Here is a 51984-nt window from a genome sequence, read left to right on the forward strand (position 1 = left end):
CGCTGCAGGCCCGAAGCGTCGAAGGGGTTGAGCATGCCGACCACGGTCGCGCCCGACTTCATCTGCGCGAGCTCGCTGTCGCTGGGCGTGCGCACCTTGAGCACCAGGTCGCAGCCGAGCGCGCCGGCGGCGTCGGTGATCTCTGCACCGACGGCCGTGTAGGCCGCGTCGGTCGCGCTGGCGGCCACGCCGGCGCCCGACTGCACGCGCACGGTGTGGCCTTGCGCCACGTATTTCTTCGCCGTCTCCGGGGTCACGGCCACACGGGTTTCGCCAGCTGTGGTTTCGGCGGGTACGCCTATCTGCATGAAGGTCTCCTCACTCGATTTCAAAAAGCAAATCGGGGCGAGCTTAACTGAAAGCCAAAGGCTGAAAGCCATTTGTCAGCTTTTGCGGAACTCATAATGCCCGCCATGGAACCCCGATGGAAACCCAACGTCACCGTCGCCGCGGTGATCGAGCGCGATGGACGTTTTTTGCTGGTGGAAGAACACACGGCCGAGGGTTTGCGCCTGAACAACCCCGCCGGCCATCTGGATCCCGGCGAGAGCCTGCTCGACGGCGTGGTGCGAGAAACGCTGGAAGAGACCACGCACCGCTTCACGCCCACGGCGTTGCTGGGCGTTTACCTCTCGCGCGTCCAGCGCAAAGGCAACGGCGCTCGGCCAGACGAAGACATCACCTATCTGCGTTTTGCCTACAGCGGCGAACTGGGTGAGGTGGTGGCGGGCCGCACGCTGGACGTTGGCATCGTGCGCACGCTCTGGATGACGCCGGACGACATCCGCGCCAGCGCGCAGCGCCACCGCAGCCCGCTGGTGTTGCGTTGCATGGAAGACCATCTGGCCGGCCAGCGACACCCACTGTCGACCGTGTTTGTCGACCCCTCGGTCACGGCCCTACCCGACCGGTGACAACACCGCGGCTGCCAGGCTGCGGCGGACCACGGCGTCCCGCACCATCGGCACACGCATTGAAAAGCACGAGCCACGACCGGGGACGGAACGCAGGGAGACGTCGATGCCCAGGACCCGCGCTCCGCTCTGCACGATCGGCAGCCCCAGGCCCGCACCGCGGTCGCCATCGGGCGCATCGCGAAAGAACGCCTCAAAGATGCGCCCGTGATACAGGGGATCGATGCCCAGTCCCGTGTCCCAGACCTGCAGCAACAGAAACGAACCGCTGAGTCGGCTGGACACCACGACCCCGCCGGTGGTGGTGAAGCGGATAGCGTTGTCCACCAGATTGGCCAGCATGCGTTCCAGCAGCACCGGGTTGCTGCGCACCCTCGCGAGCGAAGGCGTCACGTCCCAACGCAGACCCTTGCCGATCGCCACATGGCCGAACGCGACATCCAGGCGGTCCAGCAAGGGCTGCACGGAGAAATCGACCCTCTCGGGATGGAGCGAGCCCGAGTCCAGGCTGGCGATGAGCCCCAGCGCGTCGATCCGATCATCCAGAGAGCTCAATGACGCCCGCATCTGGGGCAAGGCCGCCGACCCCGGCGCTTGTTCGAGGTTGCGCAGCACGCCTTCACTGGCCAGGCTCAAGGCATAAAAGGGCTGGCGCAGGTACTCGCTGACGGCCAGCAACAAACGTGCGCGTTCGGGCGCGAGATGGCGGGTTTCTGCCGACGGCCATTGGGGTGGCCCACTCAAGGTCACGGCCGTTGCGCCACGCCCTGAACGGGCACCGCGGCGCAGCCTCGCCATGAGCGCTGCCAGCCAATTCGATGACACCTGTCTGCGCATGAGCATGGCACTCCCCTCCGGATTGCGACAGCAAATCCCGGTGACCGCACGCCGGTCAACCGAAGCCAACCCTGGTTAGGGCTGACCGCCGCGAAATCGCCATTGTTCAAAGCACACCATCACACAGCCATACCACCGGCGCAGTATTTTCCGAACCTCAACGCCGGTCGATACCCCCGACCGCATCGCGATGGCATATCCGCCGTGAAACCTCGCCTATCGCGCAGCTTTTGGCCGCCAATGCCCCAAAAAATAGTACTTACGAGGTATGTTTTATCGCATTCCTCAAACCTACTATCGGCCGTTGAGCCAGGGATATACCGGGTCGAAAAGTCCTTTTGCGAATTCAATTTACAGGATTCCGTTCCCATATTCATCCCGCAATGGATTTCATGAAACCGAAGGATTTGCGGTGCTATCTCGATTCAAATTGACGGAACATTTCTCCATTGGCAGCTTCGCCATCATGGGTGTTATTGCCGTCACCCTGATTTATTTCCATTCGCGTCAATCGAATTTTTTTGAATCGGCACAAACCGAGGAAATTCGACTGACCCGGGAAACACAGATTCAGGCGATTTCACGCGTGGAAGAAGTGGCGCGCCGAAACCTGTTGAACAGCCAGGAGAGCGCCCATGTCAACCTGATGCGCCTGCTCGTCCATGCGCTGTGGACAAGCCACTTCGAGCCCTTCCTGGCACAGGCCCAAGGTATTGACATCGACCGGTGCCGCGCACTGAGCGTCGACGCCCAACCAGCCTGTCTTGCAATGCAGGGGAACGCGATCCGCGCCCTGCCGTCACTGGTGGCGCTCGACACCGAGGTGCGCGCGGCCATGCGAGGCAGCTCGGTCTTCAGGGTCAAGGTGCACGACCTGCGCGGCATCACCATCTACTCGACCGAGCTTGCGCAGATCGGGAGCGACACATCGACCAGTGCCGGCTGGATTGGCGCTGCGCGCCATGGCAAGGCCGTCAGCGAGTTGCCTGTGCGCGACGCGTTGCGCATCTCGTCCGTTGCGGAGGACACCCGAGAGTTCATCATCAGCCATCTGCCGATGGCGAAGCCCGGAACCGACCGCGTCGTGGGCGTGTTCGAGGTGCACGCCGATGCCACGGTGTTGATGCGGCAGATCCGGGCGGCGTCCCAGGTGTTCCAGAACGCCACCGACGACAACCTGCAGCGCGCCACGCGACAGGCGCACGACGCCCAGGAACAGGTCGAACGCAGCGGGCGCATTCAGTTCGTGGTCGTCGCGTCGCTGCTGGCCATGCTGTATGTGCTGCTGCTCGCGATCGTTCGACGTTCTCAGGACGTGATCCACCAGCAGGCACGCGAGAGCCAGGCCCACCAGCAACGCCTGGTCCAGACCGAGAAGCTGGCCACGTTGGGTCAAATGGTTGTCAGCGTGGCCCACCAGCTCAAAACGCCTCTGGCTTTCTCCAAAAGCAATGTGTTCACGGCCATTCGGTCGCTCGACAACATGGCGGACCCGATCGAACGCAGCGCATACAGGTTCAAAAGAGAAGTCGCTGGCGATCAGGATGCAACGGTACCGCACGACCTCCATGACCTGCAGCTCATCTCGGCCATCGACAAGATTCCCGACGAGCTGCAAACGGCCAGGGAGATGCTGGGCGATGTGCTCATCGGCATGGACCAGATGAGCGAGCTGGTCAACCACCTGCACAGCTTCACCCGGCTGGACAAGGCCAAAACCGCCTCGGTCCATCTCAACCACACGCTCGCCACCGCGATGTACATCGCGAAGTCGGTGATCCCCGGCAAGGTCCGGCTGGTCGAGGCATTTGAAGACCTGCCCGCGCTGGAGTGCAATGGCTCCCAGCTCAACCAGGCCTTCCTGAACCTGATCGTCAATGCCGCACAGGCCATCCGGGGTTCGGGAACGGTCACCGTGTCCACCCGTTGCGACCGCGAACACATCGTTGTGTGCGTCGTGGACACCGGTAGCGGCATCCCCAACCACACCCTGCCTCACATTTTCGACCCCTACTTCACCACCCAACCGCCGGGCGAAGGGGCAGGACTGGGTCTGACGATTGCCAAGAGCATCGTGGCCGACCATGGCGGCCAGATCGTGGTGGACACCGTGGTGGGCGTGGGCTCCCGGTTCAAGGTGTATCTCCCACTTCGGGCGGCCAACAAATGAAGACGAACAGCACTAGAAAGCCACGCGTGCTGTGCGTGGACGACGAGCCCGTTGTGCTTCGCATGCTCCAGTGGCTGCTGGAAGGCCAGTTCGACGTCTCTTGCACCACCGATGCACGCGAAGGGCGCGTGCGCTTGCGCAGCGATGACTTCGAGGTCGTCATCAGCGATCAACGCATGCCGGGGATGCTGGGCACCGAGTTCCTGCAGTGGGCCCGCATCGAATCGCCCAACACCATGCGCCTGATGCTCTGCGGCCCGCCAGATTTCCAGGCGGTCCTGGACGCGGTCAATGCCAGCGAGGTCTTCCGCTTCATGTCCAAGCCGTGGGACGACCAGCCGTTGCTGCACACGGTCGAATACGCCGCCGCGGTGGCGCGCAGTGTGCCGCTGCGGGGAGCGGAACCCTCTGTCGAACAAGACGATGACAGCCCGTTTCAGCAGCGCCGTGACGAGGTTGTGCTGTTGCTGGATCCGGACCCGGCCATCGAGCAGCAGATTCGGGAAAGCCTGGGCACTCAAGCGCCCATGCACTGGGCACGAAACATCGACGAGGCCAACGCCTTGATCGCGCGCCACGCCGTGACCGTGCTGCTGGTCGAGACGCAGGTCGGCGAGATCTCCACGCTCGACCTGATCCGCAGAGCCAAGCGCAGCCAGCCCCACGCGGTGTCGATCGCCATGAGCGCCGAGCGCGACTGCGCGACCGTCATCCGCCTGATCAACGAGGCTCAGATATTCCGTTTCCTGAGCAAGCCGCTGGTCCACGACCAGGCACACCGGATGATCCAGGCCGCGTTGGCCAGGCACCGCGAACTGCTGGCCCATCCCCTGCGCACCGCCCGCCACGCGGTGCAGCGCTCAGCGGACGGCGATCTGGAGTTCGTCTAGGGCCTGTTCACACGGTGGCAGCGTCGGTGGTGATCACGCCACCGCCCAGGCACACCTCGCCGTCGTACAGCACCGCGCTCTGCCCGGGCGTCACAGCCCACTGCGGTTCGATGAAATCGAGCGCAAAACCCGCATCGCCGTTGGCCTGCACATGGCAGCGCGCATCGGCCTGACGGTAACGCGTCTTGGCCGCGATGTCACCGGGCGCGGGCGCGTGGCCCGACACCCAGCTCGCGTCCTGCGCGCGCAGCTTCGGCGTGAGCAGCCACGGGTGGTCGTGGCCCTGCACCACCCACAGCGTGTTCTTCTCGATGTCCTTGCGCGCGACGAACCAGGGTGCGTGGTCGTTGCCGCCTTTTTGTGCACCTTTCTCGCGCACGCCGCCAATGCCCAGGCCCTGGCGTTGCCCCAGCGTGTAGAAGCTCAGGCCCACGTGCTGGCCCAGCACACGGCCCTTGGCGTCCTTGATCGGACCCGGTTCTTTGGCGATGTAGCGGTTGAGGAAATCGCGGAACGGCCGTTCGCCGATGAAGCAGATGCCGGTGCTGTCCTTCTTCTTCGCATTCGGCAAGCCGATCTCGGCGGCGATGCGGCGCACCTCGGTCTTGGGCAGCTCGCCCACCGGGAACAAGGTCTTGCTCAGTTGCGCCTGGTTGAGCCGGTGCAGGAAGTAGCTCTGGTCTTTCAGCGGATCCTTGCCCTTGAGCAACTCGAACGCACCCTGGCGCTCGCGCACGCGGGCGTAGTGGCCCGTGGCGATCTTCTCGGCGCCCAGGCGCATGGCGTGGTCGAGGAAGGCCTTGAACTTGATCTCGGCGTTGCAGAGGATGTCGGGGTTGGGCGTGCGCCCGGCCTGGTACTCGCGCAGGAACTCGGCGAACACGCGGTCCTTGTATTCGGCGGCAAAGTTGACGTGTTCGATGTCGATGCCCAGCACGTCGGCCACGCTGGCGGCGTCCAGGAAGTCCTGGCGCGTCGAGCAGTATTCGCTGTCGTCGTCGTCTTCCCAGTTCTTCATGAAAATGCCGATGACCTCGTGCCCCTGCTGTCTGAGCAGGTGCGCACTCACCGCGGAGTCCACGCCCCCGCTCAACCCCACCACCACGCGCTGTTTGCTTGCCATCGGGCGATTATCCCAGCGGGGCCATCCACCCGTGGGGCATGGGGTGACTGCGCGCACGCTTGGCCGTACAGTGCACGGCATGGGCTTCCAGCACAGTGTCGGCGCACAGACCTACCGGTTCGACGACCTGCGCACGCTGATGGCGCGCGCCACGCCGCTGCGCTCGGGCGATCAACTCGCCGGTGTGGCGGCGGCCAGCAGCCGGGAACGCGTGGCCGCGCAGATGGCGCTGGCCGACCTGCCGCTGTCGCACTTCCTGCACGAGGCGGTGGTGCCCTACGAAAACGACGAGGTCACACGCCTGATCGTGGACACGCACGAGGCGTCCGCCTTTGCGCCGGTGGCGCACCTCACCGTGGGCGATTTCCGCAACTGGCTGCTCGGCGACGACGCCGACACCGCCGCGCTCACCGCGCTCGCGCCCGGTCTCACGCCCGAGATGGTCGCGGCGGTGAGCAAGCTCTGCCGTGTGCAAGACCTCGCCCTGATCGCGCGCAAGTGCCAGGTGGTCACGCGCTTTCGCGGCACGCTAGGCCTGTCCGGGCGGCTCGCCACGCGGTTGCAACCCAACCACCCCACCGACGACCTCGCCGGCATCGCGGCCAGCCTGCTCGATGGTCTGCTGCACGGCAGTGGTGATGCGGTGATCGGCATCAACCCCGCCACCGACAACGTGCCGCAAGTGGTGCGCCTGCTGACCATGCTGGACGAACTCATCACGCGGTATGACATGCCCACGCAAAGCTGCGTGCTCACGCATATAACGAACACGCTGAAGGCAATCGGGCGAGGCGCGCCGGTGGACCTGGTGTTCCAGTCCATCGCCGGCACCGAAGCCGCCAACCGCAGCTTCGGCATTCATCTCGCGCTGCTGGCCGAGGCGCGCGCGGCGGCGCTGTCGCTGCAGCGCGGTGCGCTGTTCGATGACGACGGTCAGCGCGGCCAGCACGTGATGTATTTCGAGACCGGCCAGGGCAGCGCGCTCTCGGCCGGTGCGCACCACGGTTGCGATCAACAGACCCTGGAGGCACGCGCCTACGCCGTGGCGCGGCATTTCCAGCCGCTGCTGGTCAACAGCGTGGTGGGCTTCATCGGACCCGAATACCTCTACAACGGCAAGCAGATCCTGCGCGCCGGCCTGGAAGACCACTTCTGCGGCAAGCTGCTGGGCCTGCCCATGGGCTGCGATGTGTGCTTCACCAACCACGCCGAGGCCGATGTCGACGACATGGACGCGCTGCTCACGCTGCTCTGCGCGGCGGGCGTCAACTTCATCATGGGCGTGCCGGGCGCGGACGACATCATGCTCAACTACCAGAGCACCTCGTTCCACGACGCGCTGGCCATGCGGCAACTGCTCGGCCTGCAACCCGCCCCCGAGTTCGCGGCCTGGCTGCAGCGCATGGGCGTGACCGGGCCCGGCGAGACGCTTCGCCTGGAAAATGCCCTGCCCGCCGCGTTCGCGCCCGCCATCGCACGGCTCACCGCGCCATGAACCCGACCGTGATTCCCGCCGCGTGGGATGGCCTCAAACGCTTCACCGAAGCGCGCATTGCGCTGGGCCGCGCAGGCCACAGCCAGCCCACCGCCGTGCACCTGGCCTTTCAGCTCGCCCACGCGCAGGCGCGCGATGCCGTGCACCTCGCCTTCGACCCGACCGACCTGAGCAAGGCACTGCAAGCGCTGGACCTGCGGCCCCTGCACCTGCACAGCGCCGCACCGGACCGCGCGGCCTATCTGCAGCGCCCCGACCTCGGCCGCCAGCTGGACGCCACCTCGCGCGACGTGCTTGCACGCTGGCGCGCCGAACACGCCGACACCTTCGATCTCGCCTTTGTGATCGCCGACGGCCTCTCCTCACTCGCGGTGATGCGCCATGCCGCGCCGCTGATGGCCGAGCTGATCCAGCGCCTGCGGAGCGATCCAACGCAGCGCTGGACCACCGCGCCGGTGGCGCTGATCGAGCAAGGCCGTGTGGCCATCGGCGACGAAGTGGGCGAGCTGTTGCGGGCGCGCACCGTCGTCGTGCTGATCGGTGAGCGCCCCGGCCTCAGTTCGCCCGACAGCCTGGGCATCTACTTCACCTGGGCGCCCCGCGTGGGCTGCAGCGATGCCCAGCGCAACTGCATCTCCAACGTGCGCGACACCGGCCTGCCACCCGCGCGCGCCGCCGCGCGGCTGCACGCGCTGCTCACCCAAGCGCGGCAACACCAGCTCAGCGGCGTGGGGCTCAAGGACGAAACCGACGACGGACACGCCATCTTGCCTTCGGGCTGAAGGCGGGCGCAGACCGCGTGGCACACTGCGCCGATGCCGATCACCATCGATCCCGCCGAGGTGGAATTCACCGCCATCCGCGCCCAGGGCGCGGGCGGGCAAAACGTCAACAAGGTCTCCAACGCGGTGCACCTGCGCTTCGCCGTGCACGCGTCTTCGCTGCCCGACGCCGTGAAGGAACGCCTGCTCGCGCTGAGCGACCAGCGCATCACCACCGAAGGCGTGGTGGTGATCAAGGCGCAGACCAGCCGCAGCCTGGAGCAGAACAAGGCCGAGGCGATCGAGCGGCTGCAGGCCCTGGTCGACAGCGTGGCCACCGTGCCCAAGGCGCGCAAGGCGACCAAGCCCACCTACGGCTCGAAACAACGCCGGCTCGAAGGCAAGGCCACGCGCTCCACCGTCAAACAATTGCGCGGTCGCGTGCGCGGCACCGATTGAACGCACCGGTTTTCTTTCGCTTAAGGTTTTTTTAGGGTTCCTTTAAGCGCTATTTAGCGGCGCGCGGCGGCGGGCATTCCTAGACTGCCTTCCATGATTCGTGGCGCATGGGGCGACACGGTCACACCCCGAACAGCGGGCCTGACCCGCACAAGGAACCCACATGCAATCCCCGCTTCTCGAGATGGCCCAGGTGGTCGCCACCGCCCGCACCGGCCAAGACCGCTTCAACCTGTACGCCGGCATCCACAAGGCCTTGCGCGCCTTCATGGTCGATACCCTGACGCTGGTCGGGCGCACCGACCCGGCGAATCCGCAGCAGGTCGCGGCCACCGCTGCGCAGACGCTGGCGTTGCTGGACTTCTGCGCCGGCCACATCGAACACGAAAACGGTTTTGTGCACCCCGCGCTGGACGCGCGCTGCCCCGGCGTGGCGGACCGCATCGCGAGCGAACACGTGGACCACGAACACCACATCGCCCACTTGCGCAGCGTGGCGCAAGCGCTGACGCACGGCGATGCGAGCGACACCGAGGCGACGCTCTACGCGCTGTACCTGGGCCTGGGTCTGTTCGTGGCCGACAACTTTCAGCACATGCATGTCGAAGAGACGGTGCACAACCCCGCCCTCTGGGCCACCCACAGCGACGCCGAACTGCTCGCCCTTCACGACGCCCTGGTGGCCTCGGTGCCGCCGGCGGAGATGGTGCTGGTGATGCGCTGGATGCTGCCGAACCTCAATGCCCCCGAGCGCCTGGGCGTGTTTCTGGGCATGCGCGCCAGCGCACCGGCACCGGTGTTCGAAGGCACGCTGGACGCCGCGCGCGGGCTGCTGCCGCAAAGCGACTGGGCACAACTGGCGCGTGGTCTGGCGCTGCCGGCCGTGCCAGCGTTGATGGCCGCTTAAGCGGCCACTTCTTCGAGCTGCACCGCGCCCAGTGCTTCGAAGCGGAAGCAACCACGGCCGGTTTTCTGGATGCGCAACTGCGGGCACTGCTCGGCCAGGCGCCGGTGCAGCAGCCACAGGCGCGCCTCCAGGTTGTCGGCCACGTCGGGCAGGCGCAAGGATGCGTCCAGGCGCAGTTCGCGGTTGGTGAACTCGTGACGACCATTGCGCTCCCGGTCCTGCAGCAGCTTCCACAGAATCGCGCCGGCCACGCCCTTGATCAGGTAGGTGTGGTTGACGAAGACGCTGTGGTTGCTGCGGTAGTGGCGCACGTGCAGCGGTGGTCCGCCCGACGTCGCGGGCGCGGCGTTGGTGCTCGCCGGCACGGGAACTTCATCGCAGGCACCTTCGGCTTCCTGCATCAGGTCGATCGCCGCGCCGAGTTGCCCGCCGAGCGCCACCAGCATGTCCTCGTCCTCATAGCCGAACTGCAGGTCCTGGCTGCCTTCGACGAAGAGCACACCGATGACGCGGTCCGCCGACAGCAGCGGCACGGCCATCTGGCTGCGCGGCTCGGGCAAGCCGGGGTAGGGAATGTCCGTGCCGGCCGGCCCGCTGCCTGCGCTCACCAGGCTGTCGCGCATGGCGCGGCTGTACAGGTAGGCGCTGGCCATGTGCACGATGCGCACCGGGGTGCGCTCGCGCGCGGCCACGCCGATCACGCCATCGCCCAGGGCGATCTCGGAACCCACGCCAGAGGTGGCGTAGCCGCGGCTGGCCACGGTGTAGAGGCGCTGCGTGGTGGGGTCGAGGATCAACACCATCGCGTGGCGCATCGCGAGTTCCTGCTCCAGGGTGTCCAGCGTGGCGTCGAGCAAGGCACCCAGGCTGCACGCCGCCGACAGCCGCACGCTGGCGCGGCGCAACACGGCCAGCGGATGGGGCCGCGGCGGGGGCGTGGGCAAGGGCTCGCTCAACGGTGTCTGCGCCACGCGCTCGACCTCGATCACCTCGTGGATGTCGGAGCCCAGCAGGCGAAACACATCGGCCATGCCGGTGTGCGAGGCAATGCCGGCCAGCTGCGCCTTCATGCTCTCGAACACCGGGCCCTCGGTTTCGGTGCGCAGGTAACGCAGGTGCAGCCGGTAGAACACCGCGTTGACCGGGTTGAGCACCAGCAGCGTGGAGCGCGGGTTGGCCAGCAGGTTCTGGCGTGTCTTGTTGAAGAACTGGAACGACAGCGCCACGTGCTGCGTGTCCACGTAGTAAACCTGCGAGAGGTAGGCGACGTTGGGCGTGCCGTCGCTCGCGCAGGTGGCCATCATGGCGGGAATCACGCCCTCCAGGCAGGGCCGCACTTCGTCGAGCTGCGCGCCGGTCATGCGGACCCTTGGATAGGGCGGCCCGCCTTGGGACCCGGCGTCTGGTCGAAGGCCTGGTCGGGCTCGAACTCGATCGCCACCACGTCGTCCATGCGGTGGGCGAGCATGGCGCGCGCATACACCGGGCCGAAGCCGATCAGGGTCAGTTCGCGCTCCATGCCGAGCAGGTAGCGTTGCAGCACCGGCGCCTCGTCCTCGCGGGCCTCGCGCACGCGGGCGCGGCGGGTCTTGAGTTGCACCGTCTTGTGGCTGCTGGGCTGGCTGAACACGGCGGCCAGGCGCCCGCTGCGCGCCACATCGCGCAGCAATTGCGCCGACTGGCTGCGGCAGACATACACGGTGATGTGGTGGCCTTGCGCTTCGAGCCGGCAGCCGACCGCGCGCATGACGCTGGGCACAAGATCGGCATCGCAACTGCTGACGATGACCGACATGCCACTGCCCATCAAGGCCAGCAGTTCGGGCGACAGCAAGGGCGGCGCGGAGGTTTCCATGCGAGACACAACCTGTGGGAGTGCGGAACGCCGCGATGATAGCCAGCCCGACCGGTCACTTGCAATTTCGCACGATCGTGCCAAAATGCAGCCCATGGACGCCCGAACCCAGAAAAGTGAAATGACGCGCGCCGCCATCGTGGGCGCGGCGCTGGACCTGGCCGCGTCCGACGGGCTGGAGGCCATCACGCTGCAGGCGGTGGCCGACCGCATCGGTGTATCCAAGAGCGGGGTGTTCTCGCGCGTCGGCTCGCGCGAGGCCTTGCAGAAGGCGGTGATCGAGGAATTCGGCCGCCGTTTCCTGGCCGATGTGTTCGTGCCGGCCATGCAGGCGCCCAAGGGCCTGCCCCGGCTGAGCGAAATCGTGCGGCGCTGGCTCATCCGCCTGCGCGACGTGGAGGTGCATACCGGCTGCCTCTATACCTCGGGCGCGTTCGAGCTGGACGACCGCGAGGGCGAGCTGCGCGACCTGTTGCTGGGTGAAGTGACACGCTGGCGCGCGGCGCTACGGCGCACCGTGCAGCAGGCGATCGAGGCCGGCCACCTGCTGCCCGACACCGACCCCGAGCAACTGGTGGGCGAGATCTGCGGCCTGACGATCGGGCTGGTGCACGACGTGCGTTTCCTGCGCGACCCACGGGCGGCCGAACGCGCCCAGGCCACCTGGAACCGCCTGGTCAAGACCTACGAAAACACCAGTCCGTCCTGACATCTCTTTTTTTAGCCATATTTCGCACAATCGTGCGAATTCAGGAGAACCTCATGAGCACCACCCCCTTGCAGACCGCTTCCGCCTACTACCAATCCACCCCCGGCACCCGCTGGCTGCGCTGGGCGCTCGGCCTGTCCGAGCGCGTCTGGCCGGCGTTGGCCGTGCGCGGCGCACTGCGCCTCTTCGGCACACCGCTGCCGCCGAAGTGGCTGCACCGGCGCCAACCCGCGCTCGCCAGCTGGCAGGCCACGCCCTGGCCGTTCGAGCAGGCCAGCCTCACGCTCTACGAACCGCCGCCCGGCCCGCACGGCCCGGTGGTGCTCCTGTTGCACGGCTGGGGCGGTCATGCCGCGCAGATGCTGCCGCTGGCCCAAGCGCTGGTGCAACAGGGCCTGCGCCCGGTGCTGGTCGACTTGCCCGCGCACGGCCGCAGCCAGGGCAGCACCAGCAACCTGCCGCAGTTCGCGCGCGCCATCGAGTACCTCACGGCGCGTCTGCAACAACAGGGGCACGAGGTGCGTGGCGTGGTGGCGCACTCGCTGGCGGCCAATGCGCTGGCCTACGCCGCCGCGCGGGGATTGCAGGTGCCCCGGCTGGCCTTGCTCGCGCCGCCGGCCTCGCCGCATGCGTACACGCGGCTGTTCGCCATGGTGTTCGGCCTGCGCGAGGAAACGCGCGCCCGCCTGCAGCAGCGCGTGGAGGCGCGTGAAGGCATCCTGATGCGCCAGTTCGAGCCCGCGGCGGTGGGCCCGCGCGTGGCCGTGCCGACGCTGATCGTTCACGACCGCGAGGACCGCATCAACCGCTTCGCCGACGCGGAGGCCTACCGCGATGCGATCGCCGGCGCGCGGCTGGTGGAGACCAGCGGCCTGGGCCACACCCGGCTGCTGCGCGACGCGCAGGTGCTGGAAGCGGTGGTGGCGCACATGCAGGGCTGACGTCCTCCCCAAAACAATGGGTGCCCCTATCATCGGCATGCCCGGCCCCGCACCGACCCGATAGAGATGCCCATGAACGACCTCGGACGACTCGAAGACCTGCCCGTCGACTACGTGGCCGAGTTGCGCGCGCTCAACCTGGTGCCCCTGTGGCCCAGTTTGCGCGGTGTGTTGCCGCCGACGATGCCCGCGCGCCAGACGCAGGCCACGCACTGGGCTTACCAGGCCATCAAGCCGCTGCTGCTCAAGGCCGGTGAACTCACCCCGATCGAGAAAGCCGAGCGCCGTGTGCTGGTGCTGGCCAACCCGGGCCACACGCTGGAAAAGATGCAGGCGAGTGCCGCGATGTACCTGGGCATGCAGTTGCTGATGCCGGGCGAGTGGGCGCCCAGCCACCGCCACACGCCCAATGCGGTGCGCATGGTGGTGGAAGGCGAGGGCGCATGGACCACCGTGGACGGGGAGAAGTGCCCGATGTCGCGCGGCGACCTGATCCTCACGCCCACCGGCCTGTGGCACGAGCACGGCCACGACGGCACCGAGCCGGTGATCTGGCTCGACGTGCTGGACCTGCCGCTGGCCTACTACCTCGAGGTGAGCTACCACCTCAACGGCGCGCGGCAGGCCGTGAACCCCGGCCATGGCGATCGCGCCTACGCGCGCGGCGGCCTGGCGCCCACGCCGGTGTTCGGCCGCAGCGGCCGGCGCTACCCGATGCTGCGCTACCCCTGGGTCGATGCGAAAGCCGCGCTGGAGGCGATGGCCCATGACCGGCCCGACCTCGACGCCGTGCAAGTGACCTACGTGAACCCCGAGACCGGCGACGACGTGGAGAACGTGCTGGGCTTTCACGCGCTGATGCTGCGCCCCGGGCAAACCTTGGCCCTGCCGGCGCGCTCGCCGGCCGTCGTGTACCACGTGATCGAAGGCGCGGCGCACGTGGCGACCGAGGCGCAGGGTTTCGATCTGGTGGCGGCCGACACCTGCTGCATCCCCGGCTACACCGCCACCACGCTCACCAACGCCTCGGGCAGCGCACCGGCCTTCCTGTTCATCGCCGATGAGTCGCCGCTGCACCGCAAGCTGGGCGTGTATGAGGTGCGTGCCGACGGCCAGCCGTCGATGCCTTGAGACACGCCGCTGGCTAAGATGCGGGCGTGATGTCCACCACGCCGTCTTCTTCCCGCACCGTGCGCTGGCTGCTCTGGCTGGCCGGCACGGTCTCGTTGATCCTGGGCCTCATCGGTGTGGTGCTGCCCGGCTTGCCCACCACGCCCTTCGTGCTGCTCGCCGCGGCCTGCTACGCCAAGGCCTCGCCGCGCCTGCATGCCTGGTTGATCCACCACCGCTTCCTCGGGCCCATGGTGCGCGACTGGGAAACGCACCGCAGCCTGACCCGGCGCACCAAAACGCTGGCCATCACCTCGATGCTGGTGATGGTGGGCTTCTCCGCCTGGATTTTTCACGAGCAGACCTGGCTGCTCGTGGCCCTGCTCGCGGGCGCGCTGATCGGCGTGATCGTGGTCGCATGCATTCCCACGCGCGCGACCTGAGGTTCAACCCAGCGTGCGCGCCGGCAGTCCCCACACCTGGCGCAGCACCGAGAGCGCCGCGACGATGGCCGGGTCGTGCTCGGCGGTCTTGGGATAGATGAAGCTCAGCAAGGCCGCCACGCGCGTGTGCGGCCAGATCACCAGCTCGCCGCGTTCGGACGCGGGCACCGCCGCGTCCTCGCGCAGCAAGGCCAGGCCGAGGTCCGCCCGCACCAGGCTGTGGGCCGCCGAAGCGTCGTCGGACTCCAGCACCTGGTTGGGCAGGAGCCCTTGCCGCGAGAACAGGTCGCGCAGCAAGGTCTGCGCGTGGCTCGCGTAGGGCGATCCGATCCAGGGCATGTCGGCGATCTCGCGCCAACCGGCGTGCAACACCCGCTCCCGGTACGACACCGGCGCCACCACGCGGTAGTGGATGGTCTGCAGCGCCAGGCCCAGCACGTCGCGCGGAATGTGCGGACCGATGTAGAACGAGGCGTGCAACGTCGACGTGGCCACCGCCTCGCGCAGGGCCAGCGCATCGCCCGAGCGCGTCTTGATCTCCAGCAGCGGCAGCGCCGCCACCAGCCCGCCGAGCAACGATCCCAAACGCAAGGCATCGGGGTCACCCAGCGTGCCGATGACCAATGAGCCCGAGACCTCACCCTGCAGCTCGCGCGCACGCCCCATCAACGAACCCGCGGCCTCCAGCACCTTCTCGGCCTCGGGCAGCAGCCGCTCGCCGGCGCGCGTGAGCGCGATGCGCCCGGGCCGCCGATCGAACAGCGACACCCCCAGCTCCTCCTCCAGCGCCTTGATCTGGCCGGTCACCGCCGGTTGCGTGACGTGCAGGGCCTCCGCCGCTCGGGTGAGCTGGCCGATCTTGGCGACCGTGACGAACGCACGCAGCTGGTAGATCTCCATGTCGGCCGTGCGTCAGTGCGTGAGGAAACGCGCCTGTGTCGGCTCGATCCCCAGGCGCACCTCGGCCCCGGGTGGGAACAGCGACAGGCCCGAGTAGTGGTACTGGTTGGCGACGATCAGCGTCTCGCCCACACGCACGCGGTAGCGCGAGGTTTCACCGAGAAACTCCGAGCTTTCCACACGGCCATCGAGCCAGATGCGCGAGGCATCGCCGTGTTCGTCGCGCACGCGGATGGTGACGGTGTGCGGGCGGAACGAGAGCGAGGCGGGGCCGGTGCCCGGACTCTCCTGCGTGCGCGGCAACACCATCTGGCCCAGGCCATCGGCCTGGAAATGCAGGGTCTCGCCACCCACGTGCGATACCCGTCCTTCCACCAGGTTGGCGGTCCCCACGAAGCTGGCGACAAAACGGTTGGCCGGGAAATCGAACAACGCGGTGGCCGTGCCCACCTGCTGCAGCACGCCCTTGTCGAGCACGGCCATGCGGTCGGCGGTGGTCATGGCCTCTTCCTGGTCGTGCGTGACGAAGATGGTGGTGAGGCCGAGCGTGCGCTGCAGGTTCTTGAGTTCTTCGCGCATCTGCACACGCAGGTTCTTGTCGAGGTTGGACAGCGGCTCGTCGAGCAGCAGCAGCTTGGGTTCGATCACCACGGTGCGCGCCAGCGCCACGCGCTGCTGCTGCCCGCCCGAGAGCTGGCTCGGCCGGCGCTGGGCGTAATCCGACAGGCCCACCAGTTCCAGCGCGGCCGCCACTTTGCGGCGCAGCGACTCCTTGGGTTCCTTGCGCTCGACCAGGCCAAAGGCCACGTTGTCCCACACCGTCATGTGCGGCCACAGCGCGTAGTTCTGGAACACCATGCCGACATTGCGCAGGTGCGGCGGTGTGCCGGTGATGTCCTTGCCGTCGATCAACAGTTCACCGCGCTGGTGCTGGTTGAAGCCGGCGATGAGCCGCAGCAGCGTGGACTTGCCGGAGCCCGACGGCCCGAGCAACGCGAAGAACTCGCCCGGTTCGATGCGGATGTTCACGTCTTTCAGCACCTCGGTGCTGCCGTAGCTCAGGCTGATGTGCCGCGCTTCGAGGGAAACTTTGTTCAGGTGCATGGGGGTCTTTCGAAATGTGTCTGCCGGTTCAGGGCTGCGCGGCACGGTCGGGCGTGCGCGACTTTTCCACCACGCGGTGCGAGAGGTAGGTGCCGATCGCCACCACCACCACCGCGACCACGCCGAGCGCCGCACCCGGACCACGCCCGGCAATGCTCTGCATGTAGAGGTAGATGCCGTAGCTCATGGGCGCCTGGCTCTGCGCCGAGGTCAGCAGGATGGTGGCCGAGAGCTCGACCGCGGCCGTGATGAAGCTGGTGACGAAGCCGGCCAGAATGCCGCCCATCATGAGCGGCACCATGATGCGCCGCACGGTGCTGAGCTTGCTCGCGCCCAGGCTCTGGCCCGCTTCTTCGAGCGAGATGTGCACCTGCTGCAAGGCCGCCATGCAAGAGCGCAGCGCGTACGGCAGGCGGCGCACCGCGTAGGCGACCATGATCAGCACCCAGGTGGTCACCACCGGCGTGTCGGTGAACGGGATGTTGACACCCTTGAACATGCGCAGGTAGCCGATCGCCAGCACCAGGCCGGGAATGGCCAGCGCGATGGAGGCGGTGTAGTCGAGCCAGCGGCGCGCGGGCAGGTTGGTGCGGAAGATCAGGTACGCGATGAGCGTGCCCAGCACCACGTCCAGGCTGGCGGCCATCAGGCAGTACTTGAGCGTGTTGACCACCATCAGCTTGGAGTCGGTGAAGATGGTCGCGTAGTGATCCAGCGTGTAGCTGTCGGGCAGGATCGAGAAGCTCCAGACCTTGGAGAAGGACATGAGCAGGATGCCGATGTGCGGCGCCAGCGTGACCAGCAGCACGAACAGCACCCAGGCATAGGCCAGCACCGATGCCCAGCCGCGCAGCGTGCGGCGCTGCAGCGAGTTGCCGCCCTTCTGCAGCGTGGAGTAGTCCTTGCCCTTCATCACGCGCGAGGCCATCCACAGCGCCAGGATCGACAGCACGATCATGATCACGCTGATGACATAACCCAGCGGATCGTCGATGCCCACCGAGGTGATGCGCAGATAGGCCTGCGGCGCGAGCATGTTGGTGACACCCATCACCAGCGGTGTGCCCAGGTCGTCGAACACCTTCACGAACACCAGCGCCGCGCCCGCGAGGTAACCAGGCAGCGAGAGCGGAAAGATGATGCGCCAGAACAGGCGCCAGCCCTTCGCGCCGAGGTTCTGCGCCGACTCCTCCATCGCGCCGTCGATGTTGCGCATCGCGGCCACCAGGTTGAGCAGGATGAAGGGGAAGTAGTGGATGCTCTCGACGAAGGTGACGCCGATGAGCCCGTCCATGATGGGCACGGTGAAGTCGAACCAGTCGTTGAGCAGCAGGTTCATCGAGCCGTTGCGCCCGAAGATGAGCTGCAGCGCGACCGCACCCACGAAGGGCGGCATGATCAGCGGCAGCACGCCCAGCGTCTGGATCAGCAAGGCCCCACGGAACTCGAAGCGCACCGTGAGGTAGGCCAGCGGGATCGCGATCACCGAGGCGAAGAACACCGAGGCCAAGGCCACCAGCAGGCTGTTGATCAGCGATTCGCGCAACAGGCTCTGACCGAAGAAGTTGCTGAAATGGCCCAGCGTGGGTGCGCCGGTTTCGGTGACGAAAGCGGTGTAAATCACTTCGCCGATCGGCAACAACAGGAACAGAAACAGGAACGCGAAGACCAGGAAGGCGAGCAGCCAATGGCCCCACACGATGGGCGGGCGAAACCGGCGCGCGGCGGGCGCGACGGAACCTGTCAGGACAGCGGACATGGGACTCTTTCCGAAGAGGGAGGGGCCACGCGCGGCACACGGGCGCGCGCGGGCATCAAGGGACGCTCAGGGTTTCACTTGGCCAACGCGGCGGCCTGACTGGCCAGGTCGCGCGCGCGTTCGTAGTTGGCCTTGGCCTTGGAGCTCCACAGCTCTTCCAGCCCGGTGAGCTGCTTGGCCACTTCCACGTCGCGCTTGTTCTGGCGGAACAGGTTGAGGAATTTCTCGTCCTTCACCATGCTCTCGGGCACGAGCGACGAATAGGCGAAGCTCTTGGCCTGGCGCAGCAACTCCGCGCCCTGCGGGTTGGGCTTGGCGTGCAACTTGCGGTCGGCGTCGTGGATGGCGCGCGTGGCGGCCTGCAGCTCTTTCAAACGGAAGGTCACCATCTGGTCGAACATGCTCACCACCACCTGGTAGCGGTTGCTGGAGAGGTCGGTGTTGAACTGCACCTTCGCGCGCTTGGCGAGTTCCTGTGCATCGGGGTAACCGGCGGGCGCCTTGCCGCCAAACGACGCGTTGGGCAGCACGGGCAGGCGGCTGATCTTCGGATCGAACAGCAGCTCCTGGCCTTCGCGCGAGAGCGTGAAGGCGATGAACTTCTTGGCCTCGGCGGCATTCTTGGCGCCACCGATCAGCGCGATGTTGGCCGGCACCACCGCCGTCACCGAGGGGTAGTGGAACTCGACCGGGTAGCCCGAATACTTGCCGGCCAGACCGAAGAAATCGATCACCATGCCGATGCCGTACTGGCCGTTGTTCACGCCATCGGGCACGGCGAAGCTGCGGTCGGTCACGGCGGCGCAGTTGCCCGCGATCTGCAGCATCTGCGCCCAGCCCTTCTCCCAGCCTTCGCCTTGCAGAATGGTCTCGACCGTGAGGTGGGTGGTGCCCGAGCGCGAAGGTGAAGAAATGGCCACGTGGCCGAAGTAAGCCGGCTTGACCAGGTCGGCCCACTCGCGCGGCGCGGGCAGCTTGTTGGCCTGCATGTAGCGCGTGTTCCACATCAAGCCGTAGCCCGCCAGCGCCTGGCCGTAGTAGAGGCCGTTGGGGTCGTTGATCGGGTAGTTACCCACTTTGGCGGGCACCTGCGGGTTCTTCACCTCGGGCGCGGCCTGCAACAGCTTGTCGCGTGCGAGCACCTCGAACGCGTCGGGCGACGAGGCCCACATCACGTCAGGGCGCTGGCCCAGCGCCAGCTCCTTGATGTAGGCGATGCTGGCGGTCGTGTTCTTGTTGAGGATCTCGATCTTGATGCCAGGGTTGGCGGCTTCAAAGGCCTTCTTGTAGGCCTCCGTCAATTCTTTGGGGAACGAGGTGATGACGGAGACGGTGCCCGCCTGCGCGGCGGACCACGCCGTCATCAAAGAAAGAACCAACACCTTGAGCGCGGTCTGTCGTGACATGTTTGTCTCCATCGTTGTAGTTGCGACGGGGCCAATTTAGCAACAGAACGCGCGCCAAACCAATCATGGTTTCTGATGAGCCGCATAAATCGCGGCATCGGTCGGGTAAACCCCGACTCGGGTGATCAACCCTTGGCGCGGCGTGCGAGCACTTCAAATGCTGGCAAGGTTTTGCCTTCGAGCACTTCCAGGAAGGCGCCACCGCCTGTGGAGATGTAGCCCACATCCTTCTCGATGCCGTACTTCGCGATGGCGGCCAGCGTATCGCCACCACCGGCGATGCTGAACGCGCTGCTCTTCGCAATCGCTTCTGCGATCGCCTTGGTGCCGCCTTCGAACGCCGCGAACTCGAACACGCCCACCGGGCCGTTCCACACGATCGTGCCGGCCTGCATGAGTTGCGCGGCGAGCTTGGCCGCGGTCTCGGGGCCGATGTCCAGGATCAGGTCGTCGTCGGCCACCTCGGTGGCCTTCTTCACGGTGGCCGGCGCGTCGGCGGCGAAGGTCTTGGCGGTCACCACGTCGGTCGGGATCGGCACTTCCGCGCCGCGTGCTTTCATCGCGTCGATCACGGCCTTGGCTTCGCCCACGAGGTCCGCTTCGGCCAGGCTCTTGCCGATCTTCAAGCCCGCCGCGAGCATGAAGGTGTTGGCAATGCCGCCACCGACGATGAGCTGGTCCACGTTGTGCGCCAGGCTTTTCAGGATGGTGAGTTTGGTGCTGACCTTGCTGCCGGCGACGATGGCCACCAGCGGGCGCTTCGGGGCTTCGAGGGCCTTGGCAATCGCGTCCATCTCGGCGGCCAGCAGCGGGCCGGCGCTGGCAATGGGCGCGGTTTCGGCGATGCCGTAGGTCGTGCCTTCGGCGCGGTGCGAGGTGCCGAAGGCGTCGTGCACGAAGATGTCGCACAGCGCGCCGAGCTTCTTCGCGAGTTCGGGGCTGTTCTTTTTCTCGCCGACGTTGAGGCGGCAGTTCTCCAGCAACACCACCTCACCGGGCGCGACGGAGAAGTCGCCATCGATCCAGTGGGACACCAGGCGCACCGGGCGGTCCATCAGCTCGCCCAGGCGCGCGGCCACGGGGGCGAGCGAGTCTTCGGGTTTGAAGGCGCCTTCGGTGGGGCGGCCCAGGTGGCTGGTGACCATCACGGCGGCGCCGGCGTCCAGCGCCATCTGGATCGCGGGAATGCTGGCGCGGATGCGCGTGTCTTCGGTGATGCGGCCGTCGTCGTCCTGCGGCACGTTGAGGTCGGCGCGGATGAAGACGCGTTGGCCCTTGGCTTGGCCGCTGGAGCAGAGGTCGGAGAAACGGATGAATGACATGGTGGGCGTTCGGTCGGCAGAAAGAAGCCCGCATTGTAGGAAACGCGGCTCAGCCGCTGTGCGCGGGCGCACCGCGCACCGCAGGCGCCCGGGCCTGCGACGCGGCGCTGCAGGGCGTGAACGCGTCCAGCGCGAGCTGGTGGGCGCGGGTCTGCACGTCCATCAGCCCCAGCACCGAATGGAAGATGTGGTCGTGCGAGAGGGGATCGGCGGCGTGCTCGCGCAGGCAATGCATCGACAGGCCACTGCGCTGCTGCAGGCCCGGCGAGAACCAGGCCACCATAGGCACCTGCGTCTGCTGCACCGGCGCAATGGCGTACGGCACGCCGTGCAGGTAGAGGCCGTTTTCGCCCAGCGACTCGCCATGGTCGGACACGTAGATCAAACCGGTGTCCTCGCCGCCGCGCTCCGCGCGCGCCTGGAGCCATTGCAGGGTCTGGTCGAGGAAGTGGTCGGTGTACGCGATCGAGTTGTCGTAGGCGTTGACGAGTTGCTCGTGGGGGCAATCGGACAGGGTGACGCTGGTGCACTCGGGCAGGAAGGGCTTGCGGTCGGCGGGCGCGCGGTGCGCGTAGGCCGGCCCGTGGCTGCCCATCTGGTGCAGCACGACCACCACGCCGCGCGCGCGGCGCTGCGGGTCGAGCGCGGCGATGCGCCCGTCCAGGCCATCGAGCATGGCGCCGTCCAGGCATTCGCTGCCCTGGCACAGGCCGGGCACGGCGCGGTCGCTGGCGAATGCGTGCGGCACGCGGTCGCACACGCCCTTGCAGCCGGACTGGTTGTCGACCCACAGGACAGCGAGACCGGCGCGTTGCAGCACGTCGAGCAGGTTCTCGTGTTCGGCCGGCTTGTTACCCCCTTGCGTGCGCGAGAGTGGCGAGAAGATGCAGGGCAGCGACACCTGTGTGTTGGTGCCGCACGCACCCACGTCGCTGAAGTTCACCAGGTCGCCTTGCGCCTGCCAGCGCGCCAGCGCCGGCGTGGTGTTGCGCGCGTAGCCGTTGAGCCCGAAGTTCTGCGCGCGCGCGGTTTCACCGATCACGAGCACGAGCAGCGGGGGCCGCGCCGGCCGCGCGTAACTCGCGCCCAGAGCCGCGTCGTCGCCCACCGGTTGCAAGGGGCGCACCTGGCGCGGCAGCTGGTCCACCGCGAGCCGCACGCCGGCGTACACGGTGTTGAGCGGGTTGGCCATGTAGCGCAGATCCTTGTGGTTGCGCATGAGCGAGGCGAGCCCCTGGTAGCTCAACATCGCGGCCAGCACCAGCAGCGCGAACGCGGCCAGCGCGTGGACCGCGTTGCGCCCGGCTTGCGGCCATGCGCTGCGCAACGCCAAGGGCCTGCGCCATAGCAGCCACAAGGGCAGGCCAGCCACCAACAGCACCGTGACGGGCAAGGCCCACGACAGCAGGTCGCGCACCTCGCGCGCATCGGTGTGCAACACGTTGGCCAGCATGGTGGGATCGATCACCACGCCGTACTGCCACATGAAGTGCGTGTTGAACGCGGCCACCAGCAGCAGTGCGCTGGCCACCGGCCGGAACACGCGAGGCCAGGCCAGCAACGACAGCAACACCGCGATGGCGCCGGTGAGCAATGCGCCCATGCCCAGGATCAGCGACAGCCGCTGCGCGGGTGACCCGCCCAGCGCGTCGATACGCTGCCACAGCGGCAGGTTGCCCACGCTGGTCAGCCACAGCGCCAGGCCCCACACCGCCGTGCTGGTGCGCGTGGTCGCCGGGGTGGGTCGGGAAGACGAAGAAGAAGCGTGGCGTGGAAACGCAAAAGGCAAGGAAAGCTGCATGGCCGGCATCCGAATGCCAGCACACGCCGGCCGACGCACTGTGCGCAACCGACGTTAAACGAACCTTATGCGCGCGGCCAGCGCAGCGTGAAACGGGTCGTCATCGGCGCTTCGCCCTGGTCGCGCTCGATCCGGGCACCCAACTGTTCGGCGATGCGCTCCACCAGACGCAGGCCCAGTCCCAGGCCTCCATGCTCGGCGGCGGTGGAGCCGGCATGCTGGCGTTGGCCGTCGTCGCTGACCGACACGCCCTGGCCTTCGTCGGTCTGCCACACGGCCACCTCCACCTGCGTGCCGCTCGATGTGTGGCGCAAGGCGTTTTCGATCAGGTTGCGCAAGGCCAGCTCCACCAGCATGGGCTGGCCCTGCACCACCACCGGTTCATCGGGTTGCGACAGCGAGAGTTCGTGCCCACTGCCATAGGCCGTGGGCGCGTGCACGGCGATCAGGCGGGCCGCCAGCTCGCCGAGCACGACCTGGCCTACCACCAGAGGCCCGGCGCCCGTGATGGCGTTGCGGTTCGCACGCGCAAGCTCCAGCAGTTGGGACAGAATGCGGCCCGCGCGCAGCGACTCCTGCTCCAGCTGCGCGAGTCGTTCGGGTGACGGATCGTGCTGCGCGGCACTGGCTTGCAGGGCCAGCGAGGCCAGGGGGGTGCGCAGTTCGTGCGCCACGTCGGAAGCGAACTCGCGCTCGCGCTGGGCGCGCGTCTGCAGCGTGTCGACCAGCGCGTTGATGGCGGCCACGGTGCTGGCGAATTCGCGGTGGCGGTGTTGCGTGTCCAGGCGCTGCCCCGCAAACCCGTCGAGCGTCGCCACCTCGCTCGAGAGCTGGTCCAGTGGCCGCAGCCCTCGACGCACGGCCCACCACAGCAGCAGGGCCACCAGCGGCAGCACCAGCACGGCCGGCAGCGCGACATGCTCGGCGATGTCTTTGCCCAGTTCGTAGCGTTGCTTCAGGTCCATGAGCACGATGACGCGCCGCACGCGGCCGTCCTGCGTGACCTGCGCCGAATAGGCGCGCCACTGGGGCACCAACCCCGCGGTCTTCACGTTCACCGTGGCAAAGCCCTGCAGCGGTATGGCCGTCAGGTCCAGCCCGCCCACCATGCCGTGGGTGTCGGTGACGAGGCGCCCGTCGTCCCATGCCACCAGCGCCACGTCCTGCAGGTACTCGTGCTGCAGGTCGGGGGCGTCGGCTGCGGTATGCGCCTCCAGACGGTGCGGCATTGCCGTCAACCAGAGCTTGGCCACCGCGGTCATCTGTCCATCGGAGAACTGGCGGGCTTCGCGAAACACGGTAGGCCAGGTGAACGCGATCAGCGCCATCCACACCACCGCCAGCACACCGAGTGCCCAGCTCAGCAGGTAGCGCCGCAAGGTGCGTGCGGGTGCGGCCACAGCGCTCATCGGCGGGCCGCCTTCGCGGGTGGCGTTGGCGCGTCCAACGGCACAAAGTAGCCCACGCCGCGCACCGTCTTGATCAAGGACTCGCCCAGCTTGCGGCGCAGGTGGTGGATGTGCACCTCGATCGCGTTGCTTTCCAGGCCTTCGCCAAAGCCGTACAGGGCCGACTCCAGGCGTGCCTTGGACAGCACCTGCGGGCGTGCCTGCAACAACGTGAGCAACAACGCGAACTCCTTGCCGCCCAGCGCAACGGGTTCACCCGCGCGCTGCACCGTGTGCGCGGCGGGGTCGATCACCAGGTCGTCGTGTTCGATCACCGGACTGCTGCGCCCATGGGCGCGGCGCAGCATGGCGCGCAAGCGGGCGAGCAACTCGTTGGCGTCGAACGGTTTGACGATGTAGTCGTCGGCGCCACTGTCCAGCCCGCTGATGCGGTCGCTCACGCCGTCGCGCGCGGTCATGATGAGCACCGGCATGTCGGGGCGCGGCAGGCTCTCACGGCCAGCGGCCGGCGTAGGCCGGCGGCGCAAGCGGGCCAGCAGGTCCAGGCCTTCTCCATCGGGCAGGCCGAGGTCGAGCAGCATCACGTCGAAAGGCTCCACGGACAGGGCCAGCCAGGCGCTGTCCAGCGTGTCGCTGGTGTCCACCGCATAGCCGGCCTGGCGCAGCGAGGACTGCAGGCCGCTGGCAATACCGGGGTCGTCTTCCACCACGAGAGCGCGCATGTTGAGGGGACGTCGTGTTGTCTGTTGGGGCTGAGCCCGCCCATTATGGGTTCGCGCCTTAGCGCCGCCTTAAGGTGTATTTAACGCGCACCCACCACAGTGCCGCGCCATGCACGCACTGTCTCGCCCGCTCTGGGCGCCCCTCGATGTTCGACATTCCCCTGCGTCCTGGCTGTTGGGCCTGATCGCCCTCACCCTGCTCTGGGACATGACGGGCCTGGACATGGCCTTCATGCAGTTCATCGGCACGCCGCAGGGCTTCCCGCTCAAGGACCACTGGCTGCTCTCGCGCGTGCTGCACGACGGCATGCGCCAGGCCATGACCGCCGCCTGGGTGCTGCTGTGCGCCTGGGCCCTGTGGCCACGGCTGGCACAGTCCCGGCGCGAACGCGGCACGGTGGTGCTGCTCACGGCCCTTTCCTTGCTCGCCGTCAACCTCGTGAAGAACCACAGCCTCACCAGTTGCCCTTGGGATCTGCGGGCTTTTGGTGGCAGCGCCCGCTGGGTGTCGCACTGGGCCTGGGGCATGGCCGACGGCGGCCCGGGGCGTTGTTTTCCCGGTGGCCACGCGTCCAGCGGGTTTGCGTTCATCGCGATCTGCCTGCCCTGGCTGGACGCGCCGGCGGGCACCCATCGGCGTCGCGTGGTGGGTTTGCGCTGGCTCGCCGCGGTCCTGTTCGTGGGCCTGCTCGCGGGCGCGGTGCAGACGCTGCGTGGCGCGCACTTTCCGAGCCACACGCTGTGGACGCTGCTGATCTGCGCCACGGTGTCCGTCACCGGTTGGCGGCTCATGCTGCCGCGCCTGGACGCTCAGCCCGCGTCGCGGGAGCGTCTGGTGGATCGCGGACATTCCCGCGCTCCTGTACCAAGGCCGAATGCCCTGGCAGCGCTGCGCCCCCTGCTGATCCCCATGGCCGGCATGCTCGCCCTGCTCTGGCTCTCGCGCCTGGGGATGATGGCATGGCAGGCCGAGCGCATTTCGCAGGCGCAGGCCTGGTCACACGTGTGGCTGCAAGGTCTGCGCTTCGACGCGGTGCTGATGGGCATGGTGTGGGCATTTCCCGCCGCGCTCACGCCGTGGATGGCCACGGCGCGCACGACCCAACAGGGGTGGTCGATGGTGCTGCGCGGGTACGGCGGCCTCATGCTGCTGCTCGTGGCGTTCATGGAACTGTCCACGCCGGCCTTCATCGCGCAGTACGACAGCCGGCCCAACTACCTGTTCATCGAGTACCTCGGGTTTGTGAAGGAAGTGGGCGGCACGCTGGTGAAGGACTATTGGCCACACCTGCTGGCTGCCGCCGTGCTGTTGCCCGCGCTGGCCTGGGCCTATGCGCGACTGAGCCGCCCCACACGCCCACCCTCGCCCATTCGTCTCTGGCAAGCCGCGCCGCTGTCGGTGCTGCTGTTCGCCGTGCTGGCCCTGTGCGCGCGTGGCGCACTCGGCCACCGCCCGGCCAACCCCGCCAGCGTCGCCGTCACCACCGACCACCTGGTCAACGAGTTGCCATTGAGTTCGCTGTACACGGTGACGTATGCGCTCTACCAGTCGCGCAAAGCCGAAGAGGGCGGCATCACCTACGCCGAAATGCCCCAAGCCCGCGTGATCGATGTCGTGCGGCGCGAAACCGGTTTACCGGTCGGCGCCTTCACCGACCCCACGTCGCCCCTGCGCCACCTGCAGACCAGCCTGCACCCGCGCGCGCGGCCGTTGAACCTCGTGATCGTGCTCGAAGAAAGCCTGGGTGCGGAATTCGTCGGCCGCCTGGGCGGCTTGCCGCTCACACCGAACCTGGACCGGCTGGCCGACCAGGGCATCTGGTTCGATAACCTCTACGCCACGGGCACACGCTCGGTGCGCGGCATCGAAGCGGTGGTGGCGGGTTTTCCGCCCACCTCGGCGGTGAGCACGGTGAAGCTGGCGAAATCGCAGCGCGACTTCTTCACGCTGGCCAGCTTCCTCAAGCCCAAGGGCTATGAGTCCACCTTCTACTACGGAGGCGAATCGCACTTCGACAACATGCGCAGCTACTTCATGGGCAATGGCTTCGACCGCGTCGTGGAGCAGAAGGACATGCCGGCCAACGCCTTCGTCGGCACCTGGGGCGCGTCGGACGGCGACTTGTTCGACGTGGCGCACCGGCAGTTCAGCCAGCAGCCGCGCGACAAGCCGTTCTTCGCGCTCGTGTTCAGCTCATCGAACCACGCGCCGTTCGAATTCCCCGATGGCGGCTTTGATCTGTACGAGCAGCCGAAAAGCACCGTGAACAACGCGGTGAAGTACGCCGACCATGCCCTGGGCCGCTTCTTCGAGAAAGCCAAACAATCCAGCTACTGGGACAACACGCTGTTCCTCGTGGTGGCCGACCACAACTCACGCGTGTACGGGCCGTCGGTGATCCCGATCGAACGCTTCCACATCCCGGGCCTGATCCTGGGCGGCGCCGTGACAACGCCCGAACGCATCCACACCGTGGCCAGCCAGATCGACCTTGCACCCACATTGATCTCGTTGATGGGCCTGAACGGCGAACACCCGTTGACCGGCCGCGACCTGAGCGACCCGGCGCAACGCGCACGCCCCGGCCGCGCGATCATGCAGTTCGACAAGATCCAGGCTTACATGGAAGGCTCGGACGTGGCCGTGCTGCAGCCCGACAGCCCCGCGCGGCTCATGCGCTATGCCAACGGCTCACTGAAGGACACACCGGGCAGCAACGAGGCGCTGGTGGAGAAGGCGCAAGCCCACGCGCGCTACGCCCAGTGGGCGTACGAGAAACAGTGGCACCGCTAGGCGCGTTTCTTCACCAACCCAGGGCGAGGCGCAGCGGCAGGTACACCGCCATGCCGCACACGATGGTGCCGAGCACGCCGCGCTTCCAGAAGAACCAGACCATGCCGGCGGCCGCCGCGAACAGGCGCGCGTCTTTCCAGGTGGCAATGAGTTCGCCGTGGCTCATCACGATCTCGGGCACGATCACCGCGGCCAACGCCGCGATCGGCGCGTATTGCAAGCCCCGCTGCGCCCAGTGCGGCAGGCTCCATGGCTTGCTGGAGATGAAGAAGAAGCCGCGCGTGACGACGGTAACGCAGCCCAGCAGCACGATGGTGAGCAGCGTCCAGGGATCGACATCAAACATGGTGCGCCCCCTGCCCCGGCCCTTCGGGTCTGAATTTTTCCAGCACCAGGCAAATCGCCACCGCGCTCGCGATCGCCACCAGCACGTTGAGCTTGAGCGGCAGCGCCCAGGCCGCCACCGCCGCCGCGCCGGCCACACCGGCCGAGACGAAACGCAGCCTGGACGAAGCCAGTGAGCACAGGACGCCGAGCAGCGCCAGAATGCCGGCGAAGCCCAGGCCCCAGGCCACCGGGATCGCATTGGCCAGCGCAATGCCGATCAGGCTCGCCCCCATCCATGCCACGTAGTTCACCGCGCAATTGCCCATGAGGTAGGCCTGTTGCTGTTCCAGCTCTTCGGCGTTGGCGCCCGGGTGGGGAAAGCGCTTGGCGAAGAACACGTAGCTCAGGTCGCCGGTGACGTAGCCCTTGAGCAGCCGCTCCCAGCGCGGCAGGTGCATCAGGTAGGGCCGCAGGTGGGCGGAGAACACGACGAAGCGCAGGTTGACGCAGAAGGCCGCCGCCAGGATCACCCACAGCGGGGCGCCCGCGGCGATCATCGGCACCGCGGCGAGCTGGGCGCTGCCGGCGTAGACGATCAGCGTCATGAGCACGGATTCGAACGCGGACAGGCCCGACTGCACCATGGCCACACCGGTCATCAGCCCCCAGGCACCGATGCCCATGGCCACCGACACCTGATCGCGAACGCCCTCCCAATACTCCGGACGATCGCGGTACTGGCGGCGGTGGAACATCAATGCGCCTCTTCTTTCGGGGTGGTGGCCGCTTCCAGTGTCTGGCCAGGTTGCAGCGCAAAACCGCGCAGAAAGTCCGCCGCACCCAGGCGCTTGCCGCCCGCGCGCTGCAGTTCGGTGAGCACCAGCACACCGTTGCCGGTGGCCACACGGATGCCGTCGGCGTCCGCCGCCAGCACGTCGCCGGGTACGCCACTGGTAGCGGCCTCGGTGTCGGCGTGCGCGGCCCACACCTTGATGGCGTCGCCGGCCAGCGCGGTGGCCGCGCCCGGGAACGGGTTGAACGCGCGCACGCGGCGCGCGAGCGTGGCGGCGGGGGCGCTCCAGTCGAGCGCCGCCTCGGCCTTCTCGATCTTGTGTGCGTAGGTCACGCCCTCGGCGGGTTGTTTCTGCGCCGTGAGGCCGCCACAGGCGGCGATCTCCAGCGCTTCGACGATCAGGCGGCCACCCAGCGTGGCAAGCCGGTCGTGCAACTGTCCGGTGGTGTCGGCGTCGCGGATCGGCAAACGCTCCACGAGCAGCATGTCACCGGTGTCGAGCCCCGCGTCCATCTGCATGATGGTCACGCCCGTCTGCGCGTCGCCGGCCTCGATGGCGCGGTGGATCGGCGCCGCGCCGCGCCAGCGCGGCAACAGCGAGGCGTGGATGTTCAGGCACCCCAGGCGGGGGGTGTCCAACACCCACTGCGGCAGGATCAGCCCGTACGCGGCGACCACCATCGCATCGGCCTGCGCGGCCATGATGGCGTCGCGCGCGATGGAGGCGTCGTCCGGGTATTTGCCATCGAGCCGCAGGCTGCGCGGCTGCGCCACGGCGATGTGGTGTTCAAGCGCGAGCTGTTTCACTGGCGAGGCCTGCAGCTTCATGCCGCGCCCGGCCGGGCGGTCTGGTTGGGTCAGCACCAAAGGCACGGAGAAGCCTGCGGCGAGCAGGCGCTCCAGCGCGACACGCGCGAACTCCGGCGTGCCGGCAAAGATGATTTTCATGAAGTGCTGATCGGACGAAAGAGAACGCGAGCTCAGGGCCAGGAGGCTATCGCATCGTCAGCCGCCATCCGAATAGGGGGCACCCGCATCGTCGGCCACCAGCTCATCGGTGAACATCAACTGGCGAACGACACCCGCCGGGTCCAGGTGGACGTGCGCCTGTCGCGGAAATTCCATCTGCTTGAAACGGTAGGTCCAGACCTGGCCGTCAAACCGGGCCACACGCTCCACCTGCGCCGGCCGCCCCATGTTGAGCAGCACGTCGTCGCGGTTCCAGCGGCCGACCTCGATGTTCTTCTGCATCCAGTCGATGTCCATGACCTGCACCGAATGCACGAGGCGGCCATCCGGACCGAGGTCGAGGTTGTGCACCCATTGCCCCGAGGGTTGCCCGGAGTATTGCAGGCGCGTGCCGTTGGGCAAGGTGTGGACGGTCGTCGGTCGGCCGAGTCGGTTTTCGATCTCGGCGCGTGGTGTACCCGGCGCAACGCGCTCGGGCATGCTCGAACAACTGGCCAACGCCAGCAGAGCGGCCATCAATGACCCGCAGGTCAACCATCGAAAGTTGGAGAGCGTTTTCATGTGCGTAATGCCTCACGTTGTGCCTTGACCAACTTGGACTTGATGCGGTCCCGCTTGAGTGGCGAGAGGTACTCCACAAACACCTTGCCCATCAGATGGTCCATTTCATGCTGGATACAGACCGCCAGCATGCCCTGCGCGTCCAGAGTGCGCTCCTTGCCTTGGCCATCGAGCGCACGCACGCGCACAGCGATAGATCGCTCCACCCCGTCATAAATTCCCGGAACCGACAAACAACCTTCTTCGCCCTTGCGCGTTTCCGGGCTGGCCCATTCGATCTCGGGATTGATCAGCACCAGCGGTTCATCGCGCGTCTCACTGACGTCGATCACGATCACCCGCTCGTGCACATCCACCTGCGTTGCGGCCAGGCCAATGCCATTGGCGTCGTACATGGTGGCGAGCATGCGCTCGATCAGTTCGCGGATGCGGTCGTCCACCGCCGCGACCGGCTTGGCAACGGTGCGCAGACGCGGATCGGGGTAGCACAGGATGGGCAAAAGCGACGGCGGGTTCATGAGAATCGGGTGGGTTGCGGGTCGGTCTGGACGGGGCATCCGAGGCCCTCGGGCGACGGCTGGCGGCGCATCGGGGACAGGCGGAAAACGGTGTCGCTATTTTCGCGACTTTTGCGACGGCCCGTGTGGCGGTCAGTCAGAAACATTGCCTAATCAAAGGCTTGCGCGCAAAATCAAAACCGACTTGTCAAGACACGAGCGCCGTCGGCGACCGGCTGCGGGTTCCCCCGGAACGGCAGTCTGCACGCCAGCGATCAACGCCCAGGGGCCCACCTCATGCCATTGCAAAACCGCCTGTCCAACCACTCCCGTTCGCTTCGCACCTTGCGCCCCTTGGCCTGTGCCGCCGCCGTGCTCGCCACGCTGATCGCCAGCCACGCATCGGCCCAGAATTTCCCCATCACCCCGAACCAACGCGCCACTGCCGATCAGGTAGCGCAGGCTGGCGTGCCGCTGTCCGCGTTGTCGCCCAATGCGCCCGACAGCTACACCATCAAGCGAGGCGACACCTTGTGGGCCATTTCGGGCGTCTTCCTCAAGACGCCATGGCGCTGGCCCGAACTCTGGGGCATGAACCGCCAGGACATCGAGAACCCGCACCGCATCTACCCGGGCCAGGTGCTGTACCTCATCAAGTCGGGCGACCGCGCCCTGCTCAGCACGCGCCCCGCCGGCAGCGGCGACACCACCACCGTGCGCGTCACGCCCCGCACCCGCTACGAAAGCCTGGGCGACTCCGCGATTCCACCCGTCTCGATACAGGCCATCGCGGCGTTCCTGAGCGAACCCCTGATCGTGGATGAAACCACGTTCGCGCGCGCGCCACGCATCGTCGCCACGCAGGAAAACCGCGTCCTGCTCACCCGCGGCGACCGGGCCTACGCGCGCGCCCTCTACAGCGACAGCGTCCAAGGCGAACCGCTGATGGTGGTGGATGGCAAGTCCATCGATTACCGCGTGTTCCGCAACGCGGTGCCGCTGAAGGACCCGACCACCGGCGAGATCCTGGGCTACGAGGCGCAGTACATGGGCAAAGCCCAGCTGGTCACCAGCGAAACCACACGCCCCGGCGCCGACAACAAAGGCACCACCGAAGTGATCCCGGCAAGCATCGACATCGTCTCGGCCAAGCAAGAGATACGCGTTGGTGACCGCCTCCTGCCCGAACCCGAGCGCGAGCTGAGCAACTATGTGCCGCGTGCACCCGAGTCGGCGCAAAGCGGCCAGATCGTCTCGGTGTACGGCAACGCCGTGCGCTACGCGGCGCAAAACCAGGTCGTCACGATCAACCGCGGCCGCGTGCATGGGATCGAACGTGGGCACGTGCTCGCAATCCAGCGCGAGAACAGCCTGATGACCGACACCACGGACCAAGCCCGTCCGCAGCTGCGCCTGCCCGGTGAGCGCAACGGCCTCATGATGGTGTTCCGCACCTTCGACAAGGTCTCCTACGCCCTGGTGCTGCAGATCACCGACGGCGTGAAGGTCGGCGACCGCTTCATCAACCCTTGACCGCCACGCGCTACATGCTCCGGCCCGACGAGCTGGCGGCCTGGTTGCGCTTGCTGCTCACGCCGGGCGTCGGCCCCGAGTCGGCACGCAAGCTGCTGGCCGCCTTCGGTTTGCCCGATACGATCTTTGCCCAGCCCGCGTCGGCATGGCAGGCGGTTGTGGGCGCCCGCATGGCGCGTGCGCTTGAGTCCGAGCCCGAAGACCTCCCGCGCCACCTGGACAGCCTGCTGGCCTGGTTGGCCAAGGACCAGGACCACCACGTCCTGACCTTGGGCGACCCTTTGTACCCCGCCGAGTTGCTGCAGATGAGCGATCCGCCGCTGCTGCTGCACGTAGTGGGTGACGTTCAGGCGCTGCACCACACGCGCCGCCTGGCCATCGTGGGCAGCCGCAACCCGACCCATCAAGGCGCCGCCAACGCACTGCAGTTTGCGCAAGCGCTCAGCCAGGCCGGTGTCTGCGTGGTGTCGGGCATGGCCCTGGGTGTGGATGGCGCGGCCCACGAGGGTGCATTGCAAGGAGGCAGCCCCACGGTGGCCGTGGTGGGTACGGGTCTGGACCGTGCCTATCCCAAACGCCATCTCGAACTGGCCCGCCGCATCGCCCGACAAGGCGCGATCGTGAGCGAGTACTTGCTGGGCACGCCACCGCTGCCCGAGAACTTCCCGCGGCGCAACCGCATCATCGCCGGCCTCTCGCAAGGCACGCTGGTGGTCGAGGCGGCGGTGCAATCGGGCTCGCTCATCACGGCCCGCCTGGCTGCCGAACAGGGGCGCGAGGTGTTCGCCATTCCCGGCTCCATTCATGCACCCCAGTCGCGCGGCTGCCATGCGCTGATCCGCCAGGGCGCCAAGCTGGTCGAATCGGCCCAGGACATTCTGGAAGATCTGCGCTTCACCACACCGCTGGCAGGTGGCTTGGCCGCTGCGCATAACAACGACAGCAGCGACACGTCCGACGAGGACGCTCTGCTGCAGGCCATGGGTCATGACCCCGTAAGCCTGGACGCACTACAAGCCCGCACCGGCCTGAGCACGGCACACTTGCAGGCGCGTTTGCTCGAACTTGAGTTGCAGGGCGACGTGGGCCGGCTGCCAGGGGGTTTGCTGCAGCGGCAAGCCCGCAGCTGAGCCTGGCGGCGCGAACCGCCGTTCAGTTCAACAGACGCTCAGGGTTGGCCTCCAGCTTGGCCATGGCATCGCGCGTGGCGCGCACCGTGAGCGCCTCTTCCTCGGTAGGCACCAGCAGGCCAGCCTGCAGGTAGGAAGCCACGCGCATGGACTGGATCAGGAAACAACGCCCGCCGTTGGTTACGAACAGGTAGAGCTGGCCTCGCTCGCTGCGCCAGGCCAGTTGCACGCTGTTGAGCCGGCCATTGTGGTCGAGGCCGAACCATGAACCGATCTGCAATTCCACCGCCCACGCGCGCATGGCTTCGTTGGGCTGGCTGCCGCCCTGGTTGATGACCTCGATGTTGCTGGCGTCCACACCCGTGATCATCTCGATGCTCTCGGTGTCCAGATCGATGTCGCCCATGCCGTTGGCCGGCAGGTAGTCTTCCAGGTTGGCCAGGCGATCGGACAGGTTGTCCAGGCTTTCCTGCGAAATCGCTTCGGTGCGCGACATGAAGGCGTCGGCCAGCGTGTCGCTGACCGATTTGATGTGCTGGTCCTGCAGCGCGCTCGGAAAACCCAGCATGCCCATGCCCTGGCGCAGGCGCTGCAGCAGGCCAGGCAGTTGCTGGATCACGCGCGCCCGGTCGTTGCGGTTGGGCTTGGCACTGGCGGCCCACAACAAGTCGGAGGCTACCTGCTTCAGCGCGGTGGTTTCCTCGTGCCGCAGACCGTGCTTCACGCTGGCCACCGCGAGCACGTCCACCCAGACCTTGAACAGGAAGTCGCGCACCTCGTCGCGCACGGGCACGTCGTCGAGCAGCTTGCGCAACTCGATGGTGTATTGCACCGACAGGGTTTCCTTCTGTTCGACCTGCTGCGCCACGCTGACGAAGCGGCTGGCGCTGCCTTGTTCGCTGAGGTAGGTTGAGAGGAATTTCTGGAACTCGTCGAACACCAGCTGGAACACGCGCCGCCCGGTTTCGGGGTACTGCTCGATCACCTGCACCACGCGCTTGATCTCGGACTCCAGCGCGGTCGAACTCACGTTCGATTCGAAGCCCATGACACACGAACCCATGCGGTCGATCAGGCGGCGCGCCGGGTGCTGCAGGGCACTGAAGAACTCGGGCTCGGCCAGGGCCACGCGCAAGACCGGAATCTGCAGGCGCGCAAACCAGACCCGGACACTGGGGGGAATGCGCTCTTCGGCCAGGATGCTCTGGAACATCAGCGCCACCACCTCGATGGTGGCTTTCTCGGTGGATGTGCTGGCGGCCTGCTTGAGTTCGGCGGTTCGCTGGCGCATCGACGAAGCGAGTCGTTCCACCTGCGCAGCATCCACATAGACCGCACCGCTCTCCGAGACGCCTGTCGCATACAGCCCCGCCCCCATGCTGGGCGAAGCCACCTGCTGCTGTATGGCCTGCTGCAAGCGGGGCGAGGGCGGCAGCACCTGGGTGGCTTCAAAATCGCCACCGACCTTGTCGATCAGCATGCGCTTGAGCCGTCCGACCACCCCTTGGGCGCGCATGCGTGCGCGCGCCAATGGCGACGTACCGGTCATCATCCGCGTCTCGTCGTGCACCCCGATGCCGGACGAGGGCGCGCTGGCGCGGCCCATGTCGCTGCCCATACCGGAACCCAGGCCGGAAGCGCTACCGGGGACGGACCCCATGCCCGAAGGCCAGCCGGCGCTGTTCGAATGGGCGTCTGCCGTGACCGGGCGCATGCCGGGCGCCGAGGTATCTCGCCTCGGCACAGGGGGCACCGCGCTCCGGCTTCCCGGCACGCGCTTGACCAAGGCCTGCAGATCGATTTCCTTCATCACGCCGCTGGCCACGAGAAACTCGTTGGCGGCTTTGTAGGCGTCATGCAGCTTGCTGGCCAGCAGGGGGGCGAGTGCTTCCTGCACCAGCGTCCAGGCCTCGCGCGACATGTGCGCGTCCAGCCACTGATCGACCAGGATGCGCGCGGTCACGTCGGGCAACAGGACGTCGCCGCGCGGCAACTCCTGACGGCCCTCGAGGTGCTGGATGCGCAGGCGAAGTTCGTTGAGTTCGGTGGACGATTTGTCGAGCACCTGCATGGCCAGGCGCGAGGCCAGGATCTGGTCGTCGATTGCGCCTTCGGCCACGAGTTCGAGCTGACCCGAGACGCTGGAAGGGCTGCCCGAGTTGGAGAAGCGCGGCAGCAGCGTGCGCTGCAAGGACTTGCGGCTCTGGTTGAGCCAGGTCGTCTGGTTCTTCTGGAATCCGGACCAGGCGTCACGGCGCGCCTGCGTGTCGCGCGCCGGGCCTGCCTGGTCGAGGATGGACGTCAGGCGCGTGTCGCAGGCCTTGACGAGTTCGGGAAGCGCCCGACCCACGTGAACCACGAAGAGTTCACGTGCCTGCTTGGCCAGGGATGAAACGTGCTGATCGGGTGGCGACACAATGTGTGCAGTATGACACGGTTGACACTAAGGTTTACCGGCGAGGACCCCGAACATCCCCTCTGCGATCGGATGTTCGCGCTTATACGACAGCACCCGCGTTCGGGTCGTCCGGGTCACCCTCGTTCTTCGTGCCGGTCTTGACCAGGTCTTCGCGCTTGATCCCCAGCCACATGGCCATGGCCGCGCCAACAAACACGGATGAGTAGATGCCGAAACAGATGCCGATGGTCAAGGCCAGGGCGAAATAGAACAGCGTCGGGCCGCCAAACAGCAGCATCGACAACACCATGGCTTGCGTGGAGCCGTGGGTAATGATCGTGCGGCTGATCGTGGAGGTGATGGCGTGGTCGATCACCTGTTGCGTGCTCATCTTGCGCTGGCGCCGGAAGGTCTCGCGGATCCGGTCGAAAACAACGACCGACTCGTTGACCGAATAACCCAGCACGGCCAGCACCGCCGCCAGCACCGCCAGCGAGAACTCCCACTGGAAGAAGGCAAAGAAGCCCAGGATGATGATCACGTCGTGAAGGTTGGCGATGATGGCCGACACCGCGTACTTCCATTCGAAGCGAAACGCGAGGTAGATCATGATGCCCACGATCACCAGCCCCAGAGCCAACAGGCCATTGGTGACCAGCTCCTGGCCCACCTGCGGGCCCACGAACTCGGTGCGGCGCAGCTCCACGGCGGGGTTCTGCGCTTTCAGGGCCGCCAGCACCGTTTCGCTCTGCTGACCCGACGACTTGCCGGCCTGCACCGGCAAGCGCAGCAGCACGTCGCGCGAAGTGCCGAAGTTCTGCACCGGCACGTCGGCGTAGCCCAATGACTCGATGACCTTGCGCACCGACTCCAGGTCGGCCGGCTGTTCGTAGGCCACCTCCATGACGGTGCCGCCGGTGAACTCGACCGACAGGTGCAGGCCGCGCGTGGTCAGGAAGAAGACAGCGGCGATGAAGGTGATGAAGGAGATCGCGTTGAGCAACAACGCGTTCTTCATGAACGGGATGTCGCGGCGGATGCGGAAGAATTCCATGGCGTGGGGTCCTGATCAGTCGGCTTTGGCTGCGGGGCTCTGCGCGCCGTCGGGGCGCCAGACCGTGCCAATGGAAACGGTCTTGAGCTTCTTCTGGCGGCCATACCAGAGGTTGACCACACCGCGCGAGAAGAACACCGACGAGAACATGCTGGTGACGATGCCCAGGCAGTGCACCACGGCAAAGCCGCGCACCGGGCCCGATCCAAAAATCAGCAGCGCGATGCCGGCGATCAACGACGTCACGTTGGAGTCCAGGATGGTGGACCACGCGTGGTCATAGCCAGCATTGATCGCCGTCTGCGGCGACGAGCCCCGGCGCAACTCCTCGCGGACGCGCTCGTTGATCAGCACGTTGGAATCGATCGCCATGCCGAGCGCGAGCGCCATGGCGGCGATGCCGGGCAGCGTCAACGTGGCCTGCAGCATGGACAGCAGCGACACCAGCAACAGGACGTTGAAGCCCAGCGCGATGCTGGAGAACACGCCGAACAGCGCGTAGTAGAGGCACATGAACACGACGATCGCGATGAAGCCCCACAACACGCTGTGGAAGCCCTTGGTGATGTTCTCGGCGCCCAGGCTTGGTCCGATGGTGCGCTCTTCGATGATTTCCATCGGCGCGGCCAGCGAGCCGGCGCGCAGCAGCAGCGCCGTGTCATTGGCCTCGACCGTGGTCATGGCGCCCGAAATCTGCACCCGGCCGCCACCGATTTCGCCACGGATCACCGGCGCGGTGACCACCTCGCCACGGCCCTTCTCGAACAGGATGATGGCCATGCGCTTGCCGACGTTTTCGCGCGTCACATCGCGGAACACGCGTGCGCCCTTGGCATCCAGCGTGAGGTGCACCGCGGCTTCCTGGGTCTGGCTGTCGAAGCCCGCCTGGGCATCGGTCAGGTTTTCGCCGGTGAGCAGCACTTCGCGCTTGACGACCACGGACTGGCCACCGCGTTCGGGGTAACGCTCCGCGCCGAAGGGCACGGGGCCGGTGCCGCGCGCGGCCGCCTGCGCCTCCATGCTTTCGTCCACCATGCGAATTTCCAGCGTGGCGGTGCGGCCCAGGATGTCCTTGGCCTTGGCCGTGTCCTGCACACCCGGCAGTTGCACCACGATGCGGTCGGCGCCCTGCTGCTGGATCACCGGCTCGGCCACGCCGAGTTCGTTGATGCGGTTGTGCAGGGTGGTGATGTTCTGCTTGAGCGCCTGGTCCTGCACGCGCCGCGCGGCCTCGGGGCTGATAGTGCCCAACAGGCGGAAATCGGCTGTCTCGGTGACCTGCAGGTCGGGGAACTGGGTGCGGATCAGGTCGCGCGCGGCGCCCAGGGTCTGGGCGTCACCCGCTCGCAATTCAATGGTTTGACCGTTGCGGTTGATGCCGCCGTGGCGCAAGCCCTTTTCGCGCAGCGCGGTGCGCAGGTCCGTGGCCAGCACGTCGGCGCGGCGCTGCAGGGCGGCCTGCATGTCCACCTGCAGCATGAAATGCACGCCACCACGCAGGTCCAGGCCGAGGTACATGGGCGAGGCGCCCAGGGAGGCCAACCAGGCCGGGGTGCGGGGCAGCAGGTTCAGCGCGACCACATGGCTGGGGTCGGTCGGGTCGGCGTTGAACGCTTTTTCCAATGCGTCGCGGGCCTTGAGCTGGTCGTCGGTGCTGTTGAAGCGGGCCTTGACCGAGTTGGCGTCGAGCTGGATCAGCGGGCTCTGGATGTTCTGCGCCGCCAGCGCCTGCTCGACACGGGTGACGGTGGCTGTGTCGACGCGCACCGTGGACCGGGCGGCCGACACTTGCACGGCGGGCGACTCCCCGAACAGGTTGGGCAGCGCATAGAGCGCACTGACGAGCAGGACGACCAGAATGATCGCGTACTTCCACAGCGGATAACGGTTCATGAAAGACCTTGGCGGTGCGTTGCCGGAGGCGTCGCGAAACCGGTATTGCCGGGCCACTGACGCCGCCCCTTCAGGGGAAAGCGGGCTGGCATCAGCCAGCCCGTGCGGGGGTTGCTTACTTGATCGTGCCCTTGGGCAGCACTTGCACGACAGCGGAGCGTTGCATCTGGACCTCAACGCCGGTCGCAAGTTCCACGCTCACGTAAATCTCGCCGATCTTGGACACCTTGCCCAGGAAGCCGCCCGCGGTGACGACTTCGTCGCCCTTGGCCAGTGCCGACACCATAGCCTTGTGTTCCTTCTGGCGCTTGAGCTGGGGGCGGATCATCACGAAATACAGCACCACGAACATCAGCACCAGGGGCAACATGCCCAGCAGGGTGGATTGGGTGTCGCCACCGGCAGCGGCTTGGGCGTAAGCGGAGGAAATGAACACGGGGGTCTCCAACAGGTTCGGGGATCACAACAATGCCGAGAGCCCGGGGCGTCAGAAGGCGCCGCCGGGCACTCAGGGCTCAACCCGGGATTGTATGCCGGGGGGTGTGATCCGGCCGATCAGGCGGCGCGGGCCAAACTGAGGGCCGCCGCGGGCTGGCGCCACTGCTGCAGCAAGCCCTCGCGGCGGTTGCGCGCTGCGGCAAGGTGGCGCTCCTTCACGTGGCCGTAGCCCCGGATCTGCTCGGGGATGCCGGCGATCTCCACTGCCAGGGCATGGGTCTCGGGCGTCAGGCCGGCCAGCAGCATCTCGATGTCGGCGCGGTACTCGCCGATCAAGGCGCGTTCGGTGCGGCGCTCTTCGGTGCGGCCGAAGATGTCCAGAGCAGTACCGCGCAGCCACTTGAAGCGCGCCAACACCTTGAACACGGTGAACATGGACGGTCCGAAGGGTTGCTTGATCAACTCACCACGCTCGTTCTTTTTCGCGATCAACGGCGGCGCCAGGTGCAGCTTGAGCTTGAAGTCGCCCTCAAACTGGCTCGCCAGGCGCGCATGAAAGGCCGGGTCGCTGTGCAGGCGCGCCACTTCGTACTCGTCCTTGTAGGCCATGAGCTTGAAGAGGTAGCGCACCACCGCCTCGGTCAGCGCGGTCTTGCCCAGCGGCTGCTCGGCCGCGCGCACGCGCTCCACGAATGTGCGGTACTGCGCGGCGTAAGCGGCGTTCTGGTAACCCGTTAGAAACTCGACCCGGCGTGCGATCAGCTCGTCGAGCGAATCGCGCTTTTTGAACTGGATCACCTGTTCGCCGCTGCCGCCGGCCTTCTGGCACAGCGCCATCACAGCCTGCGGGTTGTGCGCGGCACGGCGGCCCCATTCGAAGGCGGCCTTGTTTTTTTCGACCTGCACCGCATTGAGCTCCATGGCACGCAGCAGCGCGTCCAGGCCGAGTGGCAGCCAGCCCTTTTGCCATGCGTAGCCCAGCATCATCGGGTTGGTGTACAGGCTGTCGCCCATCAGGCGCGTGGCGGCGGTCTCGGCGTCGAACGTGCCCACGGCATCCACGCCCAGGCTGTGCGTGAGCGCGTCCACGCACTCCTGTGCGGGGTTCTGCCAGTTGGCGTTCTTCACGAAAGCCGCGGTGGGCGGCGCGCTCGTGTTGAGCGCCACGTGCGTGCGTCCCGCGCGCAGGCGTTGCCAGGTTTCCTTGTGGGCACTGACGATCGGATCGCAGCCGATGACCAGGTCGGCCGAGGCGGCCGAGACGCGCGTGGTGCGGATGTCATCCTGGCGAGCGCCGATCAACACGTGGCTCCAGGTCGCACCGCCCTTTTGCGCCAGGCCCGCCGCGTCCTGCGTGACGATGCCCTTGCCTTCGAGGTGCGCGGCCACACCGAGCAACTGGCCGATGGTGATGACGCCCGTGCCGCCAACACCGGCCACGATCACACCCCACGCTTCCGCGCCCAATGTGGGCAACACGGGCATGGGCACAGCACCACCGGTCCACTCCAGCTTGGCACCGCCCTTGTCCTTCTTGCGCAGTTGCCCGCCTTCGACCGTCACAAAGCTGGGGCAGAAGCCGTTCAGGCAAGAGTAGTCCTTGTTGCATGTGCTCTGGTTGATGGTGCGCTTGCGGCCGAACTCGGTTTCCAGCGGCTCCACCGAGAGACAGTTGGACTGCACGCCGCAATCGCCACAGCCCTCGCACACCAGCTCGTTGATGACCACGCGCTTGGCGGGGTCGACCAGCGTGCCGCGCTTGCGGCGGCGGCGCTTCTCGGTGGCGCAGGTCTGGTCGTAGATGATGACCGTCGTGCCCTTGATCTCGCGGAACTCTTTCTGCACCGCGTCCAGCGTGTCGCGGTGCAGGATCGCGATGCCTTCGGGCAAGCCTTTCACATCCTCGTATTTCTCGGGCTCGTCGGTGACGATGGTGATTTTCACAGCGCCTTCGGCACGCATGCTCTGCGCGATCTGCACCACGCTGTGCCCCTCGGGCCGCTCACCCACCTGCTGGCCGCCGGTCATGGCAACCGCATCGTTGTAGAGAATCTTGTAGGTGATGTTCACACCCGCTGCGATGCTCTGGCGAATCGCCAGCAAACCGCTGTGGAAGTAGGTGCCGTCGCCCAGGTTGGCGAACATGTGCTGGTCGTGGCTGAACGGCTGTTGGCCGATCCAGGGGACGCCTTCGCCGCCCATCTGGGTGAAGCCCACGGTGTCGCGGTCCATCCAGATCGTCATGAAGTGACAGCCGATGCCGGCCATCGCGCGCGAACCTTCGGGCACGCGGGTGCTGGTGTTGTGCGGGCAGCCCGAGCAGAACCAGGGCTGGCGCTCGGCACCGGCCACGCCCTGCGTGAGCAAGGTCTGCATCGACTGCTCTTGCGCGGTCAGGATCGCGAGCTGCGCGTCGATGCGCGCCATCACGTCCTCGGGCACCTGGCCCATCTTCTTCAGGCGCCGCGCAATCGCGCGCGCGATGATGGCGGGCGACAGATCGGCGTTGGCGCGCAGCAAGGTGTGGGCGCTGGGGTTGGGCATGGACCATTCGCCACCACTGAAGTCACCTTCCACTTCATCGAACTTGCCCAACACGTTGGGTCGCACGTCCGGGCGCCAGTTGTAGAGCTCTTCCTTCAGTTGGTACTCGATGACCTGGCGCTTCTCTTCCACGACCAGAATCTCACGCAAACCGGTCGCGAACTCGCGCGTGGTCTGCGCTTCCAGCGGCCAGACCACCGACACCTTGTGCAGACGCAAACCGATGCGCTGGCAGGTTGCGTCATCCAGCCCCAGGTCCAGCAAGGCCTGGCGCGTGTCGTTGTAGGCCTTGCCGCTGGCGATCACACCCAGACGGTCGTTGGGCCCGGCGATCACGTTGTGATTGAGGCGGTTGGCGCGCACGTAGGCCAGCGCGGCGTACCACTTGTAGTCGAACAGACGCGCTTCCTGGTCTAGCGCGTGGTCGGGCCAGCGGATGTGCAGGCCACCCGGGGGCATGTCGAACTCGGGAATGACGATCTTCACGCGATCGACGTCGATCTCGGCTGTAGCGCTGGACTCGACGATCTCCTGGATCGTCTTCATGCCCGCCCACACGCCGCTGAACCGGCTCATCGCGAAGGCATGCAGGCCGAGGTCGAGGATGTCCTGCACCGAGGTCGGGAAGAACACCGGCAGGCCGCAGGCCTTGAAGATGTGGTCGCTCTGGTGCGCGGCGGTGGAACTCTTGGCCACGTGGTCATCACCGGCCACCGCGATCACGCCGCCCCAGGGGGTCGTGCCCGCCATGTTGGCATGCTTGAACACGTCCGAGCAGCGGTCCACGCCGGGTCCCTTGCCGTACCAGATGCCAAACACGCCGTCGAACTTGTTGCTGCCGGGCGGGGCAAAGCCCAGTTGTTGCGTGCCCCAGAGCGCGGTCGCGGCGAGCTCCTCGTTGACGCCCGGCTGGAACACGATGTTCTGGGCCTTGAGGTACGACGCGGCCTTTTGCAGCGATTGGTCGTATCCCCCGAGCGGCGAGCCGCGGTAGCCGCTGATGAAACCCGCGGTGTTCTTCCCCACCAGGGCATCGCGCTGACGCTGCAGCATGGGCAGCTTCACCAGCGCCTGCACGCCGCTCATGAAGGCCCTTCCTTGGTCAAGCGCGTATTTGTCGTCGAGCGTGACGGTCTCCAGCGCGCGGCGGATGTGTTCGGGCAGCGGTGCGTTCATTGGCTTTGTCTCCGTGGGTGAGTGCCCGCTTTGTAGGCGGGTCATGGACCGGATCGCGCGCAGGGTAGAGGCACGGTTCCAGTGTGGCGCACAGTGTATGCCCACAACAACGACAGGTGTTTGCGTTTCATGCCCAATTTAGGCGCAACAAAGAAAGAATCATTCTTAAAATTGATCGTTATGGAAACACTTGACAAGTTTGACATCGCCATCCTGCAAGAACTGCAAAACGATGGGCGGCTCACCAATGCCGAACTCTCACAACGCGTGGGCCTGTCGGCGGCACCGTGTTGGCGGCGCGTGCGCGCGCTGGAAGAGGCGGGCTTCATCACCGGCTACCGCGCGGAAATCAACCGCGAAAAGATTGGCCTGGGCGTGCTCGCTTTTGTGCGCCTGGATGCCGATCGCAACAGCGGGGATGTCACCCGCACCCTTGAAAACGCCATTCGCGGCATTCCCGAGGTGGTCTCCTGCCACTACATCAGCGGCTCGGGCACGTTCGAGCTCCAGGTGGTGAGTCGCGACCTGAACCACTTCAGCGAGTTCGCCCGCGAAGTGCTGCTCAATTTGCCCAATGTGAAGGACTTGCACACCAGCTTCTCCCTGGGCGAGGTGAAGTCGGGTAGCGCACTTCCGCTGTCCCATCTGTTAAACAGAAGTACGAGCACGGCAAAAACCCATTAACTTGAGCACCTTTTTTGACCGGTCACGGTTCATTTTTAACCGTTGATTAACAAAGTCTCCGTAAGTCCTTGAAATGTGTGAATTTTTTCCTCGATAAATTGTTGCCTCGGCCTGTGACTGACCGTAACATCCGCCCATCACCAACCGTGGGCCGCGTACCGAAAAGTGCTCAGACCACACTTTTGCACCCTTCGAAGGAAAACGTCGTGAACAAAGCCCTCCTGCTCAAATCCTCTCTGGCCTTGGCGCTGGCCACCCCGATGCTGGCTTCGGCCGAATCGCAACTGGTCACGGGTGCCGGCAACGCCACTGCCCGCCTGGACTTTCGCGTGATCGTGCCGCGTGTGCTGTTCCTGGGCGTGGGCACGGGCGCGGCGACATTGGCCAACAACACCACCGTCGACACGGTGACTTTTGACTACTCCACCAACCCGGCCGACGTTGGTCAGGGTGTCGCTGCAGCCGCCGGCACTATCACCAATGCAACGGTGCCTGTTCGCGTGGTGGGCAACAACGGGCAGATCACGTTGGCCGCTGCCACCACAGGCGCATTGACCAACGCCACGGGCGACACCATTCCGTGGTCACAGATCACCGCAACGACGAGCCAGCCAACGTTGCCCAGCCCCGTCATCCCTGCCACGGGCCCCGGCGCGACCTCAAACGTCACGCTCAATGCCGGCAAAGTCACCGATCGCCAAGCCAACTGGACCTTCAGCTACCTCAACGCGGCCGTGGTCGCTCCCGGCACCTACGGCACCACCAACGGCCGCGTGACGTACACCGCCGCAATGCCCTGAGCCCGCCAACAGCCCCTGAGTTGACGGCATCCACGCCGTTACCGATTCAACGGAGGGGCTGCCTGGCGCAACCCGCCGTATCCGCACACCATGCAGCGAACAATCCGTTCCAGCACCGCCCGCCTCGCCGCACAAGCGTGCCTGGCGTTGTTGTGCATGTCGGAAATGGCGGTGGCCCATGCCTGGTCCTTGACCGTTGCCGCGGGCTCCCGGCGTCTTTTTCTGCACGTCGGCAATGGCGCGGTCAGCAGCACCGGTGGCAGCGGACTCTTTAACGGCACGGCCGGCACCAGTGGCGCCATCAACCTGGTGCAGGTCACCGTGCCGGTAGCGCAATTGGGCAATGGCACCGATCTGGCCATGACCAGCAACAGCACACAGTCCACCAGCCTCTATGGCGATGCCAACAGCACCTGCCCGACGCCGGCCAGCCAGGTCATGGTGGGCGCTGGTTACCGCCGCAACAACGGTTCGGCGAATGCCACGCTCAGTGTCTCGTCGCCCGCCAATCTGACCAACGCCAATGGCGACACCATTCCCTTCACCGAAATCAGCTGGACGGTGTCCGCACCGGGCAGCGGCGTTCCCAACGTGATTCCGGCGGGCACCTTCAACGGCGGGATGCAGACGCTGGCCACGGTGCCGGGCAACACGTACGTTGAGAACTGCCACACCTTCAGCTACGGCAACAACGCCGTGCGTGCCGCTGGCACCTACGATGGTCGGGTGACCTACACGCTCAGCGCCCCATGAGCTTGATCAAATCCCTTGCCACCGCGGCGCTGTGCGGCTTGATGATGGCCTCTTCGTGGGCCAACCCGCATCGGCTGGACGACTCGCTGAGCTACACCGTGCCGCCCAATGTGCAGATGCAATGGATGCCCCTGAAATCCGGGCAACCGTATGCGGGCGGCATGGAAGCGGCGCTGCGCGTGAACATCCGCATCGACACGCGCGACTGGGTCGGGCGCAGCGGGCGCGTCTACATGGTGTTGCCGCGCGACCAGGCCTCGAACATCGAAGCGGTCTGGACCACACAAGGCCGTCTGCAAGCGGGTCGGCTGGTGTCGGGTGAGCGCGCCTTGGTCTATGCCGGGCCCATCACCGCCCCCACGCTGGAGGATCAGCTCCAGGTGCGCCTGCGGTCGAACGCCGACTGGCAGTCCAACACCCGTCGCCTGAACTTCCACTTCGAACTCGACGCCGACTGACCGCCCCCCATGCAGCCTGCCCGCTTGAAATTTCTGCGCCGCACCCACTTCGCCTTGCACGCCTCGCTTTGCGCGGGGACGCTGATCGGCACCCCGATCCATGCGCGGGCCCAGGGCTTTGCGGCCTACATCACGCCCCCGCGCTTTGAAGTGCAGGTCGCTCCCGGCCAAACACTTCGCCAGGTGGTGGAGATCCAGCACGTGGGCCAACAAAAGGGCAACTACCGCATCTATACCAACGACTGGTCGTTCAAGCCCGACAACTCGGTCGACTTCAGCGATGCATTGGCCAACGACAGTTGCCGGCCCTGACACGGAGCGCAAAACCCGCATCGGCTACGGCATCTACGGACTGCTGGAAACACCCAACCACGGCACGCTGTCCATCGACGGCACGTACGCGCCCAGCGACAGCAGCGGCACGCTCACGCTGCGCCAGCGCGCGATGCCCCTGTCCGGCGGCTGGCAGACGAGCAACGAACTGGGTGTGATCAATCCGCCTGCGCCCGGCATCCTGCGGCTGCCCGCGCGCCTCTACCTGCCTTCGGCCATTCTGCAGGGCATCAGCACCGAATGGGAAAACCCCGGGCGCGGCTTGCAGCTGCAGGCCAGCACCGGCGAACCCGGGCGCCTGGACTTCCTGCCCGCCAACGGCTTTCGCAAGCTGCCGGGTCAGCGCACCACGTTCGGCGGGCAATGGCGCCTGAACGCAGACGACGCCAACCCCCTCTCCAGCCAGGGCTGGACGGTGGCGCTGCAGCATGAAGATGCGCGCAAGGTGTCCAACCTGGACGCCCCCCTGCTGGCCAGCGACTTCGTCAACGCGCAATCCACCTTGCTGGCATTGCGCCACGAGGCCGCGGACTACCGCATCCAGGGCCAGGTGTTGCGCACGCAAGCCAGCAACGTCAATGGATCGCGCAACGGCTTCTGGATCGACGGCGAATGGGACGATGGCCCGCGCAAGCACGGCCTGGGCGCCTACCGGCTCGAGCAAGACCTGAGCTGGGCCAACCTGCCGCTGGCCAGCGACCTGGTCGGCGCCTATGTGCGCTCGAGCTGGCGAACGCGGCAATGGTCGGCCGAGGGTTCGGTGGACTGGCTCGACTCCATCAGCGGGCGCAGCGGCAGCGGTCTCTTCGCCACTGGCTCGGCGCGCTGGCGCTTGAACCGCGACCACTCTCTGGGCGTCGGCACCAGCCTGCGCAGCTTTGGCAGTGATGCATGGAGCACCTACAGCGACTGGCGCTTTCAGAACGGCTGGGGCACCAGCGGCCTGCGTCTGGAACTCATGCATGGCGACGACGAAGCCAGCTCGCGCTGGTTGACCTGGGACCAGGAATGGAGCGTGACGCAAGGTTGGGCCCTCTCCACCAGCCTGGGCAGCGGCACCTACGCCGCCTACCAGGGTCGCCCCTCGGAGGCGGTGTGGAACGCCGCGTTGAGCTTCACGGCACCGTTGAGCAGCAGGGCCAGCCTGCGCGGCAATCTCAGCACCGAGCGCAGCAACACGGGCCAGTCGCGCCACGCGATCAACCTGGGTGCGAACTGGCGCATCGACACGCGCTGGAGCATGGAGTTCAACTACAACCGATCCACCGGGCGCAGCCGCTTCAACCCTTCGCTCGACCCGCTGGCACCGCCCCTGGCGGTGTTTGTCCCGGCGACGGACCGTTCGTTCTACGCGGTGTTGCGCTACGAACTGGAAGCCGGCAGCCGCAACGTGCCGCTGGGCGGCAAGGCCACCGATGGAGGTGGTCGGATCGCCGGCACGGTGTATTTCGACGCGAACCGCAGCGGCACCCAGGAAGCCAGTGAACAGGGCGTGCCCAACGTGATGGTGTACCTGGACAACCGCTATGCGGTGCGCACAGACAACCAGGGCCGGTTTGAATTCCCGTTCGTGGCCAGCGGACCGCGCACGGTGAGCGTTCGGGGTGACAGCCTGCCCCTGCCATGGAACGTGGTCGCCCAGGGCCAGGCCAGGGTCGACGTGCGCTTGCGCGAGAGCGTCACGCTGACGATCCCGGTGCAACGCAACGAGTAAGAAAGCCCGCGTTTTCACGCGCCTGCCTCTATCGCCTACACGGAGGGGGGATTCAAGTTCATGCGGATCGGGTCGATAGTGGGGCATGTCCGCCTCGCCTCGCCCCTTTGCCACCTTGCTCGCCGCCGCCGGCCTGCTGCTGGTTCCTGCGACCGGCAATGGCGAGAGCGCGTTGGCGGGTCACAAGCCTGCAAGCGCGGCACTGGACTTTCGCATCATCATCCCGCCGGTCATGCGCGTGCTGGAAAACAGCCACCCACGGCAACTCGACATCCTCGCCGGCGGCGAGTCCAGCGCCCAGCAACGGCTGGTGGTGATGTCCAACATGAAGCGGGGGTTCTGCGTGTCGCTGCGACGCGCCACCGCCCAACTCGGCACCTGGGAGGTGCAAACCGCCCCACAAAGCGGCATGCAGCTCAGCCCCGTGGCCGACGGCTACCGCCTCTGTGGCACTCGCCCGGGACGCTACACCATGCTGCTCCAGCACCGTTTTGCCACCAGCGACAGCAGCACGAACGCCCTCCACTGGCCGGTGCTGACCGACATTTCGGCCATCTGACTTCCGGTTGCGTGGCAGGTCGTCCACGAAAACGCGTTTCGGGATGTAAACCTCGCGGGCGCCCGCACGCCGCTCAAAGCACGGGCTCATGCTGCAGTGCGCCATTTTGTTCTGCACTTATCACTGCACGCGTGCCACCGCGACGCGCGCCACCGTCCTACACGACAAGCTCCTGCTGTCCTACAAACCCGGCTTGATGCCGTTGCGTTCCCACACCCGGCGGATGGTGGTGGCGCTCAGGCCGAGATACGCGGCCAGACTGCGGCTGCTCCATTGCGAGGCTGCATGGGGTTGATCTTCCAGCGTTGTGCGCACGATGTGCGACTCGAGCGCGGTCGTCATGCTCGGTGTTCGCCCCGTGCGCGGGGCATCACGCAGCAAGGCCTGGACGCCGTCGTCGATGAAACGCCGCCGCCACAACGCCACCTGCCGCCGGTCCAACTTCACCTCAACGGCGATGTCCTTGTTCTGCCAGCCTTGTGCGGCCAACAGGATGATGCGCGCGCGTTGCTGAACGCGGGCCTCGACCCGCCTGCCGTTGGACAGCGTGCGCAACGCGCGCTCGGTTTTCGTGTTCAGCTCGATCGCTTCGGCCACTCGCATGGTTTTGTCCTCCGTGGGAGCTGGAGTCTGTCAGAACTTTTAAGTTCCATCAATTAAAGCGCATCTCGATCGCGCGCCCCACGCACCACGCAACGAGGCGTGTTTCGATTCGATGCAATTGACGTGTAGGAACTCAAGGCTGGTTACATCCGTGTCTTGTGGGTGCTCTACAAAGAAAAGGCGGACAGGTGTTGCAGGTCCGCGCATTTCCAACGAGACAGGGAGTTCACACATGACGTGCTTTAGACACACGACGTTTCCGCATGCCATGAGCGTGCATTTCATGCACCCCCATGGGGCCCGACCGCCAAGTCCTTTGAGCGAGCGCTGACATGGAACGCGCACGCAGCCCCCGCATCGAGCGACAGGCTTCCGCGGAAAGCAGCGCAAGCACCGTCGTCCCGCTCTACAACGAACACGACCTCGCCCGCCAACTCGCCCCCTGGGGCGACATTGCGCACCGGCAGCAGCGGGCCCAGGCCTTGCTGGTGCTCACCGATCTGTGTGTGCTGGCGTTCTGCTTCGTGGCGGGACGACTGCCCGTGTGGGTGCGCGGCGAAGCGAGCCTGCCGCAAGCCATGAACGTCTGGTGGGCCGCCAATGGTCACCTGCGGCTCACCCTGTTCGCGGCCATTGCGGTGGCCATGGTGACCTGGATGTGGACCGTGCAGGGCCACTACTCGGCCCACCGCCGCAAGCCCTGGTGGGACGAGACCCGCCAGCTGATCCAGGTGATCGTGCTGGCGGCGCTGCTCGATGCGATGGTGATCTACCTCGCCAAGTGGCCGCTCTCGCGCTTGTGGACCGGCGCCACCTGGGGTCTCGTGCTGGTGTGCCTGCCGCTGGCCCGCGTGGCCGTGCGCACCTACATGCTGCGCATCGGCCTGCTGACGCAGCCCTATGTGCTGATCGGTGATGCCGACGATGTGGAGAAGGCCGCGGCCGCGCTGGCCAGCGAGCCGCTGCTGGGCTACAAGCCGGTGGCCGTGGTCTGTCCCGAGCCCGGCGCGCGTCTGGTCCGGCTCGGTGGCGGCCAGGTGGCCGTGCCCACCGCGCTCACCCCTGGCGTGCGCGCGTTTCTCGCCAAGCCAGGCCCTCATCAGCTCGTGGGCGTGCTGGGCATCCGGGACAACAACTGGCTGCGCGAACTCGCGCAGGAGATCATGCTCACGCGCGACGATCTGGTGATGGTGCCCGCGATCGGCGACTTGCCGATCTACGGCATGGAGGTCTCGCACTTCTTCAGCCACAACGTGCTGCTGCTGCGTGCCCGCAACAACCTCAACCGCCGCGGACCGCAGGTGCTCAAGCGCACGCTCGACATCGTCGGCGCATCGTTGCTGCTGGTGCTGCTCGCGCCGCTGTTCACCTGGGTCGCCTGGCGCATCAAGCGCGACGACGCAGGTCCCGTGTTCTTCGTTCAGAAGCGCGTCGGCGCGGATGGCCAGCTGTTCGACTTCATCAAGTTCCGCAGCATGGTGATGGACGCCGACGGCGCGCTGGAGCGCTGGAAGACCGAGAACGAAAAGCTCTACGTGCAATACCTGGCGAGCAACTTCAAGCTCGCGAAAGACCCGCGCGTCACCAACATCGGCCGTCTCATCCGGCGCACCAGCATCGACGAACTGCCGCAGCTCATCAACGTGCTGCGTGGCGACATGAGCCTGGTCGGCCCGCGCCCGCTGCTGGCCCGCGAGCTCGGTGAATACGGCAAGAGCATCGCGGCCTACGGCAAGGCGCGCCCCGGCATCACCGGCCTGTGGCAGATCAGCGGCCGCAGCACCAGCAGCTTCCAGCACCGCATCAACATGGACCTCTGGTACGTGCGCAACTGGTCGCTCTGGTACGACCTCGTGATCATGCTGCGCACCGTGCGCGTGGTGCTCAAGCAAGAGGGTGCCTGCTGATGCGAACCGATTTTTTTCAACCGGGGTCTTCCATGAACACACCTGACACCATCTACGTTGCGGGCCACCGCGGCATGGTCGGATCGGCGATCGTGCGCCAGCTGCGTGCCGCCGGCCATCCCGAGCGCCACATCGTCACGCGCACCCACGCCGAACTCAACCTGACCGACCAGGCCGCCGTGCGCGCCTTCTTCGCGAAGACCCGGCCGCAACAGGTGTACCTCGCCGCGGCCAAGGTGGGCGGCATCCACGCCAACAACGTGTTCCCCGCCGACTTCATCTACCAGAACCTGATGATCGCGGCCAACGTGATCGAAGCCGCGTTCTGCAGCGGCGTGCAGAAGCTGCTGTTCCTCGGCTCCAGCTGCATCTACCCCAAGCTCGCGCCGCAGCCCATGGGCGAACACGCGCTGCTCACCGGGCCGCTGGAAGCCACCAACGAGCCGTATGCCGTGGCCAAGATCGCCGGCATCAAGCTGTGCGAAAGCTACAACCGCCAGTTCGGTGCCAGCCACGGCGTGGACTACCGCTGCGTCATGCCCACCAACCTCTATGGCCCGGGCGACAACTACCACCCGGAAAACAGCCACGTCATCCCCGCTCTGATCCGCCGCTTTCATGCCGCCAGGGAGTCCGACGCGTCCGAGGTCGCCATCTGGGGCAGCGGCACGCCGATGCGCGAATTCCTGTACGTCGACGACATGGCCGCCGCCAGCGTGCACGTGATGAACCTGCCCAAGGCCCGCTACGAGCAACACACGCAGCCCATGCTCAGCCACATCAACGTGGGCTCCGGGTCGGACATGACCATCGCCGAGCTCGCGCACAGCATCGCGCGCGTCACCGGCTTCGCGGGCGAGATCCGCTTCGACGCCAGCAAACCCGATGGCACGCCGCGCAAGCTGATGGACAGCAGCCGCCTGCGCAGCCTGGGCTGGCAAGCCGAGGTCGACCTGCCCACCGGACTGGCCCTGACCTACCAGGACTTCCTGAAGAACACCGCCCCCAGCCCCTCACTCATCCCCGCAC

The 51984-nt window shown here is 66.5% G+C and carries 46 protein-coding genes and 1 pseudogene; 23 read left to right on the forward strand and 24 right to left on the reverse strand.

The genetic code is table 11. The features are described from left to right. A pseudogene (locus FFS09_RS22010) lies at positions 1 to 308 on the reverse strand (NAD(P)(+) transhydrogenase (Re/Si-specific) subunit alpha); the annotation flags it as partial. A gap of 105 nt (positions 309 to 413) precedes the next feature. Between FFS09_RS22010 and FFS09_RS22015 the strand changes: the two are divergent. Further along, a complete protein-coding gene (locus FFS09_RS22015; RefSeq protein WP_137921050.1) occupies positions 414 to 914 on the forward strand; it encodes an NUDIX hydrolase in 501 nt (166 codons plus the stop codon). On the opposite strand, the gene FFS09_RS22020 is transcribed toward FFS09_RS22015, so the two are convergent. Beyond that, positions 900 to 1757, reverse strand: coding sequence for a sensor histidine kinase (locus FFS09_RS22020; protein WP_137921051.1), 858 nt, complete (start codon positions 1755 to 1757; stop codon positions 900 to 902). The two genes, FFS09_RS22015 and FFS09_RS22020, sit on opposite strands and share 15 nt — an antisense overlap. A gap of 580 nt (positions 1758 to 2337) precedes the next feature. Between FFS09_RS22020 and FFS09_RS22025 the strand changes: the two genes are divergently transcribed. After that, complete coding sequence (locus tag FFS09_RS22025) at positions 2338 to 3921, forward strand: sensor histidine kinase (protein WP_171020134.1); 1584 nt, start codon at positions 2338 to 2340, stop codon at positions 3919 to 3921. Continuing rightward, the gene (locus tag FFS09_RS22030; RefSeq protein ID WP_137921053.1) at positions 3918 to 4811 is read left to right on the forward strand and encodes a response regulator; all 894 of its coding nucleotides are present in this window, start codon (positions 3918 to 3920) and stop codon (positions 4809 to 4811) included. The genes FFS09_RS22025 and FFS09_RS22030 overlap by 4 nt, the downstream gene beginning before the upstream one ends. 7 nt (positions 4812 to 4818) lie before the next feature. Here FFS09_RS22030 and mnmA read toward each other — a convergent pair whose 3' ends face one another. Further along, positions 4819 to 5934, reverse strand: coding sequence for a tRNA 2-thiouridine(34) synthase MnmA (gene mnmA / locus FFS09_RS22035; RefSeq protein WP_137921054.1), 1116 nt, complete (start codon positions 5932 to 5934; stop codon positions 4819 to 4821). Between the two features lie 79 nt (positions 5935 to 6013). Here mnmA and FFS09_RS22040 point away from each other — a divergent pair, with 79 nt between their 5' ends. The 4 genes from FFS09_RS22040 (at position 6014) to FFS09_RS22055 (ending at position 9556) form a co-directional block, all read left to right on the forward strand. Further along, positions 6014 to 7429 carry an ethanolamine ammonia-lyase subunit EutB gene (locus FFS09_RS22040; RefSeq protein WP_137921055.1) on the forward strand — a complete coding sequence of 472 codons (1416 nt, stop codon included), beginning with the start codon at positions 6014 to 6016 and terminating at the stop codon, positions 7427 to 7429. Next, positions 7426 to 8211 (forward strand): ethanolamine ammonia-lyase subunit EutC, encoded by a 786-nt coding sequence (gene eutC / locus FFS09_RS22045; protein WP_137921056.1) that lies wholly within the window; start codon positions 7426 to 7428, stop codon positions 8209 to 8211. The genes FFS09_RS22040 and eutC overlap by 4 nt, the downstream gene beginning before the upstream one ends. A 33-nt stretch (positions 8212 to 8244) precedes the next feature. Beyond that, positions 8245 to 8649, forward strand: a complete 405-nt coding sequence (gene arfB / locus FFS09_RS22050) for an alternative ribosome rescue aminoacyl-tRNA hydrolase ArfB (protein WP_137921057.1) — start codon at positions 8245 to 8247, stop codon at positions 8647 to 8649. A gap of 163 nt (positions 8650 to 8812) precedes the next feature. Beyond that, positions 8813 to 9556 carry a hemerythrin domain-containing protein gene (locus tag FFS09_RS22055; protein ID WP_137921058.1) on the forward strand — a complete coding sequence of 248 codons (744 nt, stop codon included), beginning with the start codon at positions 8813 to 8815 and terminating at the stop codon, positions 9554 to 9556. On the opposite strand, the gene FFS09_RS22060 is transcribed toward FFS09_RS22055, so the two are convergent. Together FFS09_RS22060 and FFS09_RS22065 are read right to left on the reverse strand one after the other, a co-directional pair. After that, a complete protein-coding gene (locus FFS09_RS22060; protein WP_137921059.1) occupies positions 9553 to 10917 on the reverse strand; it encodes a GAF domain-containing protein in 1365 nt (454 codons plus the stop codon). The two genes, FFS09_RS22055 and FFS09_RS22060, sit on opposite strands and share 4 nt — an antisense overlap. Continuing rightward, positions 10914 to 11411, reverse strand: a complete 498-nt coding sequence (locus tag FFS09_RS22065) for a hypothetical protein (RefSeq protein WP_137921060.1) — start codon at positions 11409 to 11411, stop codon at positions 10914 to 10916. The genes FFS09_RS22060 and FFS09_RS22065 overlap by 4 nt, the downstream gene beginning before the upstream one ends. 94 nt (positions 11412 to 11505) lie before the next feature. Here FFS09_RS22065 and FFS09_RS22070 point away from each other — a divergent pair, with 94 nt between their 5' ends. The 4 genes from FFS09_RS22070 (at position 11506) to FFS09_RS22085 (ending at position 14614) form a co-directional block, all read left to right on the forward strand. Beyond that, positions 11506 to 12120 carry a TetR/AcrR family transcriptional regulator gene (locus FFS09_RS22070; protein WP_137921061.1) on the forward strand — a complete coding sequence of 205 codons (615 nt, stop codon included), beginning with the start codon at positions 11506 to 11508 and terminating at the stop codon, positions 12118 to 12120. 53 nt (positions 12121 to 12173) lie between these two features. Next, positions 12174 to 13061, forward strand: a complete 888-nt coding sequence (locus FFS09_RS22075; RefSeq protein WP_137921062.1) for an alpha/beta fold hydrolase — start codon at positions 12174 to 12176, stop codon at positions 13059 to 13061. Between the two features lie 72 nt (positions 13062 to 13133). Beyond that, positions 13134 to 14192 carry a cupin domain-containing protein gene (locus FFS09_RS22080; RefSeq protein ID WP_137921063.1) on the forward strand — a complete coding sequence of 353 codons (1059 nt, stop codon included), beginning with the start codon at positions 13134 to 13136 and terminating at the stop codon, positions 14190 to 14192. Between the two features lie 29 nt (positions 14193 to 14221). Beyond that, positions 14222 to 14614 carry a YbaN family protein gene (locus FFS09_RS22085; RefSeq protein ID WP_137921103.1) on the forward strand — a complete coding sequence of 131 codons (393 nt, stop codon included), beginning with the start codon at positions 14222 to 14224 and terminating at the stop codon, positions 14612 to 14614. A gap of 3 nt (positions 14615 to 14617) precedes the next feature. Here the strand turns inward: FFS09_RS22085 and FFS09_RS22090 are convergent, their stop codons facing one another. The 8 genes from FFS09_RS22090 to FFS09_RS22125 form a co-directional block, all read right to left on the reverse strand. After that, entirely contained in the window at positions 14618 to 15514 is an 897-nt protein-coding gene (locus FFS09_RS22090; protein ID WP_137921064.1) for a LysR family transcriptional regulator, read from the reverse strand. Positions 15515 to 15526: 12 nt separating this feature from the next. Then, a complete protein-coding gene (locus tag FFS09_RS22095) occupies positions 15527 to 16612 on the reverse strand; it encodes an ABC transporter ATP-binding protein (protein WP_171020137.1) in 1086 nt (361 codons plus the stop codon). Between the two features lie 34 nt (positions 16613 to 16646). Next, complete coding sequence (locus FFS09_RS22100) at positions 16647 to 18377, reverse strand: ABC transporter permease (RefSeq protein ID WP_137921066.1); 1731 nt, start codon at positions 18375 to 18377, stop codon at positions 16647 to 16649. A gap of 74 nt (positions 18378 to 18451) precedes the next feature. Beyond that, positions 18452 to 19783: an ABC transporter substrate-binding protein gene (locus tag FFS09_RS22105; RefSeq protein ID WP_137921067.1), complete on the reverse strand. Its 1332-nt coding sequence runs from the start codon at positions 19781 to 19783 to the stop codon at positions 18452 to 18454. A 125-nt stretch (positions 19784 to 19908) separates the two neighbouring features. Continuing rightward, positions 19909 to 21105, reverse strand: coding sequence for a phosphoglycerate kinase (locus FFS09_RS22110; RefSeq protein WP_137921069.1), 1197 nt, complete (start codon positions 21103 to 21105; stop codon positions 19909 to 19911). Positions 21106 to 21154: 49 nt separating this feature from the next. Then, entirely contained in the window at positions 21155 to 22906 is a 1752-nt protein-coding gene (locus FFS09_RS22115) for a phosphoethanolamine transferase (protein ID WP_137921070.1), read from the reverse strand. Between the two features lie 65 nt (positions 22907 to 22971). After that, entirely contained in the window at positions 22972 to 24315 is a 1344-nt protein-coding gene (locus FFS09_RS22120) for an ATP-binding protein (RefSeq protein ID WP_137921071.1), read from the reverse strand. Beyond that, a complete protein-coding gene (locus FFS09_RS22125) occupies positions 24312 to 25037 on the reverse strand; it encodes a response regulator (RefSeq protein ID WP_137921073.1) in 726 nt (241 codons plus the stop codon). The genes FFS09_RS22120 and FFS09_RS22125 overlap by 4 nt, the downstream gene beginning before the upstream one ends. 109 nt (positions 25038 to 25146) lie before the next feature. Between FFS09_RS22125 and FFS09_RS22130 the strand changes: the two genes are divergently transcribed. After that, complete coding sequence (locus FFS09_RS22130) at positions 25147 to 27831, forward strand: sulfatase-like hydrolase/transferase (RefSeq protein ID WP_137921074.1); 2685 nt, start codon at positions 25147 to 25149, stop codon at positions 27829 to 27831. A gap of 10 nt (positions 27832 to 27841) precedes the next feature. Here FFS09_RS22130 and FFS09_RS22135 read toward each other — a convergent pair whose 3' ends face one another. Genes FFS09_RS22135 through def form a run of 5 tightly spaced genes read right to left on the reverse strand, consistent with a single transcriptional unit; the run spans position 27842 to position 30999 of the window. Further along, entirely contained in the window at positions 27842 to 28177 is a 336-nt protein-coding gene (locus FFS09_RS22135) for an AzlD domain-containing protein (RefSeq protein WP_137921076.1), read from the reverse strand. Next, on the reverse strand, positions 28170 to 28913 hold the full coding sequence (locus FFS09_RS22140) for an AzlC family ABC transporter permease (protein ID WP_137921077.1): 744 nt from the start codon (positions 28911 to 28913) through the stop codon (positions 28170 to 28172). Before FFS09_RS22140 ends, FFS09_RS22135 begins: the two co-directional genes overlap by 8 nt. Then, the gene (fmt, locus tag FFS09_RS22145; RefSeq protein WP_137921078.1) at positions 28913 to 29899 is read right to left on the reverse strand and encodes a methionyl-tRNA formyltransferase; all 987 of its coding nucleotides are present in this window, start codon (positions 29897 to 29899) and stop codon (positions 28913 to 28915) included. The genes FFS09_RS22140 and fmt overlap by 1 nt, the downstream gene beginning before the upstream one ends. A gap of 57 nt (positions 29900 to 29956) precedes the next feature. After that, positions 29957 to 30481, reverse strand: coding sequence for a hypothetical protein (locus FFS09_RS22150; RefSeq protein WP_137921079.1), 525 nt, complete (start codon positions 30479 to 30481; stop codon positions 29957 to 29959). Next, positions 30478 to 30999, reverse strand: a complete 522-nt coding sequence (def, locus tag FFS09_RS22155; RefSeq protein ID WP_137921081.1) for a peptide deformylase — start codon at positions 30997 to 30999, stop codon at positions 30478 to 30480. The genes FFS09_RS22150 and def overlap by 4 nt, the downstream gene beginning before the upstream one ends. Before the next feature lie 276 nt (positions 31000 to 31275). On the opposite strand from def, the gene FFS09_RS22160 reads away from it, so the two are divergent. Further along, positions 31276 to 32511, forward strand: coding sequence for a LysM peptidoglycan-binding domain-containing protein (locus tag FFS09_RS22160; RefSeq protein WP_137921082.1), 1236 nt, complete (start codon positions 31276 to 31278; stop codon positions 32509 to 32511). Between the two features lie 14 nt (positions 32512 to 32525). Further along, positions 32526 to 33641 (forward strand): DNA-processing protein DprA, encoded by a 1116-nt coding sequence (dprA, locus tag FFS09_RS22165; protein ID WP_137921104.1) that lies wholly within the window; start codon positions 32526 to 32528, stop codon positions 33639 to 33641. Positions 33642 to 33663: 22 nt separating this feature from the next. Here dprA and FFS09_RS22170 read toward each other — a convergent pair whose 3' ends face one another. The 5 genes from FFS09_RS22170 to FFS09_RS22190 all read right to left on the reverse strand — a co-directional run bounded on the left by FFS09_RS22170 (position 33664) and on the right by FFS09_RS22190 (position 43144). Beyond that, on the reverse strand, positions 33664 to 35991 hold the full coding sequence (locus FFS09_RS22170; RefSeq protein ID WP_252374474.1) for a DUF1631 family protein: 2328 nt from the start codon (positions 35989 to 35991) through the stop codon (positions 33664 to 33666). A 148-nt stretch (positions 35992 to 36139) separates the two neighbouring features. Continuing rightward, entirely contained in the window at positions 36140 to 37093 is a 954-nt protein-coding gene (gene secF / locus FFS09_RS22175; RefSeq protein WP_137921084.1) for a protein translocase subunit SecF, read from the reverse strand. A 15-nt stretch (positions 37094 to 37108) separates the two neighbouring features. Then, the gene (gene secD / locus FFS09_RS22180; protein WP_137921086.1) at positions 37109 to 38986 is read right to left on the reverse strand and encodes a protein translocase subunit SecD; all 1878 of its coding nucleotides are present in this window, start codon (positions 38984 to 38986) and stop codon (positions 37109 to 37111) included. A 115-nt stretch (positions 38987 to 39101) separates the two neighbouring features. Continuing rightward, positions 39102 to 39422 carry a preprotein translocase subunit YajC gene (gene yajC / locus FFS09_RS22185; RefSeq protein ID WP_137921087.1) on the reverse strand — a complete coding sequence of 107 codons (321 nt, stop codon included), beginning with the start codon at positions 39420 to 39422 and terminating at the stop codon, positions 39102 to 39104. Between the two features lie 119 nt (positions 39423 to 39541). Continuing rightward, positions 39542 to 43144: an indolepyruvate ferredoxin oxidoreductase family protein gene (locus FFS09_RS22190; protein ID WP_137921089.1), complete on the reverse strand. Its 3603-nt coding sequence runs from the start codon at positions 43142 to 43144 to the stop codon at positions 39542 to 39544. Between the two features lie 180 nt (positions 43145 to 43324). Between FFS09_RS22190 and FFS09_RS22195 the strand changes: the two genes are divergently transcribed. The 7 genes from FFS09_RS22195 to FFS09_RS22225 all read left to right on the forward strand — a co-directional run bounded on the left by FFS09_RS22195 (position 43325) and on the right by FFS09_RS22225 (position 48445). Then, positions 43325 to 43828, forward strand: a complete 504-nt coding sequence (locus FFS09_RS22195; RefSeq protein WP_137921105.1) for an Lrp/AsnC family transcriptional regulator — start codon at positions 43325 to 43327, stop codon at positions 43826 to 43828. A 206-nt stretch (positions 43829 to 44034) separates the two neighbouring features. Then, positions 44035 to 44628, forward strand: coding sequence for a hypothetical protein (locus FFS09_RS22200; protein ID WP_137921090.1), 594 nt, complete (start codon positions 44035 to 44037; stop codon positions 44626 to 44628). A 90-nt stretch (positions 44629 to 44718) separates the two neighbouring features. Continuing rightward, positions 44719 to 45381, forward strand: coding sequence for a hypothetical protein (locus FFS09_RS22205; RefSeq protein WP_137921092.1), 663 nt, complete (start codon positions 44719 to 44721; stop codon positions 45379 to 45381). Next, positions 45378 to 45839: a hypothetical protein gene (locus FFS09_RS22210; protein WP_137921093.1), complete on the forward strand. Its 462-nt coding sequence runs from the start codon at positions 45378 to 45380 to the stop codon at positions 45837 to 45839. Before FFS09_RS22205 ends, FFS09_RS22210 begins: the two co-directional genes overlap by 4 nt. Positions 45840 to 45848: 9 nt before the next feature. Next, complete coding sequence (locus FFS09_RS22215; RefSeq protein ID WP_137921094.1) at positions 45849 to 46151, forward strand: hypothetical protein; 303 nt, start codon at positions 45849 to 45851, stop codon at positions 46149 to 46151. Further along, positions 46120 to 47886, forward strand: coding sequence for a carboxypeptidase-like regulatory domain-containing protein (locus FFS09_RS22220; protein WP_137921096.1), 1767 nt, complete (start codon positions 46120 to 46122; stop codon positions 47884 to 47886). The genes FFS09_RS22215 and FFS09_RS22220 overlap by 32 nt, the downstream gene beginning before the upstream one ends. An 85-nt stretch (positions 47887 to 47971) precedes the next feature. After that, entirely contained in the window at positions 47972 to 48445 is a 474-nt protein-coding gene (locus tag FFS09_RS22225) for a hypothetical protein (RefSeq protein ID WP_137921098.1), read from the forward strand. A 180-nt stretch (positions 48446 to 48625) separates the two neighbouring features. On the opposite strand, the gene FFS09_RS22230 is transcribed toward FFS09_RS22225, so the two are convergent. Then, a complete protein-coding gene (locus tag FFS09_RS22230; RefSeq protein ID WP_137921099.1) occupies positions 48626 to 49048 on the reverse strand; it encodes a helix-turn-helix domain-containing protein in 423 nt (140 codons plus the stop codon). A gap of 332 nt (positions 49049 to 49380) precedes the next feature. Here FFS09_RS22230 and wbaP point away from each other — a divergent pair, with 332 nt between their 5' ends. Further along, complete coding sequence (wbaP, locus tag FFS09_RS22235; RefSeq protein ID WP_137921101.1) at positions 49381 to 50955, forward strand: undecaprenyl-phosphate galactose phosphotransferase WbaP; 1575 nt, start codon at positions 49381 to 49383, stop codon at positions 50953 to 50955. Between the two features lie 32 nt (positions 50956 to 50987). Beyond that, positions 50988 to 51984, forward strand: a 997-nt coding sequence (fcl, locus tag FFS09_RS22240; RefSeq protein WP_137921102.1) for a GDP-L-fucose synthase, incomplete at its 3' end; no start/stop codon positions are given.

This window comes from Hydrogenophaga sp. 2FB, assembly GCF_005503365.1.
Lineage (GTDB): Bacteria > Pseudomonadota > Gammaproteobacteria > Burkholderiales > Burkholderiaceae_C > Hydrogenophaga.

Excerpts from the sequence above, each read along its gene's own strand:
- FFS09_RS22070 (WP_137921061.1), top strand. The coding sequence starts at position 11,506 with ATGGACGCCCGAACCCAGAAAAGTGAAATGACGCGCGCCGCCATCGTG.
- FFS09_RS22125 (WP_137921073.1), bottom strand. The coding sequence starts at position 25,037 with ATGCGCGCTCTCGTGGTGGAAGACGACCCCGGTATTGCCAGCGGCCTG.
- FFS09_RS22230 (WP_137921099.1), bottom strand. The coding sequence starts at position 49,048 with ATGCGAGTGGCCGAAGCGATCGAGCTGAACACGAAAACCGAGCGCGCG.
- FFS09_RS22115 (WP_137921070.1), bottom strand. The coding sequence starts at position 22,906 with ATGCAGCTTTCCTTGCCTTTTGCGTTTCCACGCCACGCTTCTTCTTCG.
- FFS09_RS22195 (WP_137921105.1), top strand. The coding sequence starts at position 43,325 with ATGGAAACACTTGACAAGTTTGACATCGCCATCCTGCAAGAACTGCAA.
- FFS09_RS22220 (WP_137921096.1), top strand. The coding sequence starts at position 46,120 with ATGCATTGGCCAACGACAGTTGCCGGCCCTGACACGGAGCGCAAAACC.
- def (WP_137921081.1), bottom strand. The coding sequence starts at position 30,999 with ATGAACCCGCCGTCGCTTTTGCCCATCCTGTGCTACCCCGATCCGCGT.
- FFS09_RS22210 (WP_137921093.1), top strand. The coding sequence starts at position 45,378 with ATGAGCTTGATCAAATCCCTTGCCACCGCGGCGCTGTGCGGCTTGATG.
- FFS09_RS22075 (WP_137921062.1), top strand. The coding sequence starts at position 12,174 with ATGAGCACCACCCCCTTGCAGACCGCTTCCGCCTACTACCAATCCACC.
- FFS09_RS22065 (WP_137921060.1), bottom strand. The coding sequence starts at position 11,411 with ATGGAAACCTCCGCGCCGCCCTTGCTGTCGCCCGAACTGCTGGCCTTG.
- FFS09_RS22225 (WP_137921098.1), top strand. The coding sequence starts at position 47,972 with ATGTCCGCCTCGCCTCGCCCCTTTGCCACCTTGCTCGCCGCCGCCGGC.
- FFS09_RS22040 (WP_137921055.1), top strand. The coding sequence starts at position 6,014 with ATGGGCTTCCAGCACAGTGTCGGCGCACAGACCTACCGGTTCGACGAC.
- FFS09_RS22160 (WP_137921082.1), top strand. The coding sequence starts at position 31,276 with ATGCCATTGCAAAACCGCCTGTCCAACCACTCCCGTTCGCTTCGCACC.
- mnmA (WP_137921054.1), bottom strand. The coding sequence starts at position 5,934 with ATGGCAAGCAAACAGCGCGTGGTGGTGGGGTTGAGCGGGGGCGTGGAC.
- FFS09_RS22130 (WP_137921074.1), top strand. The coding sequence starts at position 25,147 with ATGCACGCACTGTCTCGCCCGCTCTGGGCGCCCCTCGATGTTCGACAT.
- wbaP (WP_137921101.1), top strand. The coding sequence starts at position 49,381 with ATGGAACGCGCACGCAGCCCCCGCATCGAGCGACAGGCTTCCGCGGAA.
- FFS09_RS22060 (WP_137921059.1), bottom strand. The coding sequence starts at position 10,917 with ATGACCGGCGCGCAGCTCGACGAAGTGCGGCCCTGCCTGGAGGGCGTG.
- arfB (WP_137921057.1), top strand. The coding sequence starts at position 8,245 with ATGCCGATCACCATCGATCCCGCCGAGGTGGAATTCACCGCCATCCGC.
- FFS09_RS22080 (WP_137921063.1), top strand. The coding sequence starts at position 13,134 with ATGAACGACCTCGGACGACTCGAAGACCTGCCCGTCGACTACGTGGCC.
- FFS09_RS22140 (WP_137921077.1), bottom strand. The coding sequence starts at position 28,913 with ATGTTCCACCGCCGCCAGTACCGCGATCGTCCGGAGTATTGGGAGGGC.
- FFS09_RS22150 (WP_137921079.1), bottom strand. The coding sequence starts at position 30,481 with ATGAAAACGCTCTCCAACTTTCGATGGTTGACCTGCGGGTCATTGATG.
- FFS09_RS22085 (WP_137921103.1), top strand. The coding sequence starts at position 14,222 with ATGTCCACCACGCCGTCTTCTTCCCGCACCGTGCGCTGGCTGCTCTGG.
- FFS09_RS22190 (WP_137921089.1), bottom strand. The coding sequence starts at position 43,144 with ATGAACGCACCGCTGCCCGAACACATCCGCCGCGCGCTGGAGACCGTC.
- secD (WP_137921086.1), bottom strand. The coding sequence starts at position 38,986 with ATGAACCGTTATCCGCTGTGGAAGTACGCGATCATTCTGGTCGTCCTG.
- FFS09_RS22120 (WP_137921071.1), bottom strand. The coding sequence starts at position 24,315 with ATGAGCGCTGTGGCCGCACCCGCACGCACCTTGCGGCGCTACCTGCTG.
- FFS09_RS22020 (WP_137921051.1), bottom strand. The coding sequence starts at position 1,757 with ATGCTCATGCGCAGACAGGTGTCATCGAATTGGCTGGCAGCGCTCATG.
- FFS09_RS22135 (WP_137921076.1), bottom strand. The coding sequence starts at position 28,177 with ATGTTTGATGTCGATCCCTGGACGCTGCTCACCATCGTGCTGCTGGGC.
- FFS09_RS22205 (WP_137921092.1), top strand. The coding sequence starts at position 44,719 with ATGCAGCGAACAATCCGTTCCAGCACCGCCCGCCTCGCCGCACAAGCG.
- FFS09_RS22055 (WP_137921058.1), top strand. The coding sequence starts at position 8,813 with ATGCAATCCCCGCTTCTCGAGATGGCCCAGGTGGTCGCCACCGCCCGC.
- fmt (WP_137921078.1), bottom strand. The coding sequence starts at position 29,899 with ATGAAAATCATCTTTGCCGGCACGCCGGAGTTCGCGCGTGTCGCGCTG.
- FFS09_RS22215 (WP_137921094.1), top strand. The coding sequence starts at position 45,849 with ATGCAGCCTGCCCGCTTGAAATTTCTGCGCCGCACCCACTTCGCCTTG.
- eutC (WP_137921056.1), top strand. The coding sequence starts at position 7,426 with ATGAACCCGACCGTGATTCCCGCCGCGTGGGATGGCCTCAAACGCTTC.
- FFS09_RS22100 (WP_137921066.1), bottom strand. The coding sequence starts at position 18,377 with ATGTCCGCTGTCCTGACAGGTTCCGTCGCGCCCGCCGCGCGCCGGTTT.
- FFS09_RS22015 (WP_137921050.1), top strand. The coding sequence starts at position 414 with ATGGAACCCCGATGGAAACCCAACGTCACCGTCGCCGCGGTGATCGAG.
- FFS09_RS22030 (WP_137921053.1), top strand. The coding sequence starts at position 3,918 with ATGAAGACGAACAGCACTAGAAAGCCACGCGTGCTGTGCGTGGACGAC.
- secF (WP_137921084.1), bottom strand. The coding sequence starts at position 37,093 with ATGGAATTCTTCCGCATCCGCCGCGACATCCCGTTCATGAAGAACGCG.
- FFS09_RS22090 (WP_137921064.1), bottom strand. The coding sequence starts at position 15,514 with ATGGAGATCTACCAGCTGCGTGCGTTCGTCACGGTCGCCAAGATCGGC.
- FFS09_RS22105 (WP_137921067.1), bottom strand. The coding sequence starts at position 19,783 with ATGTCACGACAGACCGCGCTCAAGGTGTTGGTTCTTTCTTTGATGACG.
- FFS09_RS22110 (WP_137921069.1), bottom strand. The coding sequence starts at position 21,105 with ATGTCATTCATCCGTTTCTCCGACCTCTGCTCCAGCGGCCAAGCCAAG.
- dprA (WP_137921104.1), top strand. The coding sequence starts at position 32,526 with ATGCTCCGGCCCGACGAGCTGGCGGCCTGGTTGCGCTTGCTGCTCACG.